The organism is Rhodopila sp. (assembly GCF_965277825.1).
GTDB lineage: Bacteria > Pseudomonadota > Alphaproteobacteria > Acetobacterales > Acetobacteraceae > Rhodopila.
In genome coordinates, this window is the sequence record NZ_OZ255846.1 from 1,413,201 (window position 1) to 1,468,102 (window position 54,902).

Below are 54,902 nucleotides of genomic sequence, written 5' to 3' on the forward strand. Positions count from 1 at the left end.
CGCCGATCAGGGCTGCGTCACCGCTGCGTTGCGTCGCACCAGCACGGCCCAAGGCTGGCGCATCGTCGCCGACCAGGACCGAGGCCAGCCGGCCACCACCGACTGGCGGGTGCTTGGCCGCAGCAGCCGGGCGACCTGGCTGCAGTTGACGCCAAGAACCGGGCGAACCCATCAGGTGCGGGTGCACTGCGCGGTCATCGGCACCCCGATCCTTGGCGATGACCGCTATGGCACCGCCGGCCCCAAGCTGCACCTGCTGGCCCGGGCGATCCACCTGCCGCTGGACCCGCCGGTCGATGCCACCGCCCGGCCGCCGCCGCACATGCTGGCCGCGTTGAAGGACTGTGGGTTTGGCGGTTAGTGCATGATCGTGCCGGAGACCTACGCTCTGACCCCATCTTGTTTCGCGCCAAACACGTGGTGCGAAGGCGAGGCTGGCCTGGCTGAGTGCAATAACCGGGGCGACCACGGTGCACGTCGCCGGGGGCGAACTCGATCCGTGCGATCAGGGCAGGCAAAGACGTCTTCCCCAAACCTGACATCGAGCAACGTAATTAGGCAGGCTTCAGCCCTGGCGCGACACGCCAGCGCTGCTGTGAACCTGGGCTGCTTCCGGGCGTGCATTAATGATTTAGCAAGGTTTGCGGGCCTAGCCTCCCGGGATGGACCTGACCGTCTGCATCTGCACCCACAACCGCCCGCGCTATGTGCAAGACTGCCTCGATGGACTGCGCCGGCAGACCGTGGCGCGCGATCGGTTCACTGTCCTGCTGGTGGACAGCGCCTCGGGCGAAGCGGCGGCGGCGGAACTCGGCAGCTTGGCGGCGGCCCATGACGCGCGGCTGATCCGGCTGGATCATGTCGGCGTCAGCCTGGCGCGCAACGCCGGCGCCTGGGCGGCGCGGACCCGGTTCATCGCCTATATCGACGATGATGCAATCCCGGCGACCGACTGGGTGGAATCGATCCTCAATGCGATCGCCCAGCCTGGCCGTCCGCCGGCGCTGATCGGGGGGCGGATCCTGCCGAAATGGGAAGCGCCGTTGCCGGCGTGGTGGCCGCCCTCGTTGCGCGGCGTGCTGTCGATCATCGAGCATGAGGGCCGCGGCGAGTATCGCACCCCGGCGGTGCCGCAGGGCCTGGAGCCGTATGCGGCAAACATGGTCGTGCACGTGCTGTCGCTGCTCGCCGCCGGCGGCTTCGGCGGAGCGGTGGGGCGCTACGGCAACAGCCTGCTGTCCGACGAAGAGGTGCAGCTTGCCTGGACGTTGCAGGATGCCGGCCATTCCGTGCGCTATGATTCACGCATCGTGGTGCACCACCAGATCCAGGCTCGGCGGATGGAGCCATCCTGGCTGTTGTCGCGGATGTACTGGCAGGGCGCGTCCACCGTGCTGACCCGCCGACTGCTGCACCAGCCGCAGACGGTGTGGCGCGAGCTGCCGCGCCGGCTGCTGGTTGCCGGGCTGCTGGCGCCGGCCGCGCTGATCCCCGAGCACACCGCCTTCCTGCTGGCGGCCCGCTGGCGGTTCGCTTATGCCGCCGGCTTCATCCGAGCGGCGCTGGGTTGGCACGTCACCGAAGCGGCAATCGAGCAGGCCGCGGTGGCGGTGGCGGCGTGATCTTGTATCGCTGGCAGGGTCGGGCGGCGAATTTTGGTGACGAACTGAACACACTGCTATGGCCGCGCCTGCTGCCGGATTTCTTCGACGACGATCCAGCGGTGCGGTTCCTGGGGATCGGGTCGATCCTGGACCGGCGGCACGCCTCGGCGGCGACCAAACTGGTCGCGGGATCGGGATACGGCGGCTACGAGGCCAAGCCGGTGTTGGACCGGTCCTGGATCATCCACTGGGTAAGGGGTCGAAGAACCGCCGCGAGACTTGGTCTGGAGGCGGCGTTGGCGCTGGGCGATCCGGCCGTTTTGCTGCCTAGGGCGCTGGGACTCCCCGCCGCTTGCGGCCACGATGTCGGCTTCATGCCGCATTTCGAGAGCGCCGGCTGGGGCGCCTGGCAGTCGGTGGCAGCGATGGCTGGGGTCCGGCTGATCGACCCCCGCGACCCGCCGCCGGCAATTCTTCAGGCGATACGGGGCTGTGGCTTGCTGCTGAGCCAGGCGCTGCACGGCGTCATCGTGGCCGATGCGCTGCGCGTGCCCTGGGTCGCGATCCGGCCGTTGGCGCAGGTGCATCAGGCAAAATGGCTGGACTGGGCCGAAATGATGGCATTGCGCCCGCGGTTCCGCGATCTGGGGGCCTCCACACTGCTTGAATGGGCCGAGACCAGCCGGCTGAGCGGCTTCCACCTCGGCCGGGTCTGGCTGGAGCGGCTGCAGCCTGGGCTGGCGAACATCGCCTCGGAGCGGCGGCTCGCCAAGGCGGCCTTGTCGTTGCGGCGTGCGGCGCAGGCCGCGCCGCAACTGTCGAGCGATACGGCGCTCGACCGATGCCAGTCGCGGATGTTGGACGCGGTACACGCGTTGTGGGCGCGGCCGCTGCGTGCACCTTCGATGGCGCGGGCAGTCCGGCGAACGCGATCGTGCTTGCCAGCGAGCGGCGATTCCGCGTACCAGCCTAGCTGACTGGTTGACCGTGATCGGACTGGTATCGCGCATCAGGGAAGCGCGATACGTCGCTGTTGGTTCGAGTATCCGATTCAAGCGCCGAACCGTGGACGTTCCGTGTCGTGCGCTTCTCTGCGATGGATACGAGGGCGGCGCGGTGCTGGTCGGCCGAACCCCTAACGCAGGCGGGATATCTGCACCGGCGATGCTGTTTGCCTCGAATGCTCCGGATCTGCTGGCGCTAATTCCGCTGTCGGCGCGCACGGTCCTGGAGGTGGGATGCGGCAGCGGGGGGCTCGGCGCCGCGTATCGCGCGATGAACCCGAGGGCGCGTCTGCTGGGCATCGAGACCGATCCGATCCTGGCGGCGCAGGCGGAATCACACTTGGAACAGGTCGCCACGGTGGATCCCGAACGGGACGCGCTGCCGTTCGATCTGCCCGATGGCGTCGATTGCATCATCTACAACGAGGCTCTGGAGCGACTGCGGGACCCTTGGGCAATGATCCGTCGGCACGCGGCCGTGCTGCGCGCCGATGCAGTGGTGCTGATCCGGGTTCGCAACCCGGACCACTGGCGGGTTGCCGAACGGCTACTGCGCGGCCGGCCTGGGGATGACGAAGGCCGCGACAGCACGACGATGCCCGGTTTCGACCGGAACGCCATCGGGCACCATCTCATCGGCGCAGGACTGACGCTGTGCGACATCACGACGCCACAGCCCGATGGTGACGCCGCGCGGTTTGCGACCGCGATCACGCCCGGACTCGAAGCCCTAGGGGTGGATCCGCGGGAATACGCGAGTCGCGCCGGACCCAGCCACCTGATCGTGCGCGCGGCCAAGGAGTTGCCGCGGCGGATGACGCTCGCGGGGAACATGCTGGACCCGGTCGGCGCGGTTTCGCACGTGCGGGTGGTATATCCGATCCACGCGATGGCAACCGACCCGACGGTCGAGGCCAGGGTGACGGATCAGGTGCGGGTCGCCGCGCCGGGGGATACCACTCCGCGCATTTTCGTGCTGCACCGGCCCGCGATGATGGGCGAGCAGGGTCGCGCGGTGTTGCGGAACTTGATCGAGGCCGGCTTTCTGATCGTCACCGAGTTCGATGATCTGCCAGAACATTTTGCCATGATGCGGCATGGCGGGGCGTTGGGGTTCTACGGCGTGCACGCGGTGCAGACGACCACGGCGACGATGGCCGAGGCGCTGCGCGCCTACCACTCCGAGATCGCGGTGTTTCCCAACGCCGTCGGCAGCCTGGCCCCGATCGGCAATTTCACCGACCCCGGGGTAGTGACGATGTTTTTCGGCGCGCTGAACCGGGAGCTGGACTGGTTGCCGTTGATGCCGGTGATCAACGCGGTAGCGGCGGTGGCGGGGGACCGTTTGCGGTTCCAGGTGGTACATGATCAGAGCTTCTTCGAGGCGCTGGAGACTCCATACAAGACGTTCACCCGGACCTGCGATCACGAGACCTATCTTCGGCTGCTGAGCCGGTGCGAGATTTCCTTCATGCCGCTGGTCGACAACCGGTTCAACCGAGCCAAGTCGGACCTGAAATTCATCGAGGCGGGGTCATGCCGGGTGGCGGCGCTGGCGAGCAGCGTGGTGTATGGCGACAGCATCGAGGACGGCCGGACCGGGCTGTTGTTCCGCGACCCGTCGGAATTCAATGCCAAGCTGCTGCGCCTGCTAGCGATGCCTGAGTTGGCGCGCGAGATCGGCGACGCGGCGCGCCGCTACGTTTCCGACGAGCGCATGCTGGCCTATCAAGTGGCGCCGCGGATCGCCTGGTATCGGTCGCTGTGGGCTCGGCGCGAGATGCTGGGGGAGGCGCGACGGCAGCGGATGATGCGCAATCAGGCGGCCTGATCGGGGTCAGCTTCCCCGATAGGTGGTGAAGCTGAAGCCGCCCAGCAGCAGCGGGACATGGTAGCGGCCCTCGGGTTCGGCGACGCCGAAGCGGATCGGGATCACGTCGTGCCAGGGCGGGTCGATGTCGGGCGGATCGGGGCCGGTCGGGTGGGTGCCGGGCGGGTCACTGCTAATCGGATTGAGGCTGATCGGATTGGAGCTGATCGGATTGGAGCTGGGCGCATCGTTGCCGTCGGGCCATCCGGAGCAGTAATCCTGGACGTCGAAGCGCAGCTCGTAGCGGCCGATGCGAAGTGGCGCGCCAGCCCACAGCGGGACGTCGGTGCGGCCGTCCTGGTTTGTGACCGCCTGCTGGATAAGGACGCCTTCGCGCCAGACCTCGATACGGATGCCCTCGGCCGGCTTGCCGCGGACGGTGTCGAGCACGTGGGCGGACAGATGTCCGCTGGTCGGCGGCATGCCCGGGCCATGGACGCGATCGACCAGGCGCAGGCGGGTGATGTGGCCGATTTCGACCAGCGCGGCGGCGCGTTCCTGGTCCGGCGTGTTAATCAGGCGACGCTGCAGACCGCGCAGCACGAAGCGCGGGGTCTGGCGGCGGACACAGACGATGAACGGGAATCCGAAGCGGGTTTCATAGCTCGAGCACGCGGGTTCGAACTGGGCGATCTGATCGTCCAGGCCGGACATGGCGAGACCTGCCTGTTCCGTGCGCGAGGCGGCCGTCAGGGTCAGATCGGTCAGCGCTATCGCCGATAGCGCCGGGTGCGAGCGCAGGAAACCAAGGCAACGGTCGGCTGGCGCGTCGTGCACTGTCGCCATCAGGGCTTCGTGCAGCGCGGTAACGCTGGCGAATGGGCGTCGCCTGGCGGCGGCCTCGGCAACCCAGGGGGCATACTCGAACACACCGTCGAGCGTGGCGGCGAACGCATCAGGCGGCATCGCATTGAGCTGATCCAGCGTGTGCATAATGGTCCCCCGGTCAGGCGTTCCGGTCGCCCCGATAATGTCGGGGGCGACATTTCCCGGGCCGATAATGCCCTGCACGTCGTGCTCTGTAGAGGGTGGTTCGGGCTCTTGGCGGCACTGAGACCGGGCTAATCCGACAAGCGGACGATGGTCCACGGGTCCAGCGCGGTGACGCCGGCATCGGCGAAATCGTTGACGTTGCGGGTGACGACGATCTTGTTGTGGACCCGAGCGGTTGCCGCAATGAGTGTGTCGATCACTGGGCGCGAACGTTTGGCCATCAGCCGGCCCCAACTGGTTGCGACGGCGTCGTCGATCGGCAGGATGCGGGACGCATACACCACGCGCAGCTCATCGAGCCAGCGCAGCAGGGGCGCCGCGGCCGGCGGGTCGGTGCGCAGCTTCATGCTGACGCCCTTCATGATCTCACCGACGGTGATGGCGCTGAGAAACAGGGTTTCCGAGCGCGTCGAGCGGAGCCAGGTTACCGCCTGGGGAGTGCGGCGGCGGGCTTCCGAAATGACGCAGGTGTCGAGCAGGTACATCAGAATTCGACGTCGCGCCCGGTGTCGCTGCCGCGATCGTTGATCGCCCGCACCACGTCGTCGGGCCATGCGGCCGGGGAGTCGCCGAGCAGGAAATCGACGAACGAGACCGGCGGCTTGGCAAGGGTATCGAATTCCCGCGCCGAGACGACGACCGCGGCGCGTTGGCCGTGCACGGTCACGGTCTGCGGGCCATGGTCACGGGCGCGCTTGACCACTTCACTGAAACGGTTTTTTGCGTCCTGCAATTGCCAGTCCTGCACGGCGGTCTCCGGTGATTTTTGGCTAGACAGGCTAGATTTAACGTGGGAAAACGGGGACGTCAAGCTGAATTGGGGATGTGGGGCTCGTCGGGGTTTTCGGCCGCATCTGAATGCAGGTCGCGGGCGATCTCGGGGCGGTGCATGAGTTCTTCGATTTTCATTGCATGATCAAGCGCGCGGTCGGGCGTGAATGTGAGGTCGGGGGCGACCCTGAGACGGAGCGCCCTGGCAACCTGGCCGCGCAAGTATGGGGTGGCGCGGCCCAAAGCGGGGATCAGCGCATCGACGTCGGAGCGGCCGAGCCGGATGACGAAGGCGGTGGCGCGTTTTAGATCGGGGCCGATGCGGACCTCGGTGACGGTGATACGGGCGTCAGCGAGATCGGGGTCGCGGAACTCGCCGCGACCGAAGATCCCGGACAGCACGTGGCGGATTTCCTCCGCCACGCGCAGTTGTCGTTGAGATGGCGCCCGCTTTGCGAGACGGGAAGGCGCCTGCTTTGCGAAACCGGCCCGGGCTGCTTTGTTCAACCCGGGACCATCTCGGTGTCGAAGCACTCGACCACGTCGCCTTCCTGCAGGTTTTCGAAATGGGCGAACGACAGGCCGCATTCGTAGCCGCGGGCGACTTCGCGGACATCATCCTTGAAGCGCTTGAGCTGCGACAGTTCACCGGTATGGATCACCACGTTGTCGCGCAGCACGCGCACGCCGGAGCCGCGCTTGACCAGGCCCTCGGTGATCATGCAGCCGGCGACCTTGCCGGTCTTGGTGATGTTGAACACCTTGCGGACCTCGGCGTAGCCCAGGAACTTTTCCCGAGCCTTTGGCGCGACCTTGCCCTTGACCAGCTTTTCGATGTCGTCGGCGACTTCGTAGATGATCGAGAAGTAGCGGATGTCGACGCTCTCGCGCTGCGCCAGGTCTCGGGCTTGGGAAGTGGCGCGGACGTTGAAGGCAACGATCACCGCGCTGGACGCCTTGGCGAGCTGGATGTCGCTTTCGGTGATCTGCCCGACGCCGGCCAGCAGGACGCGGATCTTGACTTCTTCGTGCGCCAACTTGGTGACCAGCGCCTGGATCGCCTCGGCGCTGCCTTGGACGTCGGCCTTGATCAGGACGGCGACTTCCTTCTGTTCGCCGGCCTGGATGCGGGCCAGCATCTGGTCCAGCGTGCCGCGCGCACCGACCGCGGCGCCGGCGGCCTTGTCGCGCTGACGGCGTTCGCGGAATTCGGTGATCTCACGGGCGCGGCTTTCGTTTTCGACCACGACGAACGGTTCGCCGGCCGAGGGTGCGCCGCTGAGGCCGAGTATTTCCACCGCGGCGGACGGGCCGGCCTGGGTCATCGGCTTGGCCTTGTCGTCCAGCATCGCCCGCACCCGGCCCCATTCGGCGCCGGCGACGACGATATCGCCCTGTTTCAGCGTGCCGCGCTGCACCAGCACGGTGCCGACCGGGCCACGGCCGCGATCCAGCCGGCTTTCGATCACCGTGCCTTCGGCGGTGCGGTTCGGGTTGGATCGCAGGTCGAGCAGTTCGGCCTGGAGCAGGATGGCTTCCTCGAGCTTGTCGAGGCCGGTCTTTTTCAGCGCGGAGACCGGGACGTCCTGGGTTTCACCGCCCATGTCCTCGACCACGACTTCATGGCTGAGCAGTTCCTGGCGCACCCGGGTGGGATCGGCGTCCGGCTTGTCCATCTTGTTGATGGCGACGATCAGCGGCGCGTTGGCGGCCTTGGCGTGGCGGATCGCCTCGATGGTCTGTGGCATGACGCCGTCATCGGCGGCGACCACCAAGACGACGATGTCGGTGACCGAGGCGCCGCGCATGCGCATCGCGGTGAACGCTTCGTGGCCGGGGGTGTCGATGAAGGTGATCTGCTCGCCGCCGGGCATCTTCACCTGGTAGGCGCCGATGTGCTGGGTGATGCCGCCGGCCTCGCCGGCCGCGACATCGGTGGCCCGCAGGGCGTCGAGCAGCGAGGTCTTGCCGTGGTCGACGTGGCCCATGATGGTGACGACGGGTGGACGGGTGATCAGGTCGGTGTCGACGTCGGCGTGACCTTCCAATCCCAGCTCGACGTCGGATTCCGAGACCCGGCGGGCACGGTGGCCGAATTCCTGCACCACCAGTTCGGCGGTGTCGGCATCCAGCGTCTGGGTGATGGTGGCCATGACGCCCATCTTCATCAGCGCCTTGATCACTTCGGGCGCGCGGGCGGCCATGCGGTTGGCCAGTTCCTGCACGGTGATCTGTTCCGGCAGGATGACGTCGCGCACCACCTTGACCTGGTCGGAGCGCAGCCGGTCGAGCTCCGCCTGGCGGCGTTCGCGCTCGCGTTGGCGGCGCACCGAGGCGAGCGAGCGGACCTTTTCGTCCTCGCCCTCGATCGCCGCCTGGACGTCGATGCGCCCGGCGCGACGGCGGTCGTTGGTGCCACCCTTGGGGAGCGCGACCGGCGGTTTGCGGGCGGGCAGGCCGCCAGGGCCGGTGCGGCGGATTGGACGCCCGTCGTCTTCGTCCTCGGTGCGGTTGCGCAGACGCAGGGTTTCAGTGACCGCTGACGGTGAGGGTGCCTGGGCGGGTGCCCCGGGGCGCCCGGTTGGAGCCCTGGCAGCCGGCTGACCCGGTTGCGGCTGGGCCCCGGTCGCGGCGGCGGCCTGCGACAGTTGTTCCGCTGCGTCCGCGGCGGCCGGATCGCGCGCGGCGGCGGCTTCGGCGGCGCTATTGGCGTCGGCCTCGAGCTTGTCGCGAACCGCCTGTTCCTCGGCCTGGCGCTCCTGTTCCTCGGCGGCCTTGCGCGCCTCCGACTCGCGGCGGCGGGCTTCCTCGGCGGCCGACAGGATCGAAATCGTTTCCTGTTCGCGGCGTTCGGCGTCGCGTTTGGCGGAGTCGCGCTGCTGTTCGACCAGGGCACGCTGGCGCGCGGCCTGTTCGGTGGCGGTAAGCGCGCGCCCGGCACCCGGTGCCGGCCGGCCCGGTGCGGCTGCCGGTCGCGGCGCGGCGGCGGCTCCGGCGGGCGGTGGCGGCGGCGCGCCCGCGGCGGCGGAAGGATTGGGCAGCGGGGCGCGCTTCTTGCGCACTTCCACCTGCACGACTTTTGACCGGCCGTGGCTGAAGCTCTGTCGGACGGACCCGGCATCGACGGTCCGTCCCAGTTCCAAACGTCCTGCCGGACGCAGCGAGAGCCGTCCCTTGCCGCCGTCCTGATCGTTACTTTCGCTCATGTTTATCCGTTGGCACCCGTTGCATCGTTCAACGTGGCGGTTTCCCGCCGCGTGGCCCTTGCGGACCCCAAGGCCCTTGCGGACCCGTCCCTCAATCCGGCCAGCCTGCCCGCCTCCACGACGAGCGACTCCGCCAATTTGCCCGGCGCGACCGCGACGTGCACTACATAGTCTCGACCGAACACGCGTCCCAGGGCCTGCCCGGGCAGCGGATCAATAATCGTCAGCCCCGGCCCGAAGCCGGAGAGGAAGCGCGAACGCTCCGCCGCGCTGCCATCGGACGCCTGCAGGACCAGTCGATACCGACCGGTCCTTAGCGCCTCGCGGGCTTTTTCGAAACCCGCCACGGCCTGCCCGGCGCGCCGGGTGAGGCCAAGACATTCGCCGATCCGCCTGACCAGCGCCGCCTGCAGCAAGCCACAAAGATCAGAAGGCAGCGAGACCGGACCTCGCGCAGCTCGGGCGAAAGCTCGTGCAAGATGGCGTTGCCCAACCGGTTGTTGAAGGGGCTGTCGGGACCCATGGCCCGCATTATCGGTTGGGTGCCCGTCCTGCTGGAAACCTCCAGAGTTTAACACATCGCGACAGGCGCTCAACCATATTCCCCGTCCGGGCAGCCGTGCAGCCAGGTCGGGGACAAGTTGGCGATCCGGCCCGACGACGAAGCGGATCATCCGCTGCTTCGGCAACCGTTCGCGGGTGACGATGCAGCGGCGAAGCGGCCCGGTTTCCGGTTCGTCGTCGGCCGCATCCGCATCCCATTGCGCGGACTGATCGGTCGTGGACGGACCAGCCGGTGACGGATCGGTCGCGGACGGATCGATCCCTGCGGGATCGGGCGCGGAAGGGTCGGGGTCAGTCGTGACCCGCCTCCTGGGCCGAGGCCGGTTCCGCCCCGATTGCCGGCGCGACTTCCTCGGCGTCGAACCAGTGGGCGCGAGCCTGCATGATGACCTCGTTGGCGGTTGCCTCGTCCATGTGATCGGCACCGACGATCTCGATCAATTCATCGGACGCCAGATCGCCCAGGTCATCGAGGGTTTTCACCTCCTTCTCACCCAACGCCACCAGCATCTGCGGCGTCAGCACCTCGATCGCAGCGACGTCGTCGCTGACGCCGAGCGCGATGCGCTTGTCGTTCATTTCGTTGTCACGCTGCGCCAGGAAGTTTTCCGCACGGCGCACCAGTTCCTCGGCCACGCTTTCGTCGAATCCCTCGATGGCGGCGACTTCGTCGAGCGGGGTGAAGGCGAGTTCCTCGACCGTGGTGAAGCCTTCGGTGACCAGCAGGCCGGCGATCATGTCGTCGACATCGAGTGCCTCGACGAACAGGCCGGAGCGGCGGCGGAATTCTTCCTGGCGGCGCTCGCTTTCCTCGGCCTCGGTCAGGATGTCGATGTCCCAGCGGGTGAGCTGCGAGGCGAGGCGGACGTTCTGGCCGCGGCGGCCGATGGCGAGGGATAGTTGTTCGTCGGGCACCACGACCTCGACGCGGCCGGCTTCTTCATCGAGCACCACCTTGGTGACCTCGGCTGGGGCCAGCGCGTTGACCACGAACGTGGCGGCCTGGCTGCTCCACGGAATGATGTCGATCTTTTCGCCCTGCAGTTCCTGCACCACGGCCTGGACGCGGGAGCCGCGCATGCCGACGCAGGCGCCGACCGGATCGATCGAGGAATCGCGGCTGATCACCGCCATCTTGGCTCGGCTGCCGGGATCGCGGGAGACCGCCTTGATTTCGATGATGCCGTCGTAGATTTCGGGCACTTCCTGGGCGAACAGCTTGGCCAGGAAGCCGGGATGGGTGCGGGATAAAAAGATTTGCGGGCCGCGCGGTTCCTCGCGTACGTCGTAAATGTAGGCGCGGACGCGGTCGCCGTTGCGGAAGGATTCGCGGGCGATCAGTTCGTCGCGCCGCAGCAGAGCCTCGGCGCGGCCGAGCTCGACCATGAGGTTGCCGTACTCGGTGCGCTTGACGACGCCGTTGATGATTTCGCCGACGCGGTCCTTGAATTCGTCGTATTGGCGCTTGCGTTCGTATTCGCGGACCCGCTGGACGATGACCTGCTTGGCGGTCTGCGCGGCGATGCGGCCGAAATCGATCGGCGGCAGCGGATCGACGACGAATTCACCGACCTTCTTGTCGGGGAACAGCTTGGCGGCGTCGGCCTTGCCCATCTGGGTCTCTTCGTTTTCCACCGCGTCGACGATCTCGGTCCAGCGCGACAGGCGGACGTCGCCGGACTTGCGGTCGATGGTGGCGCGGATGTCCTTTTCATGGCCGTACTTGGCGCGGCCGGCCTTCTGGATGGCCTGCTCCATCGCTTCAAGGACTTCCTCGCGGTCGATGTTCTTCTCGCGGGCGACGGCGTCGGCGACCAGCAGCAGTTCGGGGCGGGCGATAGCGGTGTCCATGGCGGCCTCCTTGAGAGTGCGTCGGTTGCGGCGTCGTTCAGTTGGCCGGCCGGTTGGCGGCGGTGGCTGCGATCAAGGCGTCGGTCAAGACCAGTTTGGCGCGGCGGATGTCGGGATGGTGGATGGTCAGCTCCTGGCCGTCTTCCAGACGGATGCGCACGGCGGTTTCGTCGGCGCCCAGCACTATGCCGGAGAACCGCTTGCGGCCGTCCAGCGGAAACTGGGTCTCCACCTTGGCGAGATGGCCGACGAAACGATTCCAGTCCTTGACGCGGGTCAGCGGTCGGTCGATTCCCGCGGAACTGACCTCTAGCGTCCAGGCGCCGGGGATCGGATCGTCGACATCCAGCGCGACGCTGACGTCGTGGCTGATCGCGCCGCAGTCATCGACGCTGAGCGGTGCGCCGTCGGCACGGTCGGCCATCACCTGCACGGTGGGACGGTCGCGACCCAGCACCGCGACCCGCACAAGGTCGTAGCCCATTAGCCGCAGCCGCGGCGCGATGATCGCGGCCAGCCTGGCCTCCAGGCCGAGGCCGGGTAGAGCCGTTGCGGTAGGTTCGTTTCCGTCCAAACTTGTCGCCCAAAACAAAAAAAGGCGGCCCGCGAAGGCCACCTCCGTATAGCAGCGGAGAATGATTTGATCGTGAAGTAGCGCTTGGCCGCGACGAATGCAAGGCTTGGTACCTTGTTAACCATTTTGTCCGATGTTCTGGGACATGAAGCGGCTGGAATGCCTCGACGGTCTGCGCGGCCTGTTGGCGATGTACGTACTGGCGGGGCACCTGGCTCCGTTCGCCGTGCTGCCGCATTGGCTGCAGATGTCGGTGTCGCACGGCGGCGCGGCGGTGGACATATTCTTCATACTGAGCGGCCTGGTGATCACCCAATCGCTCGATCGGGTGAACGGCGAAGCGGTGCCGTTCCTGCTGGCCAGGGTGGCGCGCATCTTCCCGGTGTTCCTGCCGGTGTTCGCCCTGGCGGTGCTGATCCAGCCGGCGCCGTGCGGCTTTCAGCACATGCCCTGGATCGGACCCGACGATGCCGCGCACATGATCTGTTCGGATGCCTGGCCGAACTCCTGGGTGGCCGAGTTGCTGGCGCATCTGACGATGACCAACGGGTTGTTCCCGAACGGCGTGCTGCCGCTGGCGTGGGTGAGTTTTCTCGGGCCGGCCTGGAGCCTTTCAACCGAGTGGCAATTCTACGTGGTGTCGCTGTTGCTGCTGGGCGCGGGGGCTGGGCGGATTGGCGCCTCGATGAGCTGGCTGGCGTGGGAGCTGATGGTGTTGGCCGCGGCTGGCGTGCTGTGGCATTGGATGGCGCCCGAGGACTGGCAATTCAGCCGGGCGTTCCTGGCCAACAAGGCGCATTTCTTCGCGCTTGGGGTCGCCAGTGTCGCGGTGGTGCGGCAGCGGCGTGGGGCATTGGCGATCTATGCCGCGACACTGGTCGGCTGCCTGGGGATCTGCGCGCTGGCCGGGTCGGGGGGCAAGTTGTTGCCGCCGCTGGTCTGGACGGTGTGCCTGGCGGCTCAGACGCGGCCGGACAGGATCGATCTGCGGCCCTTGGCGCGGGTTCTGGCCAGCCGGACGGCGGGGTATTTCGGTGCGATCTCGTATTGCGTTTACGTGGTCAACGAGCCGATCCACAAGCTGTTGGCGATCGAGCTGGCGCGCCTGGCGGATGGCAATGCTCTGCTGTTCACCGTGATTTGGTTGCCGAGCGCGGTGATTGTGCCGATCGTGGTTTCGGATTGGCTGCACCGGAATGTGGAGGTGCCGGCGCTGCGTTGGGGGCGGGCGGCGGCGGATGCGTGGTCTCGTGGGCAGGCGCGGTTGGTGGGTGAGTAACGGTTCGTCGGGCGGTGGATTGGGAGCTGTGGGCGAATGAGCCGCGATCCGCTCGGCCGGTCTCAGATCAGCTCGACCCGTATCAGAGGATCGGCGGCGGCGGCCAAACCGCGGTCGCGGGTGATCAGTATGGCGTCGATTGCCTCGGCGAGGGCGACGTAGGCAGCGTCGTAGGCGGTCAGGTTGTGCCGCAAGTCCCAGATGCGCGGCAAAAGCAGATCATGCGGATATCGGTGCAGCCTGAGGTCGGCGAAGTCGGCCAGCGCGGCGCGGCCGCGATCGGCATCGATTTCGCCGTGTGCCGCGTAACGGCGTAGCACCTGCGCCACTTCGACATCGATCAGATGCGGGGCGTGCAGGGTCTGTTCGGGGTCGAATAACCAGCGTTCCACCGCCTTGGCGGCTTCGGTCTGAAGCAGCGCCTCGAGCACGGCCGAGGCATCGACAACGATCACGGACGGTCGCGCTGGGCACGCACAGCCTGCGCCGGGGACACCGACAACCGCGTGGTTGCGCGGAGCGACAGCCGAGCGCGCAATTCGTCCGGTGTCGGACGATCGGCGGCCTGGCGGATCTCGGTCAGCAGGTAATCGGAAAGCGACATTCCGGCGAGGGCCGCGCGGGCTTTGAGTTGGCGATGGAGCGCATCCGGCACATTCCGGAGTTGGATCATGGTCGGCATGTGGGCATGATGTTCACATGTGGAGCACATGTCAATGCCCTCGGCATCAGCCACGCGCGGCCGGATCGGTGGGCGGCGCGCTGGCCTATACCGGGTCGTTCGACGCGCTACTGCTGGTCACCGATTTGTGGCGCTGGTGGTAATGTCCTGCCAAGGAAGTTCGCCGCATTTCGCGGCGGACTTATGGGATCAGCAGGCCGCTGAAAAACAAAGGGCTAGTGTCGCGAGGCCGGTGTTCGCGATATGGCGACCTTCGGGCTCGGGACACAACGCGATCATCGCGTATCGTTGCCGTTTTCCCGAGGTATCGCCGGCACTCACCGGCGGTGACTGAGGGGGCGTGACGAGTGGCCTATGGCCGCCAGAGGTTTGGCTGACCAGCCATCGAACGTTGCGCGCGCCAGACCCGGTAGCGGAGGATCCCCCAGGCCACCACCGCGGCGCCGAGCGCCACCGGCAGGATCAATAGCGCGACCCAGAGCGCCAGCGCGGCAAGCGAGATCGCTCCGGCCAGGACCGCGACGACGACCGCCCACATCAGGATGCGGCTGGTGATCGGCGGGCGTGTCGGTGCGACGAACTCGCCGTTGATCGTCATGTCCAGTTCGGGGGGAACGCGCTGGTTCATGTCGTCGATGTGGCACGCCGGGCGGCGGCTTCAAGACCGATCCGTTGGGAAGGCTTGATGCCGCGGGTGGGACATTCGGGGGCACGTTCCGTGGGGCGCGATCGTGCCTTAGCATGGTGGCGGGCAACGGGAGTTATGCCATGAGGATCGGGGCCATGAAGGTTGGGCTGTTCATCAACACCCAGTATCCGGAAGACGTCGATGTCGCCGCACAGATACCGGCACTGGTCGAGCAGGTGCGGGTGGCGCGCGATGCCGGGTTCCGATCGCTATGGTTTCCGCACCACTGGCTGACCGAACCGATGCAGATGCTGCAGATCATGCCGGCGATGGCGTTCCTGGCGACCGAGGCCAGGGGCATGGCGATCGGTCCCAACATCCTGATCCTGCCGCTGCTGAACCCGATGCATGTCGCCGAGGAAGCCGCCACGCTGGATGTGCTGAGCGGCGGCAACTACGTGCTGGGCGCCGGGCTGGGATACCGCGAGCCGGAGTTCACCGCCTTCGGGATTCCGCTGGCAGAGCGGGCGGGGCGATTCGCCGAGAGTGTGACGCTGATGCGCAAGCTGTGGGGCGGCGGCAAGATCACGCACGAGGGGAAATTCTTCACCGTTCGCGATGCCGGCATCAGCCTGAAGCCGTCGCGTCCCGGAGGGCCGCCGATCTACGTCGCCGGGCTGGTCGATGGCGCGGTGCGCCGGGCGGCCAGGATCGGCGATGCGTGGCTGATCGCCAACGCATCCTCGATCCAGGAGATCGCGCCGCGGATGCAGACCTATCGCGCGGCACTGGCCGAATATGGGCGGACGCCGCTGGAATTTCCGATCGCGCGGGAGTGCTATGTCGGCGCCAGCCGGGCCTCGGCGTATGCGGAGTGCAAGGCCGCGCTGGAATACAAATACGCCGCCTACGCGGCGTGGGGGATGACCAGTCCGCTGGAGGGGACGAGCTTTGACGACTTCGCGCGGGATCGTTTCATTATCGGCGACAAAGCGTCAGTGAAGGACGAGATCCTGCGTTATCGGGAGTTGCTGGGCGTCGATCACTTCATCATGCGCAGCCAGTGGCCGGGGTTGGAGCAGGACAAGGTGTTGGGATCGATCCGGCGGCTGGGGGAGATTTTCGCGACGCTCGACCATTCGTAGAATGTTCGAGCTGTTTGTTTTGTCGCAGGATTCACGCGCCTTGAACGGTCCTCCTGGCGCGATCATGCTCCCGCGTAGTCATGTCACCGTTTGGCGGGTGGCGTAGGCGGCGTCTCGCCAGGTGTCCTGCGCCATCACCTCGCCGAGGATTTCGGCGGCGTCCCATAGCTCGGCGTAGCGCAGGGTCAGCGGGGTGATGCCGAAGCGCAGGATGTCAGGGGCGCGGAAGTCGCCGATCACGCCGCGTGCGATCAGCGCCTGCATGATGGCGTAGGCGTCGGGGTGGGCCAGGCAGAGCTGGCTGCCGTGCCGTGCCGGGTCATCGGGGGTGACGCGGTGGAACCGGCCGGGCGCGGCGTGCTGGAACAGTTCGGCCAGCAGCTTCACCTGGGCCTGGGATTTGGTTCGCACCTGGGACATGGGCGCTTCCAGGGCGATGGCGACGCCGACTTGCAGCGCGGCGAGGCTGAGGATCGGTGGGGTCCCGACGGTGGCTTGCGCGAGGCCCGCGGCGGGGCGGTATGTAGTTTCGAAGGCGAACGGGTCAGCGTGGCCGAGCCAGCCGGTGATCGGCATGCGGAGTGTTTCGTGCAGGCGTGGGGCGGCGTAAAGGAAGGCGGGGGCGCCAGGGCCGCCGTTGAGGAATTTGTAGCCGCAGCCGACCGCGAGGTCGGCGTCGGCGGCGGTGAGGTCGACCGGAACGGCGCCGGCGGAGTGGGCGAGGTCCCATAGCGCCAGGGCGCCGCGGGCGTGTGCCGCGTGGGTGATCGCCGCCATGTCGTGCATCGCGCCGGTGCCATAGTTCACGTGGGTCAGCATGACGACGGCGGTTTCTTCGTCGATCGCCGCCGGTAATTCTTCGGGTTCGACCAGGCGCAGTTCGTGGCGCCCGCCCAGCAGGGTGGTCAGGCCTTGAGCGATGTAGAGGTCGGTGGGGAAATTACCGCGTTCGGAGACAATGACCTGGCGAGCGGGCCGCAGTTGGAGGGCGGCGGCGAGGGATTTGAACAGATTGACCGAGGTGGAGTCGGCGACGACGACGCTGCCGGGGGGCGCGCCGATCAGTTGGGCGATCCCCGAGGCGACTTGGCTGGCGAGATCGATCCAGCCGGCATCGTTCCAGCTTCGGATCAGTCCTTCGCCCCATTCGTGCTGGATCAGGTGGGCGATGCGGGCGGGGGTGGCGCGCGGCAGCGGTCCCAGCGAGTTGCCGTCGAGGTAGATTACTCCGCACGGCAGCACGAAGCGGTCCCGGAACGGGGCCAGGGGGTCGTTCTGGTCCAGTTGTTCGAGTGTGCGGCGGGTGATCATGATCAGAGAAGATCGGCGACGACGCGCCTGAAGCGGGTGATCGCGGCCAGGTGGTCGGCGGCGCTGTGGCCGGCGATGCGCTTGTGGTGGTTCATTGCGAAGGTGGTATGGGCGGTGACGTGGGTGACGCCGGCTTTTTTCCAGAAGGCGAATTCGCGGTGCCAGGCGGGTTCGTCTTCCGAACCCAGCGACAGCCAGACTTCGAGGCCGACGCTGGCGGGATCTCGGTTTTCGGCCTTGGTCATGGCGCGCAGTTTGTCGAACGCGGCGAGCGCGGTTTCGTCGGCGGGATAGGCCAGCGGCATCCAGCCATCGCCGTATTTGGCGGTGCGTTGCAGGGTCTGTTCGGCGTGGCCGCCGAACCAGACCGGGATGCGGCCCGAGGCCGGGCGTGGGTTGATGCCGGCGTCTTCGATGGTGTGGTAGCGGCCCTTGAAGCTGGTGTGCGGCTGCGACCACAGCGCCTGCATGAGTTGGACCTGTTCCTCGGAGCGGCGGCCTCGGTTGGAAAAGGTTTCGTTCAGGCCGGTGAATTCGACCTGGTTCCAGCCGACCCCGACGCCGAGGCGCAGCCGGCCGTTGGACAGCACGTCGAGGCAGGCGGCCTGCTTGGCGACCAGGGCGGCCTGGCGCTGCGCCAGGATCAGCACGCTGGAGGCGAACCCCAGGCGCTGGGTGCAGCCGGCGAGGAAGCCGAACAGCACGAACGGATCGTGGTAGGGGTTTTCGTTGGTGCCGACGCGGCCCTTGCCGGCGCTGGTGGCCGGGTTGGCGCCCAGCACGTGGTCGGGCGCCTGCAGGTAGTCGAAGCCGAGGCCCTCGACGGCTTGGGCGTAGTCGCGGATTTCGGAGGGGCCGGTGCCGATGTCGGCCACCGGGATCGTTGCGCCTATTTGCATTACGGGTGCTTTCTACAGAAGGTCGCCGACCGCGGCGCGGTAGCGTTTGATCGCGGCCAGGTGGTCGGTCATCGTTTTGCCGGCGATGCGATGGTGGTGGCGATTGTTGAACGTGGTAGTCAGGCAGATGTGGCTGGCGCCGGCGTTCTTCCAGAATGCGATTTCGCGGCGCCAGTCGGCTTCGGCGCCATCGCCGCAGGAGGTCCAGACCTCGATGCCGACCGCGTTTGGATCGCGCCCGGCCTGTTCGGTGAGGCGGCGGAGCTGGGCGAAAATATCGAGTGCGGATTGATCTGGCGGATAGGCATTCGGCATCCAGCCGTCGCCCCATTTGGCGATGCGCGGCAGGGTGTGTTCGTGGTGGCCGCCGTACCAGAGCGGGACGCGGCCGGAGGCGGGGCGCGGGTTGATGCCGGCGTCGTCGATGGTGTGGTACTTGCCTTTGAAGGTGACGTGGGGTTCTGCCCATAGCGCCTGCATCACTTGCGCTTGTTCCTCGGAGCGGCGGCCTCGGTTGTGGAAGTTTTCGTTCAGGCCGGTGAATTCGAGCGGGTTCCAGCCGACGCCGATGCCGAGGCGGAAGCGGCCGCCGGACAGCACGTCGAGGCAGGCGGCCTGCTTGGCGACCAGGGCGGTCTGGCGTTGGGCGACGATCAGCACGCCGGTGGAAAACGTCAGTCTGGTGGTGGCGGCGGAGAGAAAACCGAGCAGCACGAAAGGATCGTGGTAGAGGCCGGAGGCGATGGCGGCGCGGGCGTCGGTGCTGGTGGCCGATGCCGGGTTGCCGCCCAGCACGTGGTCGGGCGCTTCGAGAAAATCGTAGTCCAGGGCTTCGAGGTTTTGCCCGTAATCGCGCACGGCGGCGGGATCTCCGCCGATGTCGTTGAACGGGACGAGGGCACCTAGTTGCATTTTCAACAATTCCTACTTGGCGTCGGCGTCGAGCACGGCCTTGATCTTGTCGGCGGCAACCGCGATCGGCGGGATGCCGGCGCGTTCCTGTTGGAGCAACGAGCCGACGCGGGAGTCGCGGGTGCCCCAGCCTCGGTTCAGTGCCTCGGTGAGTTCCATCAAAGCGAGGTTGGTCAGCCGCATCGGCACCTGGACCTCGCGCGCGAGTTGGCAGGCGAGGGAGACGTCCTTGTGCAGCAGACGGAGCGCGAAGTCGGCGGGGTCGTAGCTGCCGGTGAGGAAATGATCCGATAGCCGATCGAACATGCGGTTGCGGCCTGAGGCGCCCTGGCGCACCGCCTCGAACAGCGCCAGCGGCTCGACGCCGGCCTTGATGCCCATGGTGAAGACTTCCGCCAGCACGACGTTGACCGCGGCGGAGGATGCGTTGTGCACCAGCTTGGCGATCGATCCGGCTCCGATCGGGCCGATATAGGCGGCCTGGTCGCCCATGGCGGAGAGGGCCGCGTGGTATTTGTCGAATATTGCGCGGTCGCCGCCGACCCAGATGGCGAGGCGGCCGCTGTTGGCCCCTTTCGGGCCGCCGCTGACCGGGGCGTCGAGGAAGGCGACGTCCTTTTCGGCGAAGCTGGCGTGCAGCGCGCGCACCACGTCGACGGCGTTGGTCGAGAGGTCGAACCAGGCGGCGCCGGGGCCGAAGCCCTCGATCAGGCCGTTGGCGCCGGTGCCGACGGTCTGCACGTCGGCCGGGGTGGGCAGCGAGGTGAACACGAGGTCGCAGGCTTGGGCGACGGCGCGTGGGGTTTCGGCCCAGGTGGCGCCGGCGTTCAGGTGGGCGGATGCCGCCTGGCGGGTGAGGTCGTTCACCACCAGGTCGTGGCCGGCCTTTTGCAGATTGGACGCCATGCCGGCGCCCATCATGCCCAGTCCGATGAAACCGATCTTCATTGTTTCCTCTTGGTTGATTGTTTCAGGACCCGTTCCATTGCAGGATGTAGAGACCGGCGTCGTAGTCGGTGACGTAGATCAGGCCGTCCTGGGCGACGAAGAGATCAGCGGTGTGGCGGATTTTCGCGCGCCCGCGCATGGGTTCCATCCAGCGTGTCGGCTGCGGTGGAACGAAGTAGCCGGTCTCTTGCGGGCGGTAGGGATCGGTGATGTCGAACACGCGCACGCCGGCGCTTTGCCAGGTGGCGAAGATGGTGGTTGACGATTGGAACGATCCGGGCCGGTTCTCGTGCAGGTTATGGGGTCCGAACTGGCCGCCCAGGGCGATGTAGTCCTGGTCCGACGGGGTCGGTAGCGTGGCGATGGAAATCGGATTCGATGGCTGGCGGATATCGAAGATCCAGGTGCGCTTCAACTGCTCCTGGTCGATGTTCATCGTCGCCTCGTCGGCGACCACCAGCAGGCTGCGGTCGTGCAGCGGCAGGGCGCTGTGGGTGCAGCCGCCGAATGGCGGGCACCAGTTGCGATGCACGATCAAATGCGGGCTGGATGGCTGCTTGACGTCGAGGATGGTCAGGCCGCCGTCGCGCCAGGAGGCGTAGGCGACGTCGTCCTGGACCACGGCGTGGTGCAGTGCCCAGCGTCCGGTCCAGTGCGGGATTTCGCCGGCGGCGGCGTTCATGCCGGGGATCCACCAGCGGCCGGCCTCGCGCGGTTGGGTCGGGTCGGCCATGTCTATACTGATGAATATATGGTCGAGGAAGCCGTCGAGCAGGGCCGAGGCGTAGGCGTAGCGTCCGCCGGTCCACCAGATGCGGTGCAGGCCGAGCCCCTGGACTTGCAGGAAGCCGATGGGGCGGGGATTGGCGGGGTCGGAGATGTCGTAGACCCGCATGCCGGCGGAGAAATCCTCGCCACGCTTGCCGTAGCGCGAGGAATCAACCTGGTTCGAGGCGCTGTAGTAGTCCTTGATCGAGAGCAGCGCCTTGAGGTCGAGTTCCTCGATGCAGAGCAACAGATCGTTGGCGGTCTGCAGGTGCATGCACCAGGAGTTCGGGTGGATCGGGGCGAAGTTCACCGGCTTGGGGTTTCGCGGGTCGCGCACGTCGGTGACCATTACGCCGCGGCTGACCCTGGTGCCGATATAGGCGTGGCCGCGGTTGACCATGACCTGCACGCCGTCGCCGCGGCCGCCCTGGTCGGTGTGACCGACGAAGGAGATGTTTTGGGCACCCTCGGGCGTGATCATATTGTGGCCGGCCTCCGCTGTCGGTGAACAGCTTAGACTCTGCGCGGGAAAGCGAAAGTGACGCGGGCGGCGGCTCGCTAGGCGAACCCGGCCGGCTGCTGCTATCTTGGCGGTGACAAGCGAGGGGAAACGTCGACCATGAGCGCCACGACGATCGACTACGGCAAACTTTATAGCGCGGACCTGCCCGATCCGGCGCCGCGCTGGGCGCCGTTTCCGAAATACTACTTCGTCGGCGGCAACAATGACCCAGAGCAGGTTCCGATTGAAGGATTGATCGAGGCGGCGGCGTCGGTGCTGCGGCGCGAGGGCTCCAAGCTGGCGATCTACAATCTGGGTCTGGGGCCGCAGGGCTATCCGGGCCTGCGTCAGTTCGTCGCCGACAAGTGCGAGCGCCAGCGCGGGATCAAGGCGCCGGTCGACGACATCCTGATCACCACCGGTTCAGGACAAGGGTTGGACATGATCAGCAAGCTGCTGGTCGATGCGGGCGATACCGTCTTATGCGAGGAATACTGTTACCAGGGCGCGATGACCCGGTTTCGCAAACTGGGTGCCAAGCTGGTCGGCATGAAGCTGGATGCGGACGGGATCGTGATCGACGCGCTGGCCCAGCAACTCGCCGGGCTGAAGGCGCAAGGGATTACGCCGAAGTTCATCTACACCATCCCGACGATCCAGAACCCGACCGCAAGCATCCTGCCGCTGGATCGGCGTCATGCGCTGATCAAGCTGGCGCATCAGTACAATGTGGCGATTTTCGAGGATGAATGTTACGCCGATCTGCTGTGGGACTGTGTTGAGGCGCCCCCCGCGCTCTACGCGCTCGATCCCGGCTGCGTCATCCATATTGGTTCGTTCTCGAAATCATTGGCTCCGGCGCTGCGGCTTGGCTATGTGATCTCGGGCTGGGAGATCATGAGCCGGTTGTTGCCGTTGAAGAGCGACAGCGGGACCGGTGCACTGGATCAGATGGTTGTCGCTGAATATTTCTCGCAGAATTTCGATCGCCATGTGGGCCACCTGAATGGCGTGCTGCGCGGCAAGCTGGATACCATGACCGAGGCGGTGGCGCGCGAGTTCGGGTCGGTCGCGGAATGCTGGGCGCCGAAGGGTGGCATCTTCCTGTGGATCAAGCTGCCGGCCAACGTGGATGTGCGCAAGCTGATCAAGCCGGCGGCGGATGCGGGGATCGTGTTCAATCCGGGCCCGGAATGGGCGGTCAGCGCGAGCAATTCCAGCAATTGTCTGCGGCTTTGCTTTGCCATGCCGGACAAGCAGACTATTCGCGACGGCGTCGCCGAACTGGCTCGGGTGTGTTACGAGCAGACCGGGATTCCAATACGCAGCGGGAACGTACCCCGGACGTAGCCTAGGCGGTGCCGGTCAGCGTCTGGGTCACTGCCGAGGCCAGCAACGAGTGGCCCGCCGCGGTCGGATGCAGGTCGTCGAAGAACAGATAGCCGTTCTGCGCGGCCCCGGTGGCGGCGAGCGTTCCACTGTTGGGATCGGTGAGATTGCCGGTCCATACCGGCTGGGTGACGTTGGTGAAATTGGCCGCACCCGGATTAGCCACCGCGGCATCGATCAGACCATAGGTGTCGATGAAGTCGACCGATGCCGCGCCGGTCGCTACGATGGCCTGCAGTGCCGCGCCCAGATCGGCGTTGTACGCCTGGGCCAGGACGCTGGACTGTGCGTCGCTGGCCGGACGGGCCGTCTCGTATGGGGTCTTGCCCAGGTCGGGGACACCCATCACCACCAGGTCCTTGGCACCGTGTGCGACCAGACCGCCGATGACCGCGGTTTCGTTGTTCGCGGCCTGCTGCGCGGTTGACTGTTGCTGCGCCGGGGTCTCGGCGGAGTTGGCGATATCCAGGACGTCGTTGGAACCGGCCCATACGGTGTAGAGCGCATTCGGTGACGGGCTGGGTGTGTTGGCGAGGAACTGGGCGTACTGCGACGGCAGGTCCAACGGGTTCAGGGTGTGTACGGCGGTCTGCCCCGTCTCCGCCCCGCCATAGGCGTAGTCGGTGCCCCCGCGCAGGCTGGGCGCCACCGGCGGCAGGCCGAGATTCTGTGACAGGTCCTGCACCCAGACATTTCCGTTGCTGAAGCGGCCGTCGCTGTAGGGCGAGGCCGGCAGCACGCCCAATGTCGCGGTCGAGACGTTGCCGGCGTCGGACAGGCTGTCGCCAAAGGCATAGACCGCGGTGAAGCCGCCGGGCGGGGGGGTGATCGTGTCGCTGGCGATGAACGACGGCGATGCCGCGGTGCCCAGGGTGGCGGTGGAGATGGTGCTGCCGGTCAGGGCGTCGAAGTCGTCGATCAGCGATTGGATTGTCATTCCGCGCGAACGTCAAACGAGACGGCGGGGTTGCATTAAGCTTCGTTCAGGATGTCTTGCATCGGGGGGATTTGTTCAGGCGCCCAGGCGTTCGAAGAACGCCGAACGCTGGGTGGCGCCGCTCACGATGTAGCTGTGATCGGATCCGGTCAACACGAAGCGGGCGCCCATGGCGACATAGCGCGAGGCGTGTTCCTCGTCGTAGACGCCGCCCATTCCAAGCACCTTTTTGTGCCGCAGACAGGCCTCGCCGACCGCCTGGTAGGCATCGACCACCTTCGGGTGGCCCATTCGCCCGGAGATGCCGAGCGCGGCGGTGAGGTCGGAAGTGCCGATGAAGAGTACGTCCACGCCGGGGGTGGCGGCAATGGCGTCGGCGTTGCTGACCGCCTCGGGGCTTTCCAGCATCACGATGGTCAGGATTTCGGCGTTGATCGCGGCCTGAGCCTCGGCGTTGGCAGGCGGCTGGTAGCCATAGACCGCGGGTGGGCCGCCCCAGCTTCGCGAGCCCATCGGCGGGTAGTGGAACGCATCGGCGATGCGCGCGGCATCGGCGGCGGTATCGACGTGCGGCACGACAATTCCCAGCGCGCCATTGTCCAACGCTCGTGTGGCTTCGTCCAGCGCGCCGGCACAGACGCGGACGATCGGTGTGACCCCGGTGGGCAGCGCGGCGATGCAGAGTTGCGTGGTTTCCTGGACGCTGAAGGCGCCGTGTTCGGTATCGATGAAGATCCAGTCGTGGCCGGTGGCGCCGGCTAGCACCGGGGTTGCGACGGTGCGCAGGTGATGCACGCCAAAACCCAGCGCCAGCTTGCCGGACTTGAGCCGCGCCTTGGTGGTATTGATGGTCAAGGCCATGGCTGGTCTCCAGTGTCTCGACCGAGGCCAGCATGTGATGCCGCCGGGGTCAATCGGTTGGCGTTAGCCGGTTCGGATCAATCCACTGGCGCGCGGTTTTCCACCAGGGCCATCAGGGTTTCAAGGTGGTCCGCCTCGGCGGCCGGCTTGTCGCGGCGGATGCGGGCCAGCCGAGGGAATCGCATCGCCACGCCGGATTTGTGCCGGTTGGACAGTTGCACCGCATCGAACGCCACCTCCAGCACCATGGATTTTTCCACTTCGCGGACCGGACCGAAGCGGGCGGTGGTGTGGTTGCGGATCCAGCGATCGAGAAAGCCCAGTTCCTGGTCGGTGAAGCCGAAATAGGCCTTGCCGACGGGAACCAGTTCCTCGCCGCGCCAGACGCCGAAGGTGTAGTCGGAATAGAAGCTGCTGCGTTTGCCGTGGCCGCGCTGGGCATACATCATCACCGCGTCCACCGTCAGCGGGTCGCGCTTCCATTTCCACCATTGACCCTTGACCCGGCCCGGCAGATAGGGGCTGTCGCCGCGTTTCAGCATCAGCCCCTCGATCGAGGCGGCGCGGGCGCCGTTGCGCAGCGTCATCAGGTCCTGCAGCGAGTCGAAGCGGATCAGCGGCGAGATATCCATCCGGTCGGGGCGGGTGCGGGCGATCCATTGCTCGAGACGGGCGCGGCGCTGGTCGAACGGCAGCGGGCGGAGGTCCTCGGTTTCGTCGAACAGCAGGTCGTAGAGGCGGACGCCGACCGGGAAGCGCTGCATCATGCCGGGCGTGACAATCTTGCGGTTCAGGCGTTGCTGCAGGTCGGCGAACGGCGCGACCCCGCCGTTGCGCAGCACCAGCAGCTCGCCGTCGAGCACGGCGTGGAAGTCCATCGCCGCGACGATTTCGGGGAAGGCGGCGGAGATGTCGTCGGCGCCGCGGGAAAACAGCCGCCGGCCGCCGGTGGTGGCGACCAGTTGCACCCGGATGCCGTCCCATTTCCATTCCGCCCGCCAGTCCGGGGGATGCAGCGCGGCGATGTCGGATGCCTCTAGTGGGTGGGCCAGCATGGGTGGGCGGAACACCGGGGCATCGGCCGGATCGGGTTTCGGTCCGTTGCCTTCCAGCCAGGCGAACAGTGAAAGGTAAGGCGGGTGCAGCCCATGCCAGACCTCCTCCACGTCGTCGGCGGCGACGCCGCCGATCTCGGCCAGGGCGATCTTGGCCAGCCGGCTGGAGGCGCCGACCCGCAGGCCGCCGGTGATCAGCTTGAGCAGCGCCAGCCGGGTGGAGGCATCGGCGCCGTCGAGCCAGCCGGCGACCAGCGCGGGCAGCGCGGCCTTGGGCGTGGTGTGCAGCGTGTCGACCAATTCCGCCAGGCTGGGGGGCGCCGCTTGGGTTGGCGCGGCGGGCCAGATCAGGGCGACGGTTTCCGCCAGGTCGCCGACATAGTCGTACGACCAGTCGAACAGCATCGGATCGGTGCGCGATGCGGCGAGTTCGCGGATCAGGCCGGGCTTGGCGGCGGTGAACGACAACTCGCCGGTGATCGCGGCGAGGCCGATGCCGCGGTCGGGGTCCGGCTGGGTGGCGAAATAGCGCCGCAGCAGCGCGATCTTGGCGTTGCGCGAGGGGGTAAAGACCAGACGCTCCAGCAGGTCGGCGAAGGCGATCATGTCGGTCCATGTTGGACCGGTGGCGGGGAAACGCCAGCTTGGCGTGGCGGTGATCGGCGGGCGGGCGCATTGCGGTTGCCGGGGCAGGCTGGTAAACCAGGGCACCCAAGGTCGGAGCGTAGCGCAGCCTGGTAGCGCATCAGTCTGGGGGACTGGGGGTCGTGGGTTCGAATCCCGCCGCTCCGACCAATCGCGATTGCACGGATGCGGCGGGTGTCCGGGGCGCCGAACGCCAGCTAAGGCCGAATGGCGTTACCTCCTGCCGCCTTGCTGTTTGCCAAGGTCGATCAGCGCTAAACCCGCACCGTCCTGACGGCGCCGATGGTGAGCCGGCGTCGCGTCACGCCGAGGGATCGCGAGCCTGGGCCAACCGCGCGATCAGCTCGCGCGTGTCGTCCAGTCGATCCAGCCGCATGACCCGCAGGCGCAGGTCGTCGGCGGCCTCAGCGGGCAACATCGCCCGGACATTTGATTCGAACTTGCGCACGATCTCTGCCTCGCCCACGGGGTCGTCGGGGCTGCCGCGGCGTGCCAGGCGTTCGTGTTCGAACACCCGTCCATCCCGTGTGGTCAGCGTCAACCTGCAGCCGTGGCGGAACGGCGCGCCCATTGCCTCCAGCTCGGTTTCCTCGAATGCCGATATGCGGTCGATGAAGGCGAGCACCGTCGGATCGGCCAGGCGATCGGCGTCGTACTGACGCACCGACGCGTCGCGATGCAGCGCCATGACCGCCAAACCGTGGAACAGATTCATCTGCGCCGCCGTCACGCCGGCCGGCTGGTAGGGCCAGGCTGTATGCACAAAGGTCATGTGACTGCATCCGACACTGATCCGGCTGATGTCCTCGGCGCGCAGAGCCCGCTCCGTCATCACTGTGGCGAGGGCGTCCAGCGCGGTGTGGATGCTGGTGACACTGGGGTACAGCTTGAACCCGACCTGCGCGGTCTGCCACGTCGACCCCAGGCCGTCGGTGAGCCGCGCGGCATCGGGATGACCGGAAAACGAGCTCAGGAAACCACCGAAGCCGGCCTCCAGCACATCCAGGATGCCGGTGAAGCCGCGTTGCGCGAGCAACGCCGCCTGTACCCCTGCGTGTGCCGCGCGGCCGGCGTGCAGGCGCTTCACCATCGCCCCCTCCTGCGCCGCCATCAGCCCCGCCGCCATCGAACCCGCGATGCCGAACGCATGCTGCATCGGTTCGGCTTCCAGCCCAAGCATGCGCCCGGCGGTCGCGGCGGCGACGAACACGCCGGAGGTCCCCTGCGGGTGAAAGCCGCGCAGGAACAACGCCATCGTGGCAGCGTTGCCGACGCGGGTGCCGACCTCATAGCCGGCGACGATCGCGGTCAGCAGCTCGGCACCGCTGACGCCGCCGGCGGCCTCGGCGAAAGCGAACGCCACCGGGCAGGCCAGCGAGTTCGGATGCACGATCGATTCCTTGTGGATGTCGTCCATCTCGAAGGCGTGGCCGGCGGTGCCGTTGACCAATGCCGCCTGGGCGATCGAGCCGCGATACGGCGTGCCCCAGAACGATGCGGCCGGGGTCGCCCCTTCGGCCCGGGCGACTTCGCGCACATGCCTGGTCCAGGGCAAGCCGGCGCCGAACAGCGCCACCCAAGGCCATCCAGGACACATAGCTTGGCATGGTCGACGACGTCGGGCGGAATGTCAGCAAACCGCAGTCCGGCGGCGAAGCGGGCGAGGTCACGCGTGGCGTTCGCGAGCAGAGGGGCGGTTTGGCTCACGCGGCTCTACCTTACTTCGCTTTCAGCCGGTTGGTCGCTCCATCGCGGCTAGCTATCCGCCCGGCATGACCCCGAAGCGATGAAACCAGGCGATCGCGCGCTTCCAGGCATCCGCGGCGTCGGCCTGGCGGTAGCTTGGCCGATAATCGGCATGGAAGCCGTGCGGCGCGTCCGGATAGATGACGATGTCGATGGTCTTGTGCGCCGCCTTGGCCTTGGCCTCGGCTTCGCGCACCGCGGAGACCGGAATGGAGGGGTCCTGGCCGCCGTAGAGTCCGAGCAGCGGGCACTTGATATCCGCCGCCAGATCCAGCGCCGATTGCGGCTGGATCGGTGTCGGGGTGCCGAGCAGCGGACCGTAGAACGCGACGGCGGCCTTCAGATGTGGGCTGTGAGCGGCATACAGCCAGGTCTGTCGTCCGCCGCGGCAGAAGCCCATGACGCCGACACGGGTCGAACTGCCGCCGTTCGCCAGCGCCCACGCGGCGGTCGAATCCAGATCGGACATATACTGCGCGTCCGGCGCCTTGGAAATGACGTCGGTGACGATCTGGTGCACATCGGTCATTTTCGATAGATCGCCGATGCGGGCGTAATACTCGGTCGCCACCGCCAGGTAACCCAGCTTGGCCCAGCGTCGGCAGACGTCCTTGATGTATTCGTGGACGCCGAAGATTTCCTCGTTCACCAGGATCACCGGGAACTGCCCATGGCGGGCGGGCTTGGCATAATACGCCGGCAGCTTGCCGTCGGTGGTGGGGATCTGGGTTTCTCCGGCGTCGAGCCCGGTGCTGTCGGTGTGGATCGCCTGCGCCTCGACCCGCTGGGTGGCCAGCGTGAAGCCGCTGATCAGCCCGGTCATCACTACGCCCCGACGCGCCAGCTTGTAGCCACGCAGGCCGCCGAATTCGGTCATGTCGTCCATGTTCGCCTCCATAGACTGGGCATCCTGCCAGACACTCCATTGGCCCGACTGCTGGGCACCCCGATGGGCCTTTCACTCGGCCTTCCACTGGGCCTCCCATTGGCACGCCAGCGGAAATCGCCGCGACGTTGCAGCTTGCGGGTCGTTACTTCATTGCCTGGCGCAGATTGTCGTCGAGTTGCCCGAGGAATGCCTGGGTGGTCATCCAGGGCTGGTCGGGGCCGATCAGGGTTGACAGGTCGCGGGTCATGTGGCCGCTTTCCACGGTCTCGATGCAGACCTTCTCCAGCGTTTCGGCGAACGCGGTGACGTCGGGGGTGTTGTCGAAGCGGCCGCGATAGATCAGCCCTCGGGTCCAGGCGAAGATCGAGGCGATCGGGTTGGTCGAGGTCTGCTTGCCCTGCTGGTGCTGGCGGAAATGGCGGGTGACGGTGCCGTGCGCGGCCTCGGCCTCGACCTTGGTGCCGTCCGGGGACAGCAGCACCGAGGTCATCAGGCCGAGCGAGCCGAAGCCTTGCGCCACGGTGTCGGATTGGACGTCGCCGTCGTAGTTCTTGCAGGCCCAGACATAGGCGCCGTTCCACTTCAGCGCGCAGGCCACCATGTCGTCGATCAGGCGGTGTTCGTAGGTCAGGCCGCGCTGGTCGAATTCGGGCTTGAATTCGTTCTGGTAGATGGTGGCGAAGATATCCATGAAGTAGCCGTCGTATGACTTCAGGATGGTGTTCTTGGTGGAAAAGTACAACGGCCAGCCGCGCATCAGCGCGTAGTTGAAGCTGGCTCGGGCGAAGCCCTCGATCGAGGCGCGGGTGTTGTGCATCGCCATCGCTACGCCACCGCCGTCCTTGAAGTCGTGCACCTCCAGCGTCTGGGCGGGGCCGCCGCCGGTGGGCTGGTAGGTCAGCGTGACGGTGCCCGGGCCGGCGATCTTCATTTCCGTGGCTCGGTAGATGTCGCCGTAGGCGTGGCGGCCGATGACGATCGGCTGGGTCCAATGCGGCACCAGGCGGGGCACATTCTTGCAGATGATCGGCTCGCGGAAGATGGTGCCGTCGAGGATATTGCGCAGCGTGCCGTTCGGACTGCGGTACATCCGCTGCAGGCCGAACTCGCTGACCCGAGCCTCGTCGGGAGTAATGGTCGCGCACTTCACGCCGACGCCGTAGCGGGCGATCGCGTGGGCCGCGTCGACCGTTACCTGATCGTCGGTCTGGTCGCGATACTCGATGCCAAGGTCGTAGTATTTCAGATCGATGTCGAGGTAGGGAAGGATCAGCTTTTCCTTGATGAAACCCCAGATGATACGGGTCATCTCATCCCCGTCCAACTCGACGACCGGGGTCTTGACCGTGATTTTTGCCATCATATCCTCTCGACGCGAACATACCTGAAAGCGGCCCTGGCGGCTTCCCGAAACAGGTTGGACCTTCGCACCGCGCGGCTATCCGGGCAAGCCGGCGGCCCGGCCGGACCGAGACGGCGCGCGCCGCCCTGCCGGAGTGGTGGTACCAAGCGGTGAACGAGTCGGCCGACGTGAAATCGGTGCCACGATGTCGTCCGGGCGCCCATGTTAACGATCCGTTCACCATTGCCGGTTAGTCTTGTGGGCATGTTGTCGCCCGCGACTTTCATCGGCATCGCCAAGGCTGTCGGCCAGCCCGCCCCGGCTGCAGGGCGTTCGGTTGGCCCGGCCGCACCTGCCCAAGCTGGGCGCCCGGCGGGTGTGCAGCCGGTGCGGATACTGACCACGCCGCCGGTGACTGCGCCGATCGCGCCGCTGGCATCGCCGAAGACGGGGTCGCCGGTCGCGGCGGCGTCAGGGGCGATGGGAGCGCCCGGCACGACCACGACACCGCCGCGTAACTTGCCGCGGGGGTCGTTGCTGGACCTCAGTGTATAGCCTGAACCGCTCACGCTCGTGTCCTCCCCGCCATGGCGGCGAATCCAGGCGGGTTGCAGGATCGCTGGTTGTGGCGTGCACCGATGGGAAGTGGTGGGAAAGCCGGCGTCCGAGGGCAGTTTCGGCTCAGTTTCAGGCTGCGGCAGGCCGCTGATCCCCGCCGTCGCCCGTTTCGGGCTTGATCCCGATCGGTGGACAGGTCACGTTTAATGGTATGTCGTCGTTTGTCCGGCAGGTCCCCGAAGGTGATAATCGTGAGCGCGAGGTATGCGCCGCATGCGGATATGTAGCCTATGAGAACCCGAAGGTCGTCGTCGGGTCGGTCGTGTTGGCCGATGGCCGGGTGCTGATGTGTCGCCGCGCCATCGAACCGCGCAAGGGGTTCTGGACGCTGCCGGCCGGTTACATGGAGCTCGGCGAAACCCTCGAAGAGGGAGCCGCCCGCGAGGCGCTCGAGGAAGCCGAGGCGGTGATCACCATCGAGGGCATCCTGGGGGTGTTCAGCATTGCCCGGATCGGCCAGGTGCAAGTGATTTTCCGGGCCCGCTTCAGCGACGCCGGACCGCCGGTGTTTGCCGCCGGCCCGGAAAGCCTCGACGTCCGCCTGTTCGCGGCGGACGAAATACCGTGGGACCAGATCGCGTTCCCATCGGTGCATTGGGCGCTAGATGCATGGCGGAAAGCCAGGGCCGGTCCGCTGGGTCGGCCTGCCGGCAATCCACAGCAAGACCAGCGTGGCATGCAACGGCTGGTCTCGCCATCGGCCAACCTGCCGAACGACGCGCCGCGATGACGCGGGCTCTGCTGACAGCGGCTGTGATACTCGGCCCGGTCATACTGGGCGGCGGCGCGCCTGGTTGCGGCGTCGGCCTGGCGGCTCAGGTCAACCCGAAGGACTTCCCGGTGCCGCCAATTCCGCCGGATCATCCGTCGCTTGCCGAGACTGCCCCGGTCCCCAACGCGGACGCGCAGGCGCCGGCTGCCCCGCAGTCGACCTCGCCCAGCGTCGATGTCAAGCTGTATCGTACCCGGCCGTATGATCCGGGCTACGGGTTTGCGCCTGGTTCGCGCTATCAGGACAACGAGGAGCGCAAGCCGATCCAGACCCCCGGCCTGGTCATCAGTGTGCCGATCCAATAGGTCGCACCACACGGGCTGGGCCGAAAAATCCCATGCGGCATAGATGGCCTTGGAGCAACGGCGCCAGTAACCGGCAGTTCATCTCTGATATCGTAGTGTCTGGAGTCTGACGCTGACCGCATGGCGCAGGCAACGGGCAGGCCGCTTGCAAGCAAAGCACGGGTGTCACGGATAGGTTCGCCCGCGGTGGTGAACGTCAGGTTCGGGACACCACATGACGCTTTGACGTCGCCCAGATCACGGAGACCGAGATGAAAAAAATCACCAGCACACGATCCGCTCGGCTGAAACGCCGCATCGTCGACGTTGATCTGCGCAATACCCGGCCGTTGCGAGTTCCGGGGGCGACGATTACCGCCTGGCCTGCAGCAGCCGAACCCGATCCAGCCAGTCTGGCTGCCGAGCCGGCGCGTGGCGCCACCGTGGCCGGCAGCGGATCGATTGTCGCGCTGAGCGACGAGGATCCGATGGCGGATCAGAACCAGCGAGGCGCGGTCTTGTTGTCGGATGGCACTCGAATCACCTTCGATATGAGAAATCGATCCGACACAGATTAAAGGTGCGCGCATCCGTGAATTTGCAGCATTTTTCCATCCATATTTTTCTGAACAAAGAATGATCTCTTAATCGTGAACGTTTGAAGGCCCGGAACATCCTCGCTTTCGAGCACAAAACCGTGTTCTTACGCGATGTGGACCAAGCAATACGCACGCAAGCCAGACGGCAGTTTGTCAACTCGCGGGCGACAAACCGCGCATCGTATTATGGTTGGTTGGCGGCCGTCGCGCCGAAACAAACAATGTCCGTCGGTCCAGGCGCTGCGGATCGGAGCTTGCTTGAATGAAGCTTTCGACGCGCCTCGTACTGCTGATTCTTGGGTGTCTGCTGCCGATCCTGACGGCGCAGGTTTACTCCCAGGTCAACCTTTATGCCGAACGGCACGAGCAACTGAGCGGCCTGGTGTTGCGACAGGCGGAGCTGGCGAATGCCGATATGTCGAGTATCGTCGACAGTGTGCGCCAGCTTGGCGCTCTGGCCGGCCAACTTCCTTCGGTGCGAACTTCATCAGTGCGCAGTTCGGGACTGGATTGCACGAGCCGGCTGACCGCGCTCCGCCAAGACCTGACGCAGTACCGCTTCCTGGCATTGTTCTCGCCGACCGACGGGAGCTTGCTTTGTGCGTCCGATGGTATGCCATCGGAATTCGCTGGAACCGAGGCCCCTTGGCTGCCTGACCTGCTGAATACGACCGACCTGCGGGTCGGACAACTCGTCTCCGTTCCTACCCAGGGCGGCGGGTTCCTGCCGATCGCGGTGCATATGCCGGGTGTCGGCGCGGGCGACGAGGCAAGGGTGCTGGTGGCGGCGATTAGTACCGATTGGCTGCAGAAACATCTGGAGTCTGCCAAGATCGACCGGTCGCCGGCGATGGCACGCGCGACCATGATTGTCACCGATCGCGACGGCGACATCGTCGGTCGAGTTCCCAACGTCCACTCTTCGGCCGGGCGGCGCGTTCCGGACTGGATGCGCCTGTTGATCAATCATGACGGCCCCGGGGTCGAGACCATCACCGATCCGGGGGGGCGCACCATCGTCGCGGCCTATGTGCCCAGCTCGGTCCCGCCGGCCGGAATGACGGTGATCAATGCCCTGGTGCTGCCCGACCTGACCGCGGATATCGATCAGGCAACCTACCAGGATCTGCTGGTGATCGGCGGCGCGGCGATCGTGGCGCTGATTCTGGCCTGGGTGGCCGGCCGGCGGTTCATCTACCAGCCGACCGAGGCGCTGCTGCAGGCCGCCCGCCGTTGGCGCGAGGGCGACTTGAGCGCGCGCGCTCGGCTGACCGACGCCGGGTCGGAGTTCGCCGCCCTCGGTCAGTCGTTCAACGCGATGGCGGCCGGGCTGCAGGCGCGGGAGATGGAGCGGCGCATGCAATCCAGCTTCCTGGAGGCCCAGGTCGCCGAACGCACCCGCGAACTGTCGGAAAGCAACAACCGCCTGCAGGTCGAAATCGCCGGCCGCGAGAAGACCGAGGCGGCTTTGCATCAGGCGCAGAAGCTGCAGGCCGTGGGTCAGCTCGCCGGCGGCATCGCGCACGATTTCAACAACATGCTGGCGACCGTCCTGGGCAATCTGGAGCTGATGGAGCGGCGGGTGTCGCAGGCCGGCGACGACTGGGCCGGTGCCGACACCGATCGACTGCTGCGGCTGATCGAACGCGCCACCGGGGCAGTGACCAGGGGCGGGCAACTGACCTCGCGGCTGCTTGCGTTCTCCCGCCGCCAGCGCCTTGCCGCCAGGGCGACCGACGTTAACGCGCTGTTGCGCGAGTTGATCACGCTGGCCACCAGCACGCTTGGGCGGCGCGTTCAGGTGGTATCCGAATTGGCCGACGAACTATGGCCGGCGATGGTCGATCCCAGCCAGGTTGAAGCGGCGATCCTCAATCTGTGTCTGAACGCCAGGGATGCGATGCCGGAAGGCGGCCAGTTGACGATCCATACGACCAACGTGCTGATCGAGCCAGGCAGCCGCCGCCACGCCGAAAGCGAACTGACGCCCGGCGGTTATGTACAGATCTGCATTTCCGACACCGGCGTCGGCATGACGCCCGAGGTCAGGGCGCGGGCGTTCGATCCGTTCTTCACCACCAAGGGTCCGAGCGCCGGTTCGGGTCTGGGGCTGAGCCAGGTTTATGGCATGGCGCGCCAATCCGGCGGCAGCGTGGCGATCGCCAGCAAGCCGAATGATGGGACGCGGGTGACGCTGTGTCTGCCGCGAGCGATGAACGTCACGGCCACCGAGTCGAGACCGGCGTCGGAATTGCCTGAACTTCCAGGCCCGGGCGTGCAGAACGAACTGATCCTGGTGGTCGACGATGACCATGCCGTGCGCCAGGTGACCGTCGAGATGGCACGCGACCTTGGCTGTGAGGTGGCGCAGGCGGCGGGCGGTGAGCAGGCGCTGGCGCTGGTCGACAAGCTGACGCCGGCGCCGAAGCTGGTCCTGCTGGACTACGCGATGCCGGGCATGAACGGGCTGCAGCTTGCCCGCGCGCTGCGCGAGCGTGGGATCAGCGCGCCGATCGCGCTGGTCACCGGCTACGCCGAACTGTCGGAGGCCGATGTCGCGGCCGGGCAACTCGCCGGCCTGCTGCGCAAGCCGTTCACCATCCGCGAGTTGCAGGCCTTGCTGACGCAGCTTCGCGCCGCTGCCGAAACCGGCACCCTGCCCTGCCTGGAAACGGGTCTGGCCGAACGCTGAGCGACCTTCCCAAACGCTGAGCGGCCTTACCAGATGAAACGCGGCAGTGTGGCGACTGGCCGAACGCCGGCCTGGCAAGCCGCGGCTTCCGCCGCCGCCGGGTCAATGGCGCCCGCAGCATCCCACAGCTCAGCGGCATGGATGCCATCCATCACCCAGCAGGCAGCAAGGCCGACGCCGACCGCCCCGGCAATGTCGGTACGCAGCGAATCGCCGACCGCCAGCACCTGGTCGGGCGGCAAGGCAAGCTGTTCGAGAACCGGCCGATAGATCGCCGGATCGGGCTTTCCGAGAGATCGCACGTCACCGCCGAGTTGCTGATATCGTACCGCGAGCGCGCCGGCGCACAGCACGCGAACGCCTCCACGGATGACCTCCAAATCGGGATTGGCGCATATCATCTTCAGCCGGTGACGGGCGCAGTCGGCCAGCACCGGCTCGAACTCCGCCATGTTGCTCGGATTGCGGTGGTCGTCTGGGCCGGTGTTGAGCACGAAGTCGGCCCGGGAGGGGTGATCGGCGACGACCAGCGGCAGCCCGTGCAGGACCGGCCGATCGCGATCCGGGCCGAGGTGGAAGACGCGGTTGCCGAGTTCGCTCCACCATGGATCGGGCGGGTGCTGCAATGCGCGGCGCACCGCCTCGCCGCTGGTGAGGATGCCGGTGTAGAGTGAATCCTCGATCCCCATCCGGCGCATCATCGTGCGCACCGCATCGTTCGGACGTGGCACGTTCGACAGCAGCAGGGTTCGCTTGCCCGCCGCGCGCAACTGCTCAAGTGTTTCGACCGCATGGGGGAAGGCGTCGATGCCGTCGTGGATTACCCCCCAGAGGTCGAGGATGAAGCCGCTGTAGCGCTCCGCCAGCGGGGCAAAGCGAGTGAAATGCTGCATTATATTAGATCTGCTCCGCCAGTTCCGCCGCGCGGGTGCCGATCGACTCTGCCAGCGTGGCTAGCCGAGCGTCGCGCAGGGCGACCAGCAGTTCTGCCTTCAGCCGCGGGATCAACGCCGGACCTTGGAAGGCGAAGCTGGTATAGAGTTGCACCAACGAGGCGCCGGCCTGGATTTTGGTCAGCACATCGCCGCCGCTGAAGATTCCGCCGGTGCCGATCAGGACCAGCCGGCCGCGCGCCAGAAGATAGGCTCGCGCCAGCATGGTGGTGGCCAGCTTCTGCAGCGGCAGGCCGGACAGGCCGCCGGCCTCGGTCGCATTGACTGATTTCAGGGCGGCGGGACGCGAGAGCGTGGTGTTGCCGAGGATCAGGCCGGCGACGCCTTGCTCGATGCAGGTTTCGACCACCGCGGCCAGACCGTCCGGGGACAGGTCGGGCGCCAGCTTCACCAGGATCGGCGGCCTTGAGTCGATCGTGGCGACAGCTTGCAGGATCGAGCGTAGCTGGGCCTCGGTCTGCAGGTCGCGCAGCCCCGGCGTGTTCGGCGAGGAGACGTTGATCACCGCGTAGTCGACCAGCGCGCGGACCGCTTCGACCAGCGCCTTGTAGTCGCGCACCGGGTCGGCGCCTTGCTTGTTGATGCCGAGATTGGCCCCGAGCGGGATGCGACGCGGCGACAGCTTCGCCAGATTCCTGGTGTAGATCGCCAGGCCAAGGTTGTTGAAGCCCAGCCGGTTGATGATGCCGAGGTCCTGGGTCAACCGGAACACGCGTGGCCTGGGGTTGCCCGATTGCGGCCTGGGGGTGACCGATCCGGTCTCGACAAATCCGAAGCCCAACCGCAGCAGGGCGGGACCGGCGGCGGCGTTCTTGTCGAAGCCGGCCGCGAGCCCGATCGGGTTGGCGAAGCGGTGTCCCAGGCAATCGACCGCGAGCGCCGGATGGTCGGGGCACCGGGTTGGGGGCACCAGACCCCATGACAGCGCCCGCAAGGCGACGCCGTGGGCGCGCTCAGGATCCAGCAGGCGCAGCGCCGGAAGCGCGGCTGATGCCAATGACGGAAGCATGCGGTTGCGCTTATGCCGGGAACCGGCGGCGCCCGGAAGGGCAAAACCCGCGTCGGGCGTTGGCCGCGGGTGCTGGTGGGCATCGTCGGGCTTTGTTATGCGTGCTGCCGGCCTGACGAAGCGCGAGGCGATGTGGTCCGAACCCTATCTTGAGACGTGCTGTCGCTCCGCTTTGCACCGGCTTTATCTGTGCGATTCGGCCGGGCGGCCAGCCGGGCAAAAAGATGATCCGTGCCTACGCCGGCTGATGAATGGCGGCCTGTGTGCCGAGCGACAGGATGGACGTTTCGTGGTCACCGCGGCGGGGCGGCGACGCCACGCCACGGAAGTGTTGCGATCGCCTGTGGCGCCAATTGATGACTGAGGGCCCTGCCATTTTCCGAATCGGTTGCGCGGCCTGGTCGCAGGGAGTGCAGCGCGTCGTTCAGGATAGCGGCGCGGTGACCACCGTCTCCAGGTCGGCCAGTGTCACGCAGACGATGCGTGCGCCATCGGTGGCGGTCAGCATGATCAGGTCGCCGGCGGTCAGCATATCGCTGGCATCGGCCAGGTAGTTTCCGCTGCTGACGGTATCCAGCGTGTCCTTGCCGGTCTTATAGTGCCACAGCGTGAAGCCGTTGGCGTAAGCGAGCACCGACAGGTTGCGGATGGCGAAGGCCATGGCGGGGTTTCTTCCATAAAAAAACCGCTGCCCCGAAGGACAGCGGTTATAGGTTGGGAGGAGGAGAGATCATCGACGGGCGCACCTCGCCCGTTGATGCGGGAACATTAAAGGAAAATGGGCAACGGTGTCAACGATAATTTTCCTAGTTTTCGAAACTAAGTAACGATTCCTTTGACCCGCAATGGCCACTCCAGTCTTTCCAGCGCTTCGGTCCACACGCGATGGTCGTTACGCTCGACGGCAACGGTCAGGCTAGGTGCCATCCGCCGTTCGCCCCAGATCCGCAGGACCCGGGCATGGCCGAGATCGATCCGTCGCTGGCGAAACAGTCCGTCGAGGCATTTGACTACGTCGTCTGGATCGCACGGCCGGCGCAGCAGACCCTTGCCGGCAGTGTAGCGTGCGCCTTCGCGACGTGCGCTCAACGCCGCCATGGTCCAGAGCCAGGCTTCCTCGGCGCTGCCGAACGGTTGCAGTGTGGCGTCGTGATGGACTGGGACTCGATTTGCCCTGGAGATGATGGCGGCGGCATTCGGCATTGGCTGGTTCCCGGAGCGGTCTGAAGCGAGGGTCGCGCGAAGGCGAACTATCACCTGTTCTTTCTATCATAGGTTGCATATGCGTGCAAGTAAATATGGCTCATTTTCCTATTTCATTTGGCAGTCATTCCTAGGATAATGATCCAGAACCGATTCGCCGTGGCGCATCTCCCAGCAGGAGCGAGCTAGATGAAACATGAGGATGTGTGGCGTGCCATCGATACACTGGCCGCTGAAAACGGATGGTCCGCCTCGGGCCTGGCAAAACGCTCCGGGCTGGATGCGACCACGTTCAATCCGTCGAAGCGGCGGATGCCGGACGGCCGGGCGCGCTGGCCCAGCACGGAAAGCGTCGCCAAGGTGCTGGACGCAACCGGGGCGTCGTTGGAAAGCTTCACCTCCCTGGTGTCGGGGGCGCGGGCATTGGCGAGCAGCGCCGGCCGGTCACTGTCGCGACGGGTGCCGCTGATCGGCCTGGCGCAGGCCGGGGGCGAGGGTTATTTCGACGACGGCGGGTATCCGGTCGGCGGCAGTTGGGACGAGGTCAGCCTGCCGGAGATCGCCGATGCCAATGCCTATGCGTTGGAGATCAGCGGCGAGTCGATGGAACCGGTGTTTCGCGACGGCGACCAGGTGATTGTCTCGCCCTCGGCACCGATCCGCCGCGGTGACCGCGTGGTGGTGCGCACCATGGCTGGTGAGGTGATGGCCAAGCAGTTGGCCCGCCGTTCGGCTCGGCGAGTGGATCTAAAGAGCTTGAACCCGGAGCACGCCGACTACAGTTTCGACCTGACCGAAGTGGCCTGGATGCACCGCATCGTCTGGGCCAGCCAGTAAGCTGCGCTGGCCAAGTCGCCGGCAGGCCACGCTGGTTTTACTTTGACGCCGGAACACCCGAGGCGTTTGATATTCGCGGCGGCAGACGGGGTTGCCAGACGGGGGGTGCCAGACTGGCGGATGCCCAACGGGTAGGCGCCAGACGAGATGCGGCGGGGCGTTGCTGCGTCGAGGCAGATTGATCGCGGGAGGCTTGTTGCATGGTTCGCATCGCCCTGGTTCCGATGGCCAGCCTGTCGCTGCTGATCCTGGCGGTGGCGCAACCGGCCCGAGCCGATAACGTCGATGTCGCCCTGGTGCTGGTCACCGATGTGTCCCGCAGTATCGATGACACCGAATTCAAACTAGAGAAGGACGGCTACACCAGCGCCTTCACCACCCAGAAAGTGCTGGATGCGATCAAGGGCGGCCCCAACGGCAAGATCGCCGTGTCCTATCTGGAATTCGCCAGCAGCTTCGAGGTGCGCACGGTGCTGGATTGGACGGTGATCCGCGACCAGGCGTCAGCCCGGGCGTTCGCCGACAAGCTGGCGGCGGCGCCGCGGTCGTTCTGGGGTCGCACCGCGATCAGTGCCGGGGTGGATCAGGCGGTGCAGCTTCTCGCCGAGAGTGGAATGAACGCCACGCGTCACGTTATCGACGTCTGTGGCGACGGCACCAACAACGCCGGGCGGGAGATCTCCGACGCCCGCGACGACGCCATCAAGGCCGGCATCACTATCAACGGGCTGGCGATCATCAACGACCATCCGGTGTCGTGGACCTTCGCCCATGTCCAGCCGCCCGGCGGCCTGGCGAACTATTACCGGGCCAACGTGACCGGAGGGCCGGGCAGTTTTGTGCTGGAAGTGCACGATTTCTCTAGTTTCGGTGAGGCGATGACCAGAAAGCTGGTCGATGAGATCGCAACGGGACCATCGAAGCCGAAATTTGCCGCTGACCACTAGATCTTTTCCAGCCCGGCGGGCCATGCTGAATACTCCGGCTGGCTGTCTGGAGCGGGTGATCGACCGGCGGCGGGGGTTGGGCGCGGCGCGATCGTGCCGGTATGGCTTCGATCGTGCCGAGGTCGGGTGGGTTTCGTTCTCGGTATTCGGGCACACGGCGTGAACCACCAAGGTCGCATACCAGGAGGGACTGGATGGGTTTACTGAGCAACGGTGTGTGGCAGGAGCAAGCGCCGCCCGTCACCAAGGATGGTCATTTCGAGCGCGGCGACAGCGCATTCCGCAACTGGATCACTTCGGACGGCCGCCCGGGTCCGACCGGACAGGATGGATTCCGGGCGATGGCCGGGCGATATCAGCTTTATGTCTCGCTCGCCTGTCCGTGGGCGCACCGGACACTGATCATGCGGGCGCTGAAGGGGCTGCAGGCGATCATTCCGGTCTCGGTGACTCATTGGCTGATGGCGGACCACGGCTGGACCTTCGCAACGGGCGATGGCGTGGTCGCCGATCCGCTGTATGACAGCCGCTATGTCTACGAACTTTACGCCCGCGCCGACGACGACTACACCGGCCGGGCGACGGTGCCGCTCCTCTGGGACCAGCACACCCAGACCATCGTCAACAACGAATCCGCCGATATCATCCGCATGTTGGGGTCCGCGTTCGATCAGGTCGGGGCGGTGCCGGGCGACTACTACCCGAAGGCGTTGCGGGGTGAAATCGATGCCGTCAACCAGCGGGTCTATGCCACGCTGAACAATGGCGTCTACCGGGCCGGCTTCGCTTCCACTCAAGCGGCGTACGAGGCGGCGGTCGTGCCGCTGTTCGAGACGTTGAACTGGCTTGAAAGCCGGCTGTCTCAGTCACGCTTCCTGTGCGGGGACGCATTGACCGAGGCCGACATCAGGCTGTTCACGACGTTGGTCCGGTTCGACTGCGTGTACTATGGTCATTTCAAATGCAACATCAGGCGGATCGTCGACTACAAGAATCTGTGGGCCTACACGCGTGACATCTTTCAGATTCCCGGCATCGCCGAGACCGTGGATTTCGGTCACATCAAGCGGCACTATTACATGAGCCACCGGCGGATCAATCCGAGCGGGATCGTGCCGGTCGGCCCCAGCCTGGATTTCGACGCGCCGTCCGATCGCGGCCGCGGCGTGGACAAGCTGATCGTGTTCTGATCGGCCCCAGGGGTCGGCACCATCGGCTGACCCCATTGGTCGGCACCAGGGGGTCGGCGGCGCGCTGATTGGCAGCGGGGTTCGGTTTGACCATCCCGCGCTACGGGGCAAAGCTGGGAGCGAACATCGTTGGGACCCAACATCCATGGAAATCCGCAATCTTGGCCAGTCTGGCCTTCGGGTATCGTCGATCGGCCTGGGCTGCAACAATTTCGGCGGCCGGATTGATGAGACGGCGACCAAGGCGGTGATCCACAAGGCGCTCGACCTCGGCATCAGCCTGTTCGACACGGCCGACGTCTATGGCGAACGCGGCGGGTCGGAAACGGTGATGGGCCGCGTGCTCGGTGACGACCGCAAGCGCATCGTGCTGGCGACGAAATTCGCCATGCCGATGGACGACAGCGGCGAAATGGCTGGTGGATCGCGGCACTATATCATGGCAGCCGTCGAGCACAGCCTGCGCCGCCTGAAGACCGACTGGATCGATCTCTACCAGATGCATCGCGCCGACCCGCGCACGCCGATCGAGGAAACCTTGCGTGCGCTGGACGACCTGATCCGCCAAGGCAAGGTGCGCTACATCGGCTGCTCCAACTTCGCCGCATGGCAGATGACCGAAGCTGCGTGGACCGCGCGCACCGCCGGGCTGAACGGCTTCGTCAGTTGCCAGGACGAGTATTCCCTGGTGCATCGCGCGGCGGAGGCAGAATTGTTGCCGGCGGCGCGAAAGCTCGGGTTTGGACTACTGCCGTACTTCCCGTTGGCGAGCGGGCTGCTGACCGGCAAATACCGCCGCAACACGCCGCTGCCCGCCGGCACTCGGCTGGCCGAGACCCAGCGCCTGGCGGATCGTTACCTGACCGAGCGGAATTGGCAGATCTCGGAGAAGTTGGCGGATTTCGCTGAATCGCACGGCCATACGATGCTGCAGTTGGCGTTTTCGTGGTTGCTGGCGCAAAGCCCGGTCGCCAGCGTGATCGCCGGGGCGACCCAGCCGGACCAGCTTGAACAGAACGTCAAGGCCGGCGATTGGGCGCTGACCGTGGATGAGACGGCGGAGATCGACCGGATCGCCGGGCCGGCCTGAGCGTTGTCGCGGTTGCGACGCGGGTGATTATGGCGGCGTGGTATGGATGGCGTTGCCTTCAGCCGCTCAGGCGACGCCCATCAGCGAACCCGGGCGATCAAAGATCGGGTTGGCGACTGGAACCCACCCGTTGGGCAATCCACTATCATAGCGGTGTCCGCGGCTCAGCAAGCCTAGGAAAAGTCCCTGAAACCCGGTCCTGATGAGATGAATGCAAACAGCGATAAAGGCGCCATCGTAATCGAGGCCGCACTGGAGACCATGCCCTCCGTCCCCGGCGTCTACCGGATGATCGACGCCAAGGGCGATGCGGTCTATGTCGGCAAGGCACGTAACCTGAAGCAGCGCGTGAAGGCCTACGTTCAGGACCGGCGGCTGTCGGAACGCCTGCGTCGCATGGTGTCGGATACCGAGTCGGTGGAAATCGTCACCACCCACACAGAGGCGGAGGCACTTCTTCTCGAAGCCAATCTGATCAAGCGGCTTAAGCCTAAGTATAATATAGTCCTGCGCGACGACAAATCCTTTCCCTGGCTGGTTATGGGAGAGGATCATCCGTATCCGCAAGTATCGAAACACCGCGGTGCACAGATCCGTAAGGGAAGCTACTGGGGTCCATTTGCATCGGCCTGGGCGGTCAATCAGACGGTTACCGCCATGCAGCGCGTGTTTCTGTTGCGATCCTGTGCCGACACCGTGTTCGCCAGCCGGACGCGGCCGTGTCTGTTGTTTCAGATCAAGCGTTGTTCCGCACCCTGCGTCGGCAGGGTCGCACCGGACGAGTACGCCAAGCTAGTGAAGCAAGCCAAAAGCTTCCTGGCCGGGAAGTCGGGCGACGTCCAGCAGGAGCTCGCTGCCGAGATGGAAGAAGCGGCCAGATCGTTGAACTTCGAACGTGCCGCGGCGGTGCGCGACCGCCTGCGCGGATTGACCTTCGTGCAGGGCAACAGCGTGGTGAACCCGGCCAGCCTGAGCAATGCCGATGTGATCGCCGCCTGGCAGACCGCGGGTCGGACCTGCGTGCAGGTTTTCTTCGTCCGCGGCGGTCATAACAACGGCAACCGGCCCTTCTTTCCCGTCCACACGAAGTCGGAAGAGATACCCGAGGTCCTCGCGGCGTTTATTGCCCAGTTCTACGATGACAAACCTCCGCCGCCACTGCTGCTGCTCAACGAACAGCTACCTGAGGTCGAATTGATCGCCGAGGCGTTGTCCTTGAAGGCGCCCTACAAAGTCGAAATCGTCTGCCCCCAGCGCGGCGAAAAGCGTGACGTCGTGCTGCATGCGGAAGTCAATGCTCGCCAGGCGCTCGAGCGTAAGCTGGCGGAATCGACCGCGCAGGCCAAGTTACTCGAAGGCGTCGCAAAGCTGTTCAATCTGGCGGCGTCGCCTGAGCGCATCGAAGTCTATGACAACTCCCACATTATGGGCGCCAATCCTTATGGCGTGATGATCGTCGCCGGTGCCGCGGGGTTCGATAAGTCGGCCTATCGGAAATTTGGCATCCGTGGACCGATCACACCGGGCGACGATTTCGCCATGATGCGTGAAGTGCTGCAACGGCGGTTCTCGCGCGCGCTGAAAGAGCAGGCCGACGGTGCCGCGCTGACGGATTGGCCGGACCTTGTCCTGATCGATGGCGGGGCGGGACAACTGACGGCGGCGCGTGACGTCATGGCCGACCTGGGCGTGAATGATGTAAAGCTGGTCGCAATCGCCAAAGGGCCGGATCGCGACGCCGGGCGCGAGTGGCTGCACACGGATGGGACCGTTCCTTTTCAACTCCCGCCGAACGATCCGGTGCTCTATTTCCTGCAGCGGTTGCGGGATGAAGCGCACCGCTTCGCCATCACCACCCATCGAGCGGGACGTTCGACCGCCATCCGCAGGAGCGAGCTCGACGAAATCCTGGGCATCGGTTCAGCCAGGAAACGCGCGTTGCTCAACCATTTTGGATCGGCGCGCGGCGTCAAGATGGCGGGCCTGGCCGACCTTGAGGCCACGCCAGGCATCAGTCGAGAGACGGCGCTTCGCGTATACGCCCATTTTCATCCCGGCGCGCAGCGAGAGAACGCTTGATCATCGGTTGCTGCTTCCGCCAAAAGCGATAATCGCCTATGTGGTGATGATAAATCATTCTGGTTCGGCGTGATGACCGATCTTCCCAACCTTCTGACGCTTTCGCGTATCGCGGCGATACCGCTGCTGATCGCATTGGTCGCGTTTGCCACGCCGGCGGGAGATTTGGCGGCATGCGTTGTCTTCAGCATCGCCGCCATAACAGATTATTTCGATGGCAAACTAGCTCGGTCCCGGTTCGCGCAATCCGACCTGGGACGCATGCTGGATCCGATAGCCGATAAGCTGCTCGTTGGCGCGACGCTGATGCTTCTCGTCGGCCAGCATCGGCTGTCCTCGCTCGGACTCTATCCGGCCATCGTCATTGTGCTTCGCGAAATCCTGGTCAGCGGCTTACGCGAGTATCTGGCCGGCATTCGGATTGGTCTTCCGGTAACGCGGCTTGCGAAATGGAAGACAGGCTTCCAGATGGGCGCGCTCGGCACGCTGCTCGCCGGAAGCACCTCCGCCGGGATGCTCGGCATCGGCTTCCTTCCGGTGTCTCTGATCGGAGAGGCGATGCTTTGGATCGCCGCGGCCCTGACGCTGATCACAGGTTGGGATTATCTCAACGCCGGATGGCGTCATGCCGCTGCTGTAGGAACCAGCCGGCCTTCGGTGGCTGAACCCCCGGATGACGCGGGACGTTCTGGACCGGACACTCTGCCTGATACACGCAAGTTAAGCTCACTTTCTTCACAGGCCTCGCCCTAATCCAGGCCTGAGCCAAAATGGTCTTGGTCGAGCGATTCACTTGCCGTTCACGTGCCGTAAAGATTCCGCTCAGCGCGATCGGCCTAATGTTCATCAAGGAAACGACGAATCTGCTCTTCGCCGATGGTTTTTTCGGCGCATAGACCGGACAGGTCGCGATGAAAGCCCTGCAAGCGGTCCAATAATGCTTCCGGCGTGACGTCGATCTGCACCGGACAGCCCTGGCGGTGCTGGCGACGGAGCCGGCGCAGAATGTTTGATCTCCCGGCGCCTCCGCCGAACGGCTCGAAGAACAACAACTTGTAGTAGAAGATGTGCGGCGGACGGGTATTCGCTGGACGAAGAACAATTTCCGCAATCTCGTCGATCCAGTTGATCAGTTCGCGGATCCAGAGTTCACGATCGGCACCGGCCGGCATTGTCCAGAGCCGAAGCAGATGGTCGTTTATCGGCTTCTCCAGTGCCGTGATGATACGTTCGGCCTTCTTCTGCGTGTAGGCCATTTCGAGCAGTACGTCTGAAGCAATCAGATCGTGCAGTTCCATCTGGTCTTATCCTCAGCCCCCCTTTCGGCGCCTACAACACAGATTGCGATAGGTCAAACTAGGCGCCATGTGGCTTTTCCGCAACGCTTGTGTACGAACACCACGCTGCGACTTGGGGAAGGTTGCGCAAGTGTTAACGCGCGGTCATTAACGTTGCCGAGGGCTGGCGGTTTGTTTCGCTGGGCCCGGGGGGCCCGAACGGGCGGTGCATGCAAAGCGGATTGCCGGTGTACCGGCGTCATTATGGAGGACTCACATGCGTAAGCTTCTCATGGCCAGTGCCGCCGTTCTTGGAGCATCCAGCAGTCTGGCGTTGGCCCAGCCGATCGCCAACCCCGCCCAAGGTCAGTTGGCCGCGCCGTATGGCGCCGGCCCGGCCGCGAACAACAACAACAACGCCTGGGGCACCGCCAATACGCCGTCGGGCGGTGCGGCTGCTGGTCCGCTCAGCACCATCTATGCGCCGAACGTGGACAAAGTTCCGGCTCCTGGAACCATCGTCATCCGCCTAAACGGCCGTGTCGAAGTAGACGTGACCGCCAACTACACTAGCGTCGACAAAGGCGTTACCGGGACCGGCGCTCCGACCGGCTTCAAGCTCAATCCAGTCGGGATTTCCAGCTACGTGCGCCTGTATCCAGGCTTCGACGGGTTGGCCGCCAACGGCTTGCGCTACGGCGCCGCCGTCGAACTCCGCGAAAATGTCTCCGGCGGCACTGCCAATGGGTCCACCTTCGCAAACGGCACCAGTGTCGGAGCCAACGGATTAGTCCCGTCCGGAACCGCAACCGGGCCGAGCACCAACTCTTCGAACGAAACCGTATTCGTCCGCCGCGCCTTCAGCTACCTGGCGTCGGATCGGGCCGGTATCGTGCGCATTGGCCAGACCGACGGCGTCATCGGCCTGTTCGACAACTGTATCTTTACTTCGCAGTGCTGGGACGCCGGCACCGGCAACTTCAACGGCGGCGAGCCGCTGCAAGGCATCGGGCCGGGCGGCCCCTCCGTTCCGTTCGTCTGGTTGGCCCAGGCCGGAGCGGAGTACGGCAATTCGAAAGTCGTCTATCTGTCACCCCAGTTCTTCGGCTTCGACTTTGGTGTGCAGTACGCCCCGAACGAGGGCAACTCGTTCCAGAATACCGGCAACGGCGTTGGGTGCAACCAGGCCAGCGCAAGCTGCATCAACGTCTCGTCCGGCAACGATCCCACCCGTTGGCTCAACCAGGTGGGTGCCGGTCTGCGCTTTCAGCAGACGTTCGGGCCTGTGGACTTCAAGGCCTATGGTTTTTATGAAACAGCCGGCAAGGAAAACCTGACGACCTCGCCCTACGCGACCACGACCCAGGCTCGGCTTGGAACCGTCGTCGGCGGCGTCGCCGCCGGTGCACAGACCCTGCGCTATAACAACCTGGGCTTCTACAAGGCAGGCGTCGCGGTCACGGCGGCAAATTTCACGCTGGCCGGTGATTATATTGGTGGCAAGGTGAACGGTCAGCTCGCCGAGCAGCCGACCGGCGGTGCAAACGAAAACGCGATCTTGGGGGGTCTGACCTATGCCAATGGCCCGATCACCCTGGGGGTGGAATACGGTGTAGTAGAAAGCCAGGGCGATGCCCGCCTGACCGGCATCTCCCAGCGACACGAGTATGAGTTCGGTGGCGGCGGTGCTTATCGGCTTGCTCCGGGCATCCAGTTGGTTGCGGAATATCAGTATGAGTATCGTCACCAAGGTGGTTTCGACTTTGCCACGGGCACGCTCGGCGCTGGGGGCACCGCCACCGCGGTGGGCCGAACAAATGATGCGAAGGCTCAGGGCTTCCTGTTCTCAACGGTGCTGACCTGGTGAGCTGCACGGCTCACGTAACAGATCGATGACAAAGTTTGGGTGGCCCAATATGCTGGGCCATCCAGACGGTTTAGCGCCACAAGTCCGTGACGGCAGGGTGAGCACCGTCGGCGCCACCCGGTGTTCGTACGGCTCGGCGGCATAGCCGGCTTGCGGCATGTCGCCAGCACAAGCCCAGCCGACCATCCTCAACCGTCGGGGATATTCGTGACTACGCCACTTTCCTGCGTATCGAGTTGAACCCGACGGATCGTCCAGGTCGGGTATCAGATCGCTCCGGCCTGCTCCAGCGCTGCAACCGCATCAGCTCCCAGCCCAAGCCATTCGCCATAGATCGCCAGATTGTGCTGCCCGAGGGATGGGCTGGGCAGCGGTTCGACCGGCTCCGATCCGTGCAGCCGCAGCGGGGAGTTCGGCACGATGATCGATCCCAGCGCGGGATGCTCGATCCGCTGCAGCATGCCGCGGTCGTGCATGTGGCGATCGTTCATCACCTCGACAGCGTTGCGCACCGCGGCGGCGGGGATGCGGTGGCGTTTTGTTGCCGCCACGACATCGGCGTTGTCCAGGCCGACGGTCCAGGCCGTCACCAGCGCCTCGGTCGCGTCCATGTTGCGGGCGCGCGCCGCATGGGTGGCGAAGCGCGGATCATCCAGCAGGTCGGCGCGCCCCATCACGCGCAGCAGAGCCTGCCAGTGCGCGTCGGTGACGGTGTAGATCGCCACCCATCCGTCCCTGGTCCGGAACGCGTTGTACGGCGCGCTGCCCAGCCCGGCTGGGCGGTTGCCGGTGCGCGGGGGCACCTTGCCGGTGCGCAAATGATAATCGTAGCTGGTGGCGAGCGTCGGATAGACCGCCTCTTGCATCGCCACCTCCACCAGTTGGCCCTGCCCGGTGGCTTGGCGCTGTAACAGCGCGCTGACCACCGCCGCGTACAAATGGATGCCGCCGAGGAAATCGACCAGCGCCGGGCCGGCCTTCATCGGCGGTCCGTCCGGATCGCCGGTGATGCTCATGATGCCGGAGGCGGCCTGTACGGTGAAATCCATCGCCAGGTTGTCGCGGTCCGGCCCGCTAATGCCGAAGCCGGTGCCGGTGGCGTAGATCAGGCGGGGATTGATCGGCCGCAGCACGTCGTAGCCGACGCCCAGCCCATCGAGCGTGCCTGGGGCGAAGTTCTCCAGCAACACGTCGGCCCTTGCCACCATCTGCTTCAGCAGATCCTTGCCGGCGTCGGATTTCAGATTAAGCGTCACGCCGCGTTTGTTGGCGTTCAGCATGGCGATCGGCAGGGTGGTTTCGCCACCGGTGGCGATCACCCGCCGGCGCAGCGGCTCACCGCCCGGCGGCTCGATCTTGATCACGTCGGCGCCGGCCTTGGCCATCAGCATGGTGGCGTAGGGACCCTGATAGATCTGACCGAAATCGAGCACGGTGATGCCTGCCAGGGGGGTTGTCATTCGTGGGACCCTTTTGTTGCGTTTGGGGGAGCATAGAGTGGATGGGGGGCGGTGGCGACGGCTGGGGGGTGAACCACTGATGGCGGGTTCGAACGGTTTAATGGGGAAACAAGCTGTTTCGGCGCGTATAGGGATCAAATGCTTGGCTGATCGCTTTTTTGTTGTTACATTTAACGATGGAGATAGGCTGCGATCCAACGAAGAACGCCTGGAACATCCGTGAACGCGGGCTGTCCTTCAATGCGGTTGCCTTGCTGGACTGGAACTGGATGGCATCCGGGCGACCGGACGCGGATGCAACAATCGCGTCGAGAAAGTGCTGCGCGAGGCGATTGAGAAAGGGGTGCTCTGAGGCATTCTGCACGGGAAAGGACGGCTACCATGCCTAATCTCAAGAACGAACAAACTAAGCATCTTGCGCGGTGGACGATTCGCGGCCGGTCCGGCGATCTGGCCAACCAGCTAGAGGAACTTGGGAAGCAGTGCGCGGCCCTGGCGGATTATGACTTGCGCAGCCCGGACGAGATTGTCGGTTATGACGAGACCGGCATGTGGACCTGATGGCGATCGAGACGCCTCGGGTCGCGGTTTGCACCAATGTCCGTCCGGCCCGGCCGCCGGTCAGGCCGCCGTCAGCCGGCTGAAGCTGACGCAGGCCGCCACCGCGGCCACGCCGGCGGCGATGAACAGCGTCACCGTGGTGCCGGTCAGCGGAAACGCGGTGAACACCAGCGCCACCATGGCCGCGCCGGTGGACTGGCCCAGCAGCCGGGCGGTGGCCTGCATGCCGCTGGCTCCGCCGGTGCGGATCGGTGGCGCTGAAGTAATGATCGCGCGATTGTTCGGCGTGTTGAAGAAACCAAACCCGATGCCGCACAGCGTCATCCGCCAGACGATGTCGAGGGTGGACGGATGGTCCGGCAGCAAACTCATCGCCAGCAGCCCCAGTCCCATGACCACCAGGCCGCCGCCGCCCAGCAGCCCGGCGGGATATTTGTCCGCCAACCGCCCAGCGAACGGCGCGATCACCGCCACCACCAGTGGCCAGGGCGTCATCAGCAGCCCGGTCATCACCTGATCCAGTCCGAACCGGTGCTCGAACAGGAACGGCATCGACACCTGCGCCGCGGCCTGGGCAATGAACGCGCAGACCGACGTGGTCACCGACAGCGCGAACAGCGGGATGCGCAGCAGATCGACCGGCAGCAGCGGCGCGGTGCGGCTGAGCTGGCGCACCACCAGCACGTAGCCGGACACCGCGGCGACGGTCAGTTCCACGCCGACGCGGACCCACGAGTCGCCGTGTCCCATCTCGGAGATGCCGAACAGCAGCAGGCCGAACGCCACCGCCTGCAAAGCCGCGCTGGGGAAGTCGAACCGGCTGCCGGACAGCGGCGTCATCGGCAGCGTGCGCAGCGCGATCACCGCGCCGAGCAATCCCAGTGGCACATTGACCGCGAACAGCCAGGGCCAGGGCGCCACCGCCAGGATCACCGAGGCCACCGATGGGCCCAGCGCCGAGGCGATCGAGCCGACGGTGGCGTTCAGCCCGACGCCTCGGCCGAGCCAGCGGCGCGGGTAGATGAAGCGGATCAAGGCGCTGTTGACGCTCATGATGCCGGCCGCGCCAAGGCCTTGCAGCATGCGCGCGACGATCAGCGTCGATAGCGAGGACGACAGCGCGCAGGCCAGCGAGGCCAGCGTGAACAGCACCAGCCCGGCCTGGTAGATCCGCCGGTAGCCGTAAATCTCCCCAAGGGAGGACAGCGGTAACAGGGAAATCGTCACCGCCAACTGGTAGGCGTTCACCACCCAGATCGAGTTCGCCGGCGAGGTGTTGACCTCGCGCGCAATGGTCGGCAGCGCGACATTGGCAATGCCGCCGTCGAGCACCGCCAGGGTCAGGCCGAGGGCGATGGTCAGGATTGCCCACATGCGCTGCGGCATCGGCACGCCGTCGGCCGGGACGCCGGCGGCGGTACTTCGTGTCGGCCGGATCGGACTATCAGGCATCAGTCGGTCGGGCATCAGTTGGGCGGGCATCAGTTGGGCGGGCATCGGTCGGGGGGGCAGCCGGTCGGACATCAGTCGGGGGGGCATCGGTTGGGCCGCAATCGGTCGGCAGGCTTTGCAACACCGTCTCCACCGCCAGGTCCGACAGATCCGGCTGCTGCAGAATCCGGGTCCAGCGACCGCTCGGGGCGCATTGCGACGGGTTGGAGTCGGCGGAAAACAGCGTGATCGCGGCACAGCCGGCAGTCGCGATCAGATGCATCGGGCCGGTGTCGTTGCCAACCGCGAAGCGCGCCGCCCGGGCCAGGTCGGCCAAGTCGCCGAAGCCGGTCTGCCCGGTCAGGTCGATCGCTGAGGGGATCTCGGCGGCGAGGTCGCGCTCCGACGCGCCGCCGATCACCACCGGCGCGATCCGCTTTCCGGTCAGATGCCGTGCCAGCGATTGATAGCGCACCGCTGGCCAGCGCTTCGCCGGACGCGAAGGCGAGCTGCCGGGCACCAGCAGCGCGAAGGCTGGCGGCAGCCCGAAGCGAGCGATGTCGCCGCGGCACCAGGACAGGTCGGCCGGCGGGAACACGCTGATCCCGGCCTGGCGCAACTGGCCCTGCTGGCGGACGGTGTCGTGCAGCACGTTGCGCTTCGGATCGCGATCGGGCAGCGCGCAGCCGAACGCGATGCCGGACCATTGCGGCCGACGCTTCGCGGGGAACAGCCGAAAGTAGCGCGAGGATCGCGCCGAGGTCTGCAGGTCGTACACCCTGGCGAACTGCCCGTCGGCCAACGTTTGGCCCAGCCGGTGCAAGCCCTGCAGGTCCCACCAGCGTGGTCGCGGGTCAACCAGGACCTCATCGAAGTAGGGAAACTCCCGCAGCCAGCCGGCGTAGGCCTTGCTGGTCAGCACGCTGATCCTGGCGCCAGCGTGATGCTGGCGGATCGCGGCGAACGCCGCCAGCGACAGAATGATGTTGCCGAACGCGCCGAGTTTGACGACCAGGATATTCTGCCGCGCGCTCCGCGCATCCGGCCGCGTCGCCATGGTCGCCTGCGCATCGGGGGGCATGCAGTTCCGTATCAGCGCGCACCCGCAGCAGCAACCGGCGGAGGGAAATTAGCGGCCCAGTGGCGAGCGATATCCAGACGCCTGGTGATCCAGACTCCGTCGAACCGGCCGATGTGGTCGAGCAGGCGTTGCAGGCCGGCGGCTCTGGCCGGATGCCCGATCAGGCGCATGTGCAGCCCGATCGACAGCATTTTCGGCTGCGTCCGGCCCTCGGCATAGAGGAAGTCGAACGCGTCGCGGCAGTAGTGGAAGAAATCGTCGCCGGTGGCGAAGGTGCCGCGGCCATATTTCGAATCGTTGGTGGACAGGGTGTAGGGCACCACCAGATGGGGCTGGCGGTCGACCTCGGTCCAGTATGGCAACTCGTCGTCGTAGGCATCGGAGTCGTAGAGGAAGCCGCCTTCCTCGACCAGCAGGCGGCGGGTGTTCACGCTGGGACCGCTGCGGCAGTACCAGCCCAGGGGGCGTTCCCCCATTGAGGTCCGCAGCGAGGCGATGGCGCGGGCGATCCGCTGGCGCTCGACATCCTCGGACAGTTCGAAATGCTTTTCCCAGCGCCAGCCGTGGCAGCAGACGTCGTAGCCGGCCTGGACGATCGCCGCTGCCGCCGGGGGGTTGCGCTCCAGCGCCAAGGCGCAGCCGAAGATGGTTATCGGCAGGCCGCGTTGCTGGAATAGCCGCAGCACCCGCCAGAAGCCGACCCGGCTGCCGTAGGCGAACATGCCCTCGGCGGCGAGGTCGCGCCCGACCACGCCGGGGTCGCCGCCGCCATATTCGGTCAGTGCCCATTCCGAGGCGGGATCGCCGTCGGCAATGGAGGGTTCCGAACCTTCCTCGAAGTTCAGCACGAAGTTGACCGCCAGCCGGGCCTGGTTCGGCCAGTTGGGATTGGGCGGGTTGGCACCGTAGCCGATCAGATCGCGTTGCATGGGCGGCATTCTGTCCGATGACCCGTCCAACGTATAGAAGGTGCAATTGCGCAACGCGAGGCACCCGGGCGACAGGGACTCGGGCGCAAGGAGGGAGGCTGGGGTCCGCATTGACCTTTGATGATTGACGTTTGATGGCGGGGCGCCGAAAAGCCCAGGCATGTCCGACATTGCCGCCGCATGGGTGATCAGCGAGGGTCTGGCCGGTTTGCGCGCGCAGGCGCTGGGGCTGGCCGAGGCGGCTGGTCTGACCCCGGAGCTGCGCGAGTTGAAGCCGGGTGCGCCGTGGAAATGGATTGCCGCGAAATTCTGGCCGAACCCGCTGGCCGCGGTGGCCGACGCGGTCAGGGCGCCGCGCCCGGGGATCGCCATCGGCTGCGGCGGCATGGCGGGGTCGGTGCTGGCGGCGCTGCGGCGGCGGTCGATGCGCGTGGTGCAGGTGCAGAATCCGCGCATGGATATCAGCCGGTTCGACCTGATCGTGGCCAACCGCCACGACGAACTGACCGGGCCGAACGTCTTCGTCACCCGCACCGCGCTGCATCGGGTCACGCCGGCGAGGCTGGCGGCCGAGGCGGAGATCTGGCGCCACCGACTGGAGCGGTTTCGGCGCCCGCTGGTGGCGGTGCTGTTGGGTGGCAGCAACGGGCGCTACCGGCTTGACCGCGAGGTGGGCGCCCGATTGGCGGCCGAGTTGGCAGCGATGGCGAGCCGCGACAAGGTCGGTGTGGTGGTGACGCCGTCGCGGCGCACCGACCCTGGCGTCACTGAGCTGATGCGCGCCGCGCTGACCCCGAGCGACGGCTGGGTCTGGGATTTCAGCGGCGAGAACCCTTATTTCGGACTGCTGGCGCTGGCCGACCTGATCGTGGTGACGCAGGACAGCGTGTCGATGATCTCGGAGGCGGCGGCGACCGCGGCGCCGGTTATGTTCGCGGCACTGCCGGGGTCGTCGCGGCGCCAGCGGATGTTTCTCGACGGCATGATGCGGGAGGATCGGATTCGCCCGTTCGGCGGGCGGTTTTCGACCTGGAAGGTGGCGCCGATGAACGACACGCCGGCCGCCGCGGCGGAGATGCGGCATCGTTTGGGGATGCCGGGGCTGGGAATGCCGGGGCTGGGAATGCCGGGGCTGGGGTTCGGCGGCTGACATGTTGCGAATTCAAACCTTTGACGCCCGGGCCGGGGGTAATGTCATCTACAAGGCGCTGGCGCATCCGTTGGCGGCCGAGGCGATCACCGGTCTGTACCACCGGCTGGAAGCTCCGGTCGCGCTATATGACCCCGACGGCATCGCCGACGCCCTGCTGGCAATGTATCCGACCGCGATCGACAGCGTGTTCGTGCACGATGTCGGCGCGGTGGGGCAGGCCCGGGGCGGGCTGACCGCGCGAGCGGTGACCCGGATCGGAGAAAGCGGCGCGCGTTCGGTGCTGGTCGCCGGTTTCGACGCCGCCAGGACGGTGGCCAGGGTGGCGCCGATGCTGCCGGTCGGGGCGATGGTGGCGACGCTGGACGACATCCGCCTGCCGGATGCCCTGTTGACGATGCGCGCCCGCTACCTGGACAAGCTGAACTTCGCCAGCAACCACGCCTTCTTTCGCGATGCCGATGGCTTGAGCACGCGCGTTGTATCGGCCAATTACTG

55 protein-coding genes, 1 tRNA gene and 1 pseudogene (2 of these 57 cut by a window edge) are annotated in these 54,902 nt (G+C 65.9%); 24 read left to right on the forward strand and 33 right to left on the reverse strand.

The genetic code is table 11. The features are described from left to right. The 4 genes from ACQY4T_RS07145 to ACQY4T_RS07160 all read left to right on the forward strand — a co-directional run. Positions 1 to 361, forward strand: the 3' portion of a protein-coding gene (locus tag ACQY4T_RS07145; protein WP_428539372.1) for an RluA family pseudouridine synthase. It extends 323 nt beyond the left edge of the window; 361 of the gene's 684 nt are visible here — the last part of the coding sequence; its start codon lies off the left edge, out of view; the stop codon is at positions 359 to 361. A gap of 301 nt (positions 362 to 662) precedes the next feature. Then, positions 663 to 1,622, forward strand: a complete 960-nt coding sequence (locus tag ACQY4T_RS07150) for a glycosyltransferase family 2 protein (RefSeq protein ID WP_428539375.1) — start codon at positions 663 to 665, stop codon at positions 1,620 to 1,622. Further along, positions 1,619 to 2,581 carry a hypothetical protein gene (locus tag ACQY4T_RS07155; RefSeq protein WP_428539378.1) on the forward strand — a complete coding sequence of 321 codons (963 nt, stop codon included), beginning with the start codon at positions 1,619 to 1,621 and terminating at the stop codon, positions 2,579 to 2,581. Before ACQY4T_RS07150 ends, ACQY4T_RS07155 begins: the two co-directional genes overlap by 4 nt. A gap of 187 nt (positions 2,582 to 2,768) precedes the next feature. Then, positions 2,769 to 4,439: a methyltransferase gene (locus ACQY4T_RS07160; protein ID WP_428539381.1), complete on the forward strand. Its 1,671-nt coding sequence runs from the start codon at positions 2,769 to 2,771 to the stop codon at positions 4,437 to 4,439. A gap of 6 nt (positions 4,440 to 4,445) precedes the next feature. On the opposite strand, the gene uraD is transcribed toward ACQY4T_RS07160, so the two are convergent. The 9 genes and pseudogenes from uraD to rimP all read right to left on the reverse strand — a co-directional run bounded on the left by uraD (position 4,446) and on the right by rimP (position 12,437). Continuing rightward, positions 4,446 to 5,489, reverse strand: coding sequence for a 2-oxo-4-hydroxy-4-carboxy-5-ureidoimidazoline decarboxylase (uraD, locus tag ACQY4T_RS07165; RefSeq protein ID WP_428539384.1), 1,044 nt, complete (start codon positions 5,487 to 5,489; stop codon positions 4,446 to 4,448). Between the two features lie 50 nt (positions 5,490 to 5,539). Then, a complete protein-coding gene (locus tag ACQY4T_RS07170; protein WP_428539387.1) occupies positions 5,540 to 5,956 on the reverse strand; it encodes a type II toxin-antitoxin system VapC family toxin in 417 nt (138 codons plus the stop codon). After that, positions 5,956 to 6,219, reverse strand: coding sequence for a type II toxin-antitoxin system Phd/YefM family antitoxin (locus ACQY4T_RS07175; protein WP_428539390.1), 264 nt, complete (start codon positions 6,217 to 6,219; stop codon positions 5,956 to 5,958). Before ACQY4T_RS07175 ends, ACQY4T_RS07170 begins: the two co-directional genes overlap by 1 nt. A gap of 59 nt (positions 6,220 to 6,278) precedes the next feature. Next, positions 6,279 to 6,749 (reverse strand): 30S ribosome-binding factor RbfA, encoded by a 471-nt coding sequence (rbfA, locus tag ACQY4T_RS07180; RefSeq protein WP_428539393.1) that lies wholly within the window; start codon positions 6,747 to 6,749, stop codon positions 6,279 to 6,281. Further along, a complete protein-coding gene (gene infB, locus ACQY4T_RS07185; RefSeq protein WP_428539396.1) occupies positions 6,746 to 9,448 on the reverse strand; it encodes a translation initiation factor IF-2 in 2,703 nt (900 codons plus the stop codon). The genes rbfA and infB overlap by 4 nt, the downstream gene beginning before the upstream one ends. A gap of 2 nt (positions 9,449 to 9,450) precedes the next feature. After that, a complete protein-coding gene (locus tag ACQY4T_RS07190; RefSeq protein ID WP_428543087.1) occupies positions 9,451 to 9,864 on the reverse strand; it encodes a hypothetical protein in 414 nt (137 codons plus the stop codon). A gap of 213 nt (positions 9,865 to 10,077) precedes the next feature. Next, positions 10,078 to 10,122, reverse strand: a pseudogene (locus tag ACQY4T_RS07195) (hypothetical protein); the annotation flags it as partial. Positions 10,123 to 10,303: 181 nt separating this feature from the next. Continuing rightward, positions 10,304 to 11,863: a transcription termination factor NusA gene (gene nusA / locus ACQY4T_RS07200; protein ID WP_428539399.1), complete on the reverse strand. Its 1,560-nt coding sequence runs from the start codon at positions 11,861 to 11,863 to the stop codon at positions 10,304 to 10,306. Between the two features lie 37 nt (positions 11,864 to 11,900). Continuing rightward, positions 11,901 to 12,437 carry a ribosome maturation factor RimP gene (gene rimP / locus ACQY4T_RS07205; RefSeq protein WP_428539402.1) on the reverse strand — a complete coding sequence of 179 codons (537 nt, stop codon included), beginning with the start codon at positions 12,435 to 12,437 and terminating at the stop codon, positions 11,901 to 11,903. Between the two features lie 133 nt (positions 12,438 to 12,570). Between rimP and ACQY4T_RS07210 the strand changes: the two genes are divergently transcribed. Further along, positions 12,571 to 13,716, forward strand: coding sequence for an acyltransferase family protein (locus tag ACQY4T_RS07210; protein WP_428539405.1), 1,146 nt, complete (start codon positions 12,571 to 12,573; stop codon positions 13,714 to 13,716). A 62-nt stretch (positions 13,717 to 13,778) separates the two neighbouring features. Here ACQY4T_RS07210 and ACQY4T_RS07215 read toward each other — a convergent pair whose 3' ends face one another. Then, on the reverse strand, positions 13,779 to 14,171 hold the full coding sequence (locus tag ACQY4T_RS07215; RefSeq protein ID WP_428539408.1) for a type II toxin-antitoxin system VapC family toxin: 393 nt from the start codon (positions 14,169 to 14,171) through the stop codon (positions 13,779 to 13,781). After that, positions 14,168 to 14,398, reverse strand: a complete 231-nt coding sequence (locus tag ACQY4T_RS07220; RefSeq protein WP_428539411.1) for a FitA-like ribbon-helix-helix domain-containing protein — start codon at positions 14,396 to 14,398, stop codon at positions 14,168 to 14,170. The genes ACQY4T_RS07215 and ACQY4T_RS07220 overlap by 4 nt, the downstream gene beginning before the upstream one ends. Positions 14,399 to 14,415: 17 nt before the next feature. On the opposite strand from ACQY4T_RS07220, the gene ACQY4T_RS07225 reads away from it, so the two are divergent. Next, complete coding sequence (locus ACQY4T_RS07225; protein WP_428539414.1) at positions 14,416 to 14,541, forward strand: hypothetical protein; 126 nt, start codon at positions 14,416 to 14,418, stop codon at positions 14,539 to 14,541. A 209-nt stretch (positions 14,542 to 14,750) separates the two neighbouring features. Here ACQY4T_RS07225 and ACQY4T_RS07230 read toward each other — a convergent pair whose 3' ends face one another. Beyond that, complete coding sequence (locus tag ACQY4T_RS07230) at positions 14,751 to 14,996, reverse strand: hypothetical protein (RefSeq protein WP_428539417.1); 246 nt, start codon at positions 14,994 to 14,996, stop codon at positions 14,751 to 14,753. A gap of 170 nt (positions 14,997 to 15,166) precedes the next feature. Here ACQY4T_RS07230 and ACQY4T_RS07235 point away from each other — a divergent pair, with 170 nt between their 5' ends. Beyond that, complete coding sequence (locus ACQY4T_RS07235; protein ID WP_428539420.1) at positions 15,167 to 16,171, forward strand: LLM class flavin-dependent oxidoreductase; 1,005 nt, start codon at positions 15,167 to 15,169, stop codon at positions 16,169 to 16,171. Between the two features lie 78 nt (positions 16,172 to 16,249). Here ACQY4T_RS07235 and kynU read toward each other — a convergent pair whose 3' ends face one another. Genes kynU through ACQY4T_RS07260 form a run of 5 tightly spaced genes read right to left on the reverse strand, consistent with a single transcriptional unit; the run spans position 16,250 to position 21,490 of the window. Beyond that, on the reverse strand, positions 16,250 to 17,482 hold the full coding sequence (gene kynU / locus ACQY4T_RS07240) for a kynureninase (RefSeq protein WP_428539423.1): 1,233 nt from the start codon (positions 17,480 to 17,482) through the stop codon (positions 16,250 to 16,252). Between the two features lie 2 nt (positions 17,483 to 17,484). Further along, entirely contained in the window at positions 17,485 to 18,381 is an 897-nt protein-coding gene (locus ACQY4T_RS07245) for an LLM class F420-dependent oxidoreductase (protein WP_428539426.1), read from the reverse strand. A 12-nt stretch (positions 18,382 to 18,393) separates the two neighbouring features. Next, positions 18,394 to 19,293: an LLM class F420-dependent oxidoreductase gene (locus ACQY4T_RS07250; RefSeq protein WP_428539429.1), complete on the reverse strand. Its 900-nt coding sequence runs from the start codon at positions 19,291 to 19,293 to the stop codon at positions 18,394 to 18,396. 12 nt (positions 19,294 to 19,305) lie between these two features. Continuing rightward, a complete protein-coding gene (locus tag ACQY4T_RS07255; RefSeq protein WP_428539432.1) occupies positions 19,306 to 20,241 on the reverse strand; it encodes an NAD(P)-dependent oxidoreductase in 936 nt (311 codons plus the stop codon). Positions 20,242 to 20,263: 22 nt separating this feature from the next. After that, a complete protein-coding gene (locus ACQY4T_RS07260) occupies positions 20,264 to 21,490 on the reverse strand; it encodes an LVIVD repeat-containing protein (RefSeq protein WP_428539435.1) in 1,227 nt (408 codons plus the stop codon). A 138-nt stretch (positions 21,491 to 21,628) separates the two neighbouring features. Between ACQY4T_RS07260 and ACQY4T_RS07265 the strand changes: the two genes are divergently transcribed. Continuing rightward, positions 21,629 to 22,861: a PLP-dependent aminotransferase family protein gene (locus tag ACQY4T_RS07265; RefSeq protein WP_428539438.1), complete on the forward strand. Its 1,233-nt coding sequence runs from the start codon at positions 21,629 to 21,631 to the stop codon at positions 22,859 to 22,861. 1 nt (position 22,862) lies between these two features. Here the strand turns inward: ACQY4T_RS07265 and ACQY4T_RS07270 are convergent, their stop codons facing one another. The 3 genes from ACQY4T_RS07270 to ACQY4T_RS07280 form a co-directional block, all read right to left on the reverse strand. Next, a complete protein-coding gene (locus tag ACQY4T_RS07270) occupies positions 22,863 to 23,837 on the reverse strand; it encodes an SGNH/GDSL hydrolase family protein (protein WP_428539441.1) in 975 nt (324 codons plus the stop codon). Positions 23,838 to 23,912: 75 nt separating this feature from the next. Beyond that, positions 23,913 to 24,698, reverse strand: coding sequence for an HpcH/HpaI aldolase family protein (locus ACQY4T_RS07275; protein WP_428539444.1), 786 nt, complete (start codon positions 24,696 to 24,698; stop codon positions 23,913 to 23,915). 77 nt (positions 24,699 to 24,775) lie between these two features. After that, entirely contained in the window at positions 24,776 to 26,464 is a 1,689-nt protein-coding gene (locus ACQY4T_RS07280) for a cisplatin damage response ATP-dependent DNA ligase (RefSeq protein ID WP_428539447.1), read from the reverse strand. Positions 26,465 to 26,471: 7 nt separating this feature from the next. Between ACQY4T_RS07280 and ACQY4T_RS07285 the strand changes: the two genes are divergently transcribed. Further along, positions 26,472 to 26,548: transfer RNA gene (locus ACQY4T_RS07285), tRNA-Pro, on the forward strand. 151 nt (positions 26,549 to 26,699) lie between these two features. On the opposite strand, the gene ACQY4T_RS07290 is transcribed toward ACQY4T_RS07285, so the two are convergent. From ACQY4T_RS07290 to ACQY4T_RS07300, 3 genes are all read right to left on the reverse strand, one after another. Then, positions 26,700 to 27,974, reverse strand: a complete 1,275-nt coding sequence (locus ACQY4T_RS07290; protein ID WP_428539450.1) for an MmgE/PrpD family protein — start codon at positions 27,972 to 27,974, stop codon at positions 26,700 to 26,702. A 183-nt stretch (positions 27,975 to 28,157) separates the two neighbouring features. Next, on the reverse strand, positions 28,158 to 29,030 hold the full coding sequence (locus tag ACQY4T_RS07295) for a dienelactone hydrolase family protein (RefSeq protein WP_428539453.1): 873 nt from the start codon (positions 29,028 to 29,030) through the stop codon (positions 28,158 to 28,160). Positions 29,031 to 29,175: 145 nt separating this feature from the next. After that, entirely contained in the window at positions 29,176 to 30,393 is a 1,218-nt protein-coding gene (locus ACQY4T_RS07300) for an NADP-dependent isocitrate dehydrogenase (protein WP_428539456.1), read from the reverse strand. Between the two features lie 751 nt (positions 30,394 to 31,144). Between ACQY4T_RS07300 and ACQY4T_RS07305 the strand changes: the two genes are divergently transcribed. From ACQY4T_RS07305 to ACQY4T_RS07320, 4 genes are all read left to right on the forward strand, one after another. Continuing rightward, complete coding sequence (locus tag ACQY4T_RS07305) at positions 31,145 to 31,723, forward strand: NUDIX domain-containing protein (protein WP_428539459.1); 579 nt, start codon at positions 31,145 to 31,147, stop codon at positions 31,721 to 31,723. Then, positions 31,720 to 32,070 carry a hypothetical protein gene (locus ACQY4T_RS07310; protein WP_428539462.1) on the forward strand — a complete coding sequence of 117 codons (351 nt, stop codon included), beginning with the start codon at positions 31,720 to 31,722 and terminating at the stop codon, positions 32,068 to 32,070. Before ACQY4T_RS07305 ends, ACQY4T_RS07310 begins: the two co-directional genes overlap by 4 nt. Positions 32,071 to 32,321: 251 nt before the next feature. Next, positions 32,322 to 32,627: a hypothetical protein gene (locus tag ACQY4T_RS07315; RefSeq protein WP_428539465.1), complete on the forward strand. Its 306-nt coding sequence runs from the start codon at positions 32,322 to 32,324 to the stop codon at positions 32,625 to 32,627. A 283-nt stretch (positions 32,628 to 32,910) separates the two neighbouring features. Beyond that, positions 32,911 to 35,340, forward strand: a complete 2,430-nt coding sequence (locus ACQY4T_RS07320; protein WP_428539468.1) for a response regulator — start codon at positions 32,911 to 32,913, stop codon at positions 35,338 to 35,340. 26 nt (positions 35,341 to 35,366) lie between these two features. Here ACQY4T_RS07320 and ACQY4T_RS07325 read toward each other — a convergent pair whose 3' ends face one another. Both ACQY4T_RS07325 and ACQY4T_RS07330 read right to left on the reverse strand, forming a co-directional pair. After that, on the reverse strand, positions 35,367 to 36,233 hold the full coding sequence (locus ACQY4T_RS07325) for a TIGR01459 family HAD-type hydrolase (protein ID WP_428539471.1): 867 nt from the start codon (positions 36,231 to 36,233) through the stop codon (positions 35,367 to 35,369). Between the two features lie 4 nt (positions 36,234 to 36,237). After that, positions 36,238 to 37,302 (reverse strand): quinone-dependent dihydroorotate dehydrogenase, encoded by a 1,065-nt coding sequence (locus tag ACQY4T_RS07330; RefSeq protein WP_428539474.1) that lies wholly within the window; start codon positions 37,300 to 37,302, stop codon positions 36,238 to 36,240. Between the two features lie 130 nt (positions 37,303 to 37,432). Between ACQY4T_RS07330 and ACQY4T_RS07335 the strand changes: the two genes are divergently transcribed. Further along, entirely contained in the window at positions 37,433 to 37,666 is a 234-nt protein-coding gene (locus ACQY4T_RS07335) for a hypothetical protein (protein ID WP_428542759.1), read from the forward strand. 60 nt (positions 37,667 to 37,726) lie between these two features. Here ACQY4T_RS07335 and ACQY4T_RS07340 read toward each other — a convergent pair whose 3' ends face one another. Together ACQY4T_RS07340 and ACQY4T_RS07345 are read right to left on the reverse strand one after the other, a co-directional pair. After that, positions 37,727 to 37,963, reverse strand: coding sequence for a hypothetical protein (locus ACQY4T_RS07340; RefSeq protein ID WP_428539477.1), 237 nt, complete (start codon positions 37,961 to 37,963; stop codon positions 37,727 to 37,729). A 158-nt stretch (positions 37,964 to 38,121) separates the two neighbouring features. After that, the gene (locus ACQY4T_RS07345) at positions 38,122 to 38,505 is read right to left on the reverse strand and encodes a hypothetical protein (RefSeq protein WP_428539480.1); all 384 of its coding nucleotides are present in this window, start codon (positions 38,503 to 38,505) and stop codon (positions 38,122 to 38,124) included. Positions 38,506 to 38,694: 189 nt separating this feature from the next. Between ACQY4T_RS07345 and ACQY4T_RS07350 the strand changes: the two genes are divergently transcribed. From ACQY4T_RS07350 to pgsA, 6 genes are all read left to right on the forward strand, one after another. Continuing rightward, a complete protein-coding gene (locus tag ACQY4T_RS07350; RefSeq protein ID WP_428539483.1) occupies positions 38,695 to 39,342 on the forward strand; it encodes a S24 family peptidase in 648 nt (215 codons plus the stop codon). 200 nt (positions 39,343 to 39,542) lie between these two features. Further along, positions 39,543 to 40,289, forward strand: coding sequence for a DUF1194 domain-containing protein (locus ACQY4T_RS07355; protein ID WP_428539485.1), 747 nt, complete (start codon positions 39,543 to 39,545; stop codon positions 40,287 to 40,289). A gap of 194 nt (positions 40,290 to 40,483) precedes the next feature. Then, entirely contained in the window at positions 40,484 to 41,479 is a 996-nt protein-coding gene (locus ACQY4T_RS07360; protein ID WP_428539488.1) for a glutathione S-transferase family protein, read from the forward strand. A gap of 145 nt (positions 41,480 to 41,624) precedes the next feature. Then, the gene (locus ACQY4T_RS07365; protein WP_428539491.1) at positions 41,625 to 42,569 is read left to right on the forward strand and encodes an aldo/keto reductase; all 945 of its coding nucleotides are present in this window, start codon (positions 41,625 to 41,627) and stop codon (positions 42,567 to 42,569) included. A gap of 207 nt (positions 42,570 to 42,776) precedes the next feature. Then, the gene (gene uvrC / locus ACQY4T_RS07370) at positions 42,777 to 44,648 is read left to right on the forward strand and encodes an excinuclease ABC subunit UvrC (RefSeq protein WP_428539494.1); all 1,872 of its coding nucleotides are present in this window, start codon (positions 42,777 to 42,779) and stop codon (positions 44,646 to 44,648) included. A gap of 69 nt (positions 44,649 to 44,717) precedes the next feature. Next, positions 44,718 to 45,401, forward strand: a complete 684-nt coding sequence (pgsA, locus tag ACQY4T_RS07375) for a CDP-diacylglycerol--glycerol-3-phosphate 3-phosphatidyltransferase (protein ID WP_428539497.1) — start codon at positions 44,718 to 44,720, stop codon at positions 45,399 to 45,401. 83 nt (positions 45,402 to 45,484) lie between these two features. On the opposite strand, the gene ACQY4T_RS07380 is transcribed toward pgsA, so the two are convergent. After that, the gene (locus tag ACQY4T_RS07380) at positions 45,485 to 45,946 is read right to left on the reverse strand and encodes a hypothetical protein (RefSeq protein WP_428539500.1); all 462 of its coding nucleotides are present in this window, start codon (positions 45,944 to 45,946) and stop codon (positions 45,485 to 45,487) included. Between the two features lie 256 nt (positions 45,947 to 46,202). On the opposite strand from ACQY4T_RS07380, the gene ACQY4T_RS07385 reads away from it, so the two are divergent. Next, on the forward strand, positions 46,203 to 47,792 hold the full coding sequence (locus ACQY4T_RS07385; RefSeq protein WP_428539503.1) for a porin: 1,590 nt from the start codon (positions 46,203 to 46,205) through the stop codon (positions 47,790 to 47,792). 266 nt (positions 47,793 to 48,058) lie between these two features. On the opposite strand, the gene ACQY4T_RS07390 is transcribed toward ACQY4T_RS07385, so the two are convergent. After that, on the reverse strand, positions 48,059 to 49,252 hold the full coding sequence (locus ACQY4T_RS07390) for a CaiB/BaiF CoA transferase family protein (RefSeq protein WP_428539506.1): 1,194 nt from the start codon (positions 49,250 to 49,252) through the stop codon (positions 48,059 to 48,061). Positions 49,253 to 49,349: 97 nt separating this feature from the next. Next, on the reverse strand, positions 49,350 to 49,616 hold the full coding sequence (locus ACQY4T_RS07395; protein ID WP_428539509.1) for a hypothetical protein: 267 nt from the start codon (positions 49,614 to 49,616) through the stop codon (positions 49,350 to 49,352). Between the two features lie 17 nt (positions 49,617 to 49,633). On the opposite strand from ACQY4T_RS07395, the gene ACQY4T_RS07400 reads away from it, so the two are divergent. Further along, a complete protein-coding gene (locus ACQY4T_RS07400; protein ID WP_428539512.1) occupies positions 49,634 to 49,813 on the forward strand; it encodes a hypothetical protein in 180 nt (59 codons plus the stop codon). Between the two features lie 60 nt (positions 49,814 to 49,873). On the opposite strand, the gene ACQY4T_RS07405 is transcribed toward ACQY4T_RS07400, so the two are convergent. Genes ACQY4T_RS07405 through ACQY4T_RS07415 form a run of 3 tightly spaced genes read right to left on the reverse strand, consistent with a single transcriptional unit; the run spans position 49,874 to position 53,254 of the window. Beyond that, positions 49,874 to 51,265, reverse strand: a complete 1,392-nt coding sequence (locus ACQY4T_RS07405) for an MFS transporter (RefSeq protein ID WP_428539515.1) — start codon at positions 51,263 to 51,265, stop codon at positions 49,874 to 49,876. Next, positions 51,258 to 52,325 carry a glycosyltransferase family 9 protein gene (locus ACQY4T_RS07410; protein WP_428539518.1) on the reverse strand — a complete coding sequence of 356 codons (1,068 nt, stop codon included), beginning with the start codon at positions 52,323 to 52,325 and terminating at the stop codon, positions 51,258 to 51,260. The genes ACQY4T_RS07405 and ACQY4T_RS07410 overlap by 8 nt, the downstream gene beginning before the upstream one ends. An 11-nt stretch (positions 52,326 to 52,336) precedes the next feature. Next, the gene (locus ACQY4T_RS07415; protein ID WP_428539521.1) at positions 52,337 to 53,254 is read right to left on the reverse strand and encodes an allantoinase PuuE; all 918 of its coding nucleotides are present in this window, start codon (positions 53,252 to 53,254) and stop codon (positions 52,337 to 52,339) included. 160 nt (positions 53,255 to 53,414) lie between these two features. Here ACQY4T_RS07415 and ACQY4T_RS07420 point away from each other — a divergent pair, with 160 nt between their 5' ends. Together ACQY4T_RS07420 and ACQY4T_RS07425 are read left to right on the forward strand one after the other, a co-directional pair. Next, positions 53,415 to 54,404, forward strand: coding sequence for a mitochondrial fission ELM1 family protein (locus ACQY4T_RS07420; RefSeq protein WP_428539524.1), 990 nt, complete (start codon positions 53,415 to 53,417; stop codon positions 54,402 to 54,404). Position 54,405: 1 nt separating this feature from the next. Continuing rightward, positions 54,406 to 54,902: the beginning of a hypothetical protein gene (locus ACQY4T_RS07425; RefSeq protein WP_428539527.1), read on the forward strand. It continues 1,375 nt past the right edge of the window; the window shows 497 of its 1,872 coding nt (coding positions 1-497); its start codon is at positions 54,406 to 54,408; its stop codon lies beyond the right edge, outside the window.

What these genes read in the sequence shown, in the direction of transcription:
- ACQY4T_RS07410 (WP_428539518.1), bottom strand. Translation starts at nt 52,325, where the DNA reads ATGCCCCCCGATGCGCAGGCGACCATGGCGACGCGGCCGGATGCGCGG.
- ACQY4T_RS07255 (WP_428539432.1), bottom strand. Translation starts at nt 20,241, where the DNA reads ATGAAGATCGGTTTCATCGGACTGGGCATGATGGGCGCCGGCATGGCG.
- ACQY4T_RS07235 (WP_428539420.1), top strand. Translation starts at nt 15,167, where the DNA reads ATGAGGATCGGGGCCATGAAGGTTGGGCTGTTCATCAACACCCAGTAT.
- ACQY4T_RS07275 (WP_428539444.1), bottom strand. Translation starts at nt 24,698, where the DNA reads ATGGCCTTGACCATCAATACCACCAAGGCGCGGCTCAAGTCCGGCAAG.
- ACQY4T_RS07345 (WP_428539480.1), bottom strand. Translation starts at nt 38,505, where the DNA reads ATGCCGAATGCCGCCGCCATCATCTCCAGGGCAAATCGAGTCCCAGTC.
- ACQY4T_RS07380 (WP_428539500.1), bottom strand. Translation starts at nt 45,946, where the DNA reads ATGGAACTGCACGATCTGATTGCTTCAGACGTACTGCTCGAAATGGCC.
- ACQY4T_RS07350 (WP_428539483.1), top strand. Translation starts at nt 38,695, where the DNA reads ATGAAACATGAGGATGTGTGGCGTGCCATCGATACACTGGCCGCTGAA.
- ACQY4T_RS07305 (WP_428539459.1), top strand. Translation starts at nt 31,145, where the DNA reads ATGTCGTCGTTTGTCCGGCAGGTCCCCGAAGGTGATAATCGTGAGCGC.
- ACQY4T_RS07270 (WP_428539441.1), bottom strand. Translation starts at nt 23,837, where the DNA reads ATGACAATCCAATCGCTGATCGACGACTTCGACGCCCTGACCGGCAGC.
- ACQY4T_RS07160 (WP_428539381.1), top strand. Translation starts at nt 2,769, where the DNA reads ATGCTGTTTGCCTCGAATGCTCCGGATCTGCTGGCGCTAATTCCGCTG.
- ACQY4T_RS07330 (WP_428539474.1), bottom strand. Translation starts at nt 37,302, where the DNA reads ATGCTTCCGTCATTGGCATCAGCCGCGCTTCCGGCGCTGCGCCTGCTG.
- uvrC (WP_428539494.1), top strand. Translation starts at nt 42,777, where the DNA reads ATGAATGCAAACAGCGATAAAGGCGCCATCGTAATCGAGGCCGCACTG.
- ACQY4T_RS07420 (WP_428539524.1), top strand. Translation starts at nt 53,415, where the DNA reads ATGTCCGACATTGCCGCCGCATGGGTGATCAGCGAGGGTCTGGCCGGT.
- ACQY4T_RS07250 (WP_428539429.1), bottom strand. Translation starts at nt 19,293, where the DNA reads ATGCAACTAGGTGCCCTCGTCCCGTTCAACGACATCGGCGGAGATCCC.
- ACQY4T_RS07390 (WP_428539506.1), bottom strand. Translation starts at nt 49,252, where the DNA reads ATGACAACCCCCCTGGCAGGCATCACCGTGCTCGATTTCGGTCAGATC.
- infB (WP_428539396.1), bottom strand. Translation starts at nt 9,448, where the DNA reads ATGAGCGAAAGTAACGATCAGGACGGCGGCAAGGGACGGCTCTCGCTG.
- ACQY4T_RS07315 (WP_428539465.1), top strand. Translation starts at nt 32,322, where the DNA reads ATGAAAAAAATCACCAGCACACGATCCGCTCGGCTGAAACGCCGCATC.
- kynU (WP_428539423.1), bottom strand. Translation starts at nt 17,482, where the DNA reads ATGATCACCCGCCGCACACTCGAACAACTGGACCAGAACGACCCCCTG.
- ACQY4T_RS07400 (WP_428539512.1), top strand. Translation starts at nt 49,634, where the DNA reads ATGCCTAATCTCAAGAACGAACAAACTAAGCATCTTGCGCGGTGGACG.
- ACQY4T_RS07170 (WP_428539387.1), bottom strand. Translation starts at nt 5,956, where the DNA reads ATGTACCTGCTCGACACCTGCGTCATTTCGGAAGCCCGCCGCCGCACT.
- ACQY4T_RS07320 (WP_428539468.1), top strand. Translation starts at nt 32,911, where the DNA reads ATGAAGCTTTCGACGCGCCTCGTACTGCTGATTCTTGGGTGTCTGCTG.
- ACQY4T_RS07210 (WP_428539405.1), top strand. Translation starts at nt 12,571, where the DNA reads ATGTTCTGGGACATGAAGCGGCTGGAATGCCTCGACGGTCTGCGCGGC.
- ACQY4T_RS07340 (WP_428539477.1), bottom strand. Translation starts at nt 37,963, where the DNA reads ATGGCCTTCGCCATCCGCAACCTGTCGGTGCTCGCTTACGCCAACGGC.
- ACQY4T_RS07325 (WP_428539471.1), bottom strand. Translation starts at nt 36,233, where the DNA reads ATGCAGCATTTCACTCGCTTTGCCCCGCTGGCGGAGCGCTACAGCGGC.
- ACQY4T_RS07310 (WP_428539462.1), top strand. Translation starts at nt 31,720, where the DNA reads ATGACGCGGGCTCTGCTGACAGCGGCTGTGATACTCGGCCCGGTCATA.
- ACQY4T_RS07245 (WP_428539426.1), bottom strand. Translation starts at nt 18,381, where the DNA reads ATGCAAATAGGCGCAACGATCCCGGTGGCCGACATCGGCACCGGCCCC.
- ACQY4T_RS07150 (WP_428539375.1), top strand. Translation starts at nt 663, where the DNA reads ATGGACCTGACCGTCTGCATCTGCACCCACAACCGCCCGCGCTATGTG.
- ACQY4T_RS07385 (WP_428539503.1), top strand. Translation starts at nt 46,203, where the DNA reads ATGCGTAAGCTTCTCATGGCCAGTGCCGCCGTTCTTGGAGCATCCAGC.
- ACQY4T_RS07365 (WP_428539491.1), top strand. Translation starts at nt 41,625, where the DNA reads ATGGAAATCCGCAATCTTGGCCAGTCTGGCCTTCGGGTATCGTCGATC.
- ACQY4T_RS07335 (WP_428542759.1), top strand. Translation starts at nt 37,433, where the DNA reads ATGTGGTCCGAACCCTATCTTGAGACGTGCTGTCGCTCCGCTTTGCAC.
- ACQY4T_RS07225 (WP_428539414.1), top strand. Translation starts at nt 14,416, where the DNA reads ATGTGGAGCACATGTCAATGCCCTCGGCATCAGCCACGCGCGGCCGGA.
- ACQY4T_RS07220 (WP_428539411.1), bottom strand. Translation starts at nt 14,398, where the DNA reads ATGCCGACCATGATCCAACTCCGGAATGTGCCGGATGCGCTCCATCGC.
- ACQY4T_RS07415 (WP_428539521.1), bottom strand. Translation starts at nt 53,254, where the DNA reads ATGCAACGCGATCTGATCGGCTACGGTGCCAACCCGCCCAATCCCAAC.
- ACQY4T_RS07260 (WP_428539435.1), bottom strand. Translation starts at nt 21,490, where the DNA reads ATGATCACGCCCGAGGGTGCCCAAAACATCTCCTTCGTCGGTCACACC.
- ACQY4T_RS07295 (WP_428539453.1), bottom strand. Translation starts at nt 29,030, where the DNA reads ATGGACGACATGACCGAATTCGGCGGCCTGCGTGGCTACAAGCTGGCG.
- ACQY4T_RS07300 (WP_428539456.1), bottom strand. Translation starts at nt 30,393, where the DNA reads ATGGCAAAAATCACGGTCAAGACCCCGGTCGTCGAGTTGGACGGGGAT.
- nusA (WP_428539399.1), bottom strand. Translation starts at nt 11,863, where the DNA reads ATGGACACCGCTATCGCCCGCCCCGAACTGCTGCTGGTCGCCGACGCC.
- ACQY4T_RS07265 (WP_428539438.1), top strand. Translation starts at nt 21,629, where the DNA reads ATGAGCGCCACGACGATCGACTACGGCAAACTTTATAGCGCGGACCTG.
- ACQY4T_RS07405 (WP_428539515.1), bottom strand. Translation starts at nt 51,265, where the DNA reads ATGCCTGATAGTCCGATCCGGCCGACACGAAGTACCGCCGCCGGCGTC.
- ACQY4T_RS07230 (WP_428539417.1), bottom strand. Translation starts at nt 14,996, where the DNA reads ATGACGATCAACGGCGAGTTCGTCGCACCGACACGCCCGCCGATCACC.
- ACQY4T_RS07360 (WP_428539488.1), top strand. Translation starts at nt 40,484, where the DNA reads ATGGGTTTACTGAGCAACGGTGTGTGGCAGGAGCAAGCGCCGCCCGTC.
- ACQY4T_RS07355 (WP_428539485.1), top strand. Translation starts at nt 39,543, where the DNA reads ATGGTTCGCATCGCCCTGGTTCCGATGGCCAGCCTGTCGCTGCTGATC.